55 protein-coding genes, 1 tRNA gene and 1 pseudogene (1 of these 57 running past the window's edge) are annotated in these 57,365 nt (G+C 42.6%); 31 read left to right on the top strand and 26 right to left on the bottom strand.

What is annotated here, in order from left to right; genetic code table 11:
- From pheA to MWG72_RS11080, 5 genes are all read left to right on the top strand, one after another.
- A protein-coding gene (gene pheA / locus MWG72_RS11100) for a prephenate dehydratase (RefSeq protein ID WP_004645570.1) crosses the window boundary here: on the top strand, positions 1-695 show its 3' portion. It extends 415 nt beyond the left edge of the window; the window shows 695 of its 1,110 coding nt (coding positions 416-1,110); the start codon falls outside the window, past its left edge; its stop codon occupies positions 693-695.
- Positions 696-761: 66 nt separating this feature from the next.
- Positions 762-1,853 carry a histidinol-phosphate transaminase gene (gene hisC, locus MWG72_RS11095; RefSeq protein ID WP_004645569.1) on the top strand — a complete coding sequence of 364 codons (1,092 nt, stop codon included), beginning with the start codon at positions 762-764 and terminating at the stop codon, positions 1,851-1,853.
- Positions 1,854-1,856: 3 nt separating this feature from the next.
- Positions 1,857-4,103 (top strand): bifunctional prephenate dehydrogenase/3-phosphoshikimate 1-carboxyvinyltransferase, encoded by a 2,247-nt coding sequence (locus MWG72_RS11090; RefSeq protein WP_247144059.1) that lies wholly within the window; start codon positions 1,857-1,859, stop codon positions 4,101-4,103.
- Between the two features lie 99 nt (positions 4,104-4,202).
- Entirely contained in the window at positions 4,203-4,565 is a 363-nt protein-coding gene (locus MWG72_RS11085) for a hypothetical protein (RefSeq protein WP_071851704.1), read from the top strand.
- A complete protein-coding gene (locus MWG72_RS11080) occupies positions 4,553-5,095 on the top strand; it encodes a GNAT family N-acetyltransferase (RefSeq protein ID WP_247144058.1) in 543 nt (180 codons plus the stop codon). Before MWG72_RS11085 ends, MWG72_RS11080 begins: the two co-directional genes overlap by 13 nt.
- Before the next feature lie 33 nt (positions 5,096-5,128).
- Here MWG72_RS11080 and MWG72_RS11075 read toward each other — a convergent pair whose 3' ends face one another.
- The gene (locus MWG72_RS11075) at positions 5,129-5,761 is read right to left on the bottom strand and encodes an alpha/beta hydrolase (protein ID WP_004645565.1); all 633 of its coding nucleotides are present in this window, start codon (positions 5,759-5,761) and stop codon (positions 5,129-5,131) included.
- A 123-nt stretch (positions 5,762-5,884) separates the two neighbouring features.
- Here MWG72_RS11075 and yaaA point away from each other — a divergent pair, with 123 nt between their 5' ends.
- The 4 genes from yaaA to MWG72_RS11055 all read left to right on the top strand — a co-directional run bounded on the left by yaaA (position 5,885) and on the right by MWG72_RS11055 (position 10,645).
- The gene (gene yaaA / locus MWG72_RS11070) at positions 5,885-6,667 is read left to right on the top strand and encodes a peroxide stress protein YaaA (protein ID WP_247144057.1); all 783 of its coding nucleotides are present in this window, start codon (positions 5,885-5,887) and stop codon (positions 6,665-6,667) included.
- 1,178 nt (positions 6,668-7,845) lie between these two features.
- Positions 7,846-9,168, top strand: a complete 1,323-nt coding sequence (locus MWG72_RS11065) for an NCS2 family permease (RefSeq protein WP_004645563.1) — start codon at positions 7,846-7,848, stop codon at positions 9,166-9,168.
- A gap of 76 nt (positions 9,169-9,244) precedes the next feature.
- Positions 9,245-10,246: an adenosine deaminase gene (locus MWG72_RS11060; protein WP_004731590.1), complete on the top strand. Its 1,002-nt coding sequence runs from the start codon at positions 9,245-9,247 to the stop codon at positions 10,244-10,246.
- 45 nt (positions 10,247-10,291) lie between these two features.
- A complete protein-coding gene (locus tag MWG72_RS11055) occupies positions 10,292-10,645 on the top strand; it encodes a hypothetical protein (protein WP_004645560.1) in 354 nt (117 codons plus the stop codon).
- 43 nt (positions 10,646-10,688) lie between these two features.
- Here MWG72_RS11055 and MWG72_RS11050 read toward each other — a convergent pair whose 3' ends face one another.
- Positions 10,689-11,252 (bottom strand): cytochrome b, encoded by a 564-nt coding sequence (locus MWG72_RS11050; RefSeq protein WP_247144056.1) that lies wholly within the window; start codon positions 11,250-11,252, stop codon positions 10,689-10,691.
- 217 nt (positions 11,253-11,469) lie between these two features.
- Here MWG72_RS11050 and MWG72_RS11045 point away from each other — a divergent pair, with 217 nt between their 5' ends.
- Both MWG72_RS11045 and rnhB read left to right on the top strand, forming a co-directional pair.
- Positions 11,470-11,841, top strand: a complete 372-nt coding sequence (locus MWG72_RS11045) for a hypothetical protein (protein ID WP_004278974.1) — start codon at positions 11,470-11,472, stop codon at positions 11,839-11,841.
- A 59-nt stretch (positions 11,842-11,900) separates the two neighbouring features.
- Positions 11,901-12,488 carry a ribonuclease HII gene (gene rnhB, locus MWG72_RS11040; RefSeq protein WP_004278973.1) on the top strand — a complete coding sequence of 196 codons (588 nt, stop codon included), beginning with the start codon at positions 11,901-11,903 and terminating at the stop codon, positions 12,486-12,488.
- Positions 12,489-12,583: 95 nt separating this feature from the next.
- On the opposite strand, the gene csrA is transcribed toward rnhB, so the two are convergent.
- The 3 genes from csrA to alaS form a co-directional block, all read right to left on the bottom strand.
- Complete coding sequence (csrA, locus tag MWG72_RS11035; RefSeq protein ID WP_004278972.1) at positions 12,584-12,838, bottom strand: carbon storage regulator CsrA; 255 nt, start codon at positions 12,836-12,838, stop codon at positions 12,584-12,586.
- Positions 12,839-13,088: 250 nt separating this feature from the next.
- Positions 13,089-14,369, bottom strand: coding sequence for an aspartate kinase (locus tag MWG72_RS11030; RefSeq protein ID WP_004278971.1), 1,281 nt, complete (start codon positions 14,367-14,369; stop codon positions 13,089-13,091).
- Positions 14,370-14,433: 64 nt separating this feature from the next.
- Positions 14,434-17,127: an alanine--tRNA ligase gene (gene alaS / locus MWG72_RS11025; protein WP_247144055.1), complete on the bottom strand. Its 2,694-nt coding sequence runs from the start codon at positions 17,125-17,127 to the stop codon at positions 14,434-14,436.
- A gap of 388 nt (positions 17,128-17,515) precedes the next feature.
- Between alaS and MWG72_RS11020 the strand changes: the two genes are divergently transcribed.
- Together MWG72_RS11020 and MWG72_RS11015 are read left to right on the top strand one after the other, a co-directional pair.
- On the top strand, positions 17,516-18,538 hold the full coding sequence (locus tag MWG72_RS11020) for a type I glyceraldehyde-3-phosphate dehydrogenase (RefSeq protein ID WP_247144054.1): 1,023 nt from the start codon (positions 17,516-17,518) through the stop codon (positions 18,536-18,538).
- Positions 18,539-18,730: 192 nt separating this feature from the next.
- Positions 18,731-19,027 carry a hypothetical protein gene (locus MWG72_RS11015; RefSeq protein ID WP_005106505.1) on the top strand — a complete coding sequence of 99 codons (297 nt, stop codon included), beginning with the start codon at positions 18,731-18,733 and terminating at the stop codon, positions 19,025-19,027.
- 44 nt (positions 19,028-19,071) lie between these two features.
- Here the strand turns inward: MWG72_RS11015 and MWG72_RS11010 are convergent, their stop codons facing one another.
- Together MWG72_RS11010 and MWG72_RS11005 are read right to left on the bottom strand one after the other, a co-directional pair.
- On the bottom strand, positions 19,072-19,371 hold the full coding sequence (locus MWG72_RS11010; RefSeq protein ID WP_129716517.1) for an AzlD family protein: 300 nt from the start codon (positions 19,369-19,371) through the stop codon (positions 19,072-19,074).
- On the bottom strand, positions 19,368-20,117 hold the full coding sequence (locus MWG72_RS11005) for an AzlC family ABC transporter permease (RefSeq protein WP_247144053.1): 750 nt from the start codon (positions 20,115-20,117) through the stop codon (positions 19,368-19,370). The genes MWG72_RS11010 and MWG72_RS11005 overlap by 4 nt, the downstream gene beginning before the upstream one ends.
- 147 nt (positions 20,118-20,264) lie before the next feature.
- Between MWG72_RS11005 and MWG72_RS11000 the strand changes: the two genes are divergently transcribed.
- From MWG72_RS11000 to MWG72_RS10980, 5 genes are all read left to right on the top strand, one after another.
- Positions 20,265-20,720 carry an Lrp/AsnC family transcriptional regulator gene (locus tag MWG72_RS11000; protein ID WP_004645552.1) on the top strand — a complete coding sequence of 152 codons (456 nt, stop codon included), beginning with the start codon at positions 20,265-20,267 and terminating at the stop codon, positions 20,718-20,720.
- Positions 20,721-20,926: 206 nt separating this feature from the next.
- Positions 20,927-22,093, top strand: a complete 1,167-nt coding sequence (locus tag MWG72_RS10995; RefSeq protein ID WP_004645551.1) for an ATP phosphoribosyltransferase regulatory subunit — start codon at positions 20,927-20,929, stop codon at positions 22,091-22,093.
- Positions 22,094-22,163: 70 nt separating this feature from the next.
- Positions 22,164-23,483 carry an adenylosuccinate synthase gene (locus tag MWG72_RS10990; RefSeq protein WP_004278963.1) on the top strand — a complete coding sequence of 440 codons (1,320 nt, stop codon included), beginning with the start codon at positions 22,164-22,166 and terminating at the stop codon, positions 23,481-23,483.
- A gap of 160 nt (positions 23,484-23,643) precedes the next feature.
- Positions 23,644-23,952: a hypothetical protein gene (locus MWG72_RS10985; RefSeq protein ID WP_180086952.1), complete on the top strand. Its 309-nt coding sequence runs from the start codon at positions 23,644-23,646 to the stop codon at positions 23,950-23,952.
- A gap of 112 nt (positions 23,953-24,064) precedes the next feature.
- A complete protein-coding gene (locus tag MWG72_RS10980) occupies positions 24,065-24,838 on the top strand; it encodes a M48 family metallopeptidase (protein WP_005106510.1) in 774 nt (257 codons plus the stop codon).
- A gap of 167 nt (positions 24,839-25,005) precedes the next feature.
- Here MWG72_RS10980 and slyD read toward each other — a convergent pair whose 3' ends face one another.
- From slyD to MWG72_RS10965, 3 genes are all read right to left on the bottom strand, one after another.
- On the bottom strand, positions 25,006-25,488 hold the full coding sequence (gene slyD / locus MWG72_RS10975) for a peptidylprolyl isomerase (protein ID WP_004278960.1): 483 nt from the start codon (positions 25,486-25,488) through the stop codon (positions 25,006-25,008).
- Positions 25,489-25,624: 136 nt separating this feature from the next.
- The gene (locus MWG72_RS10970; protein ID WP_004645547.1) at positions 25,625-26,911 is read right to left on the bottom strand and encodes an NAD(P)/FAD-dependent oxidoreductase; all 1,287 of its coding nucleotides are present in this window, start codon (positions 26,909-26,911) and stop codon (positions 25,625-25,627) included.
- Between the two features lie 241 nt (positions 26,912-27,152).
- A complete protein-coding gene (locus MWG72_RS10965; protein WP_005106512.1) occupies positions 27,153-28,466 on the bottom strand; it encodes a D-alanyl-D-alanine carboxypeptidase PBP6B in 1,314 nt (437 codons plus the stop codon).
- A 175-nt stretch (positions 28,467-28,641) separates the two neighbouring features.
- On the opposite strand from MWG72_RS10965, the gene MWG72_RS10960 reads away from it, so the two are divergent.
- Positions 28,642-30,345 carry a M61 family metallopeptidase gene (locus tag MWG72_RS10960; protein ID WP_247144052.1) on the top strand — a complete coding sequence of 568 codons (1,704 nt, stop codon included), beginning with the start codon at positions 28,642-28,644 and terminating at the stop codon, positions 30,343-30,345.
- A gap of 78 nt (positions 30,346-30,423) precedes the next feature.
- On the opposite strand, the gene paaI is transcribed toward MWG72_RS10960, so the two are convergent.
- The gene (paaI, locus tag MWG72_RS10955; protein ID WP_004278956.1) at positions 30,424-30,816 is read right to left on the bottom strand and encodes a hydroxyphenylacetyl-CoA thioesterase PaaI; all 393 of its coding nucleotides are present in this window, start codon (positions 30,814-30,816) and stop codon (positions 30,424-30,426) included.
- A 170-nt stretch (positions 30,817-30,986) separates the two neighbouring features.
- Between paaI and MWG72_RS10950 the strand changes: the two genes are divergently transcribed.
- Positions 30,987-31,700, top strand: coding sequence for a hypothetical protein (locus MWG72_RS10950; protein ID WP_153566972.1), 714 nt, complete (start codon positions 30,987-30,989; stop codon positions 31,698-31,700).
- Positions 31,701-31,705: 5 nt separating this feature from the next.
- Here the strand turns inward: MWG72_RS10950 and uraH are convergent, their stop codons facing one another.
- Complete coding sequence (uraH, locus tag MWG72_RS10945; protein ID WP_247144051.1) at positions 31,706-32,101, bottom strand: hydroxyisourate hydrolase; 396 nt, start codon at positions 32,099-32,101, stop codon at positions 31,706-31,708.
- Positions 32,102-32,217: 116 nt separating this feature from the next.
- Positions 32,218-33,006: an rRNA large subunit pseudouridine synthase E gene (locus MWG72_RS10940; protein ID WP_004731551.1), complete on the bottom strand. Its 789-nt coding sequence runs from the start codon at positions 33,004-33,006 to the stop codon at positions 32,218-32,220.
- A gap of 193 nt (positions 33,007-33,199) precedes the next feature.
- Here MWG72_RS10940 and icd point away from each other — a divergent pair, with 193 nt between their 5' ends.
- The 3 genes from icd to MWG72_RS10930 all read left to right on the top strand — a co-directional run bounded on the left by icd (position 33,200) and on the right by MWG72_RS10930 (position 35,590).
- On the top strand, positions 33,200-34,456 hold the full coding sequence (icd, locus tag MWG72_RS10935; protein WP_180180853.1) for an NADP-dependent isocitrate dehydrogenase: 1,257 nt from the start codon (positions 33,200-33,202) through the stop codon (positions 34,454-34,456).
- A 301-nt stretch (positions 34,457-34,757) separates the two neighbouring features.
- The gene (locus tag MWG72_RS15550; protein ID WP_004645538.1) at positions 34,758-34,889 is read left to right on the top strand and encodes a hypothetical protein; all 132 of its coding nucleotides are present in this window, start codon (positions 34,758-34,760) and stop codon (positions 34,887-34,889) included.
- A 143-nt stretch (positions 34,890-35,032) separates the two neighbouring features.
- Positions 35,033-35,590, top strand: a complete 558-nt coding sequence (locus MWG72_RS10930; RefSeq protein WP_247144050.1) for a M23 family metallopeptidase — start codon at positions 35,033-35,035, stop codon at positions 35,588-35,590.
- Here MWG72_RS10930 and MWG72_RS10925 read toward each other — a convergent pair.
- Both MWG72_RS10925 and MWG72_RS10920 read right to left on the bottom strand, forming a co-directional pair.
- Positions 35,569-36,780: a YbfB/YjiJ family MFS transporter gene (locus MWG72_RS10925; protein WP_247144049.1), complete on the bottom strand. Its 1,212-nt coding sequence runs from the start codon at positions 36,778-36,780 to the stop codon at positions 35,569-35,571. The two genes, MWG72_RS10930 and MWG72_RS10925, sit on opposite strands and share 22 nt — an antisense overlap.
- Before the next feature lie 211 nt (positions 36,781-36,991).
- A complete protein-coding gene (locus MWG72_RS10920) occupies positions 36,992-38,422 on the bottom strand; it encodes a pyridoxal phosphate-dependent aminotransferase (protein ID WP_247144048.1) in 1,431 nt (476 codons plus the stop codon).
- Between the two features lie 228 nt (positions 38,423-38,650).
- Here MWG72_RS10920 and msrB point away from each other — a divergent pair, with 228 nt between their 5' ends.
- Complete coding sequence (gene msrB, locus MWG72_RS10915; protein WP_004645533.1) at positions 38,651-39,070, top strand: peptide-methionine (R)-S-oxide reductase MsrB; 420 nt, start codon at positions 38,651-38,653, stop codon at positions 39,068-39,070.
- Positions 39,067-39,543 (top strand): glutathione peroxidase, encoded by a 477-nt coding sequence (locus MWG72_RS10910; protein WP_114541885.1) that lies wholly within the window; start codon positions 39,067-39,069, stop codon positions 39,541-39,543. Before msrB ends, MWG72_RS10910 begins: the two co-directional genes overlap by 4 nt.
- A gap of 101 nt (positions 39,544-39,644) precedes the next feature.
- On the opposite strand, the gene dapC is transcribed toward MWG72_RS10910, so the two are convergent.
- The 6 genes from dapC to MWG72_RS10880 form a co-directional block, all read right to left on the bottom strand.
- Positions 39,645-40,814: a succinyldiaminopimelate transaminase gene (gene dapC, locus MWG72_RS10905; RefSeq protein ID WP_247144047.1), complete on the bottom strand. Its 1,170-nt coding sequence runs from the start codon at positions 40,812-40,814 to the stop codon at positions 39,645-39,647.
- Positions 40,815-40,831: 17 nt separating this feature from the next.
- On the bottom strand, positions 40,832-43,504 hold the full coding sequence (gene glnD, locus MWG72_RS10900) for a [protein-PII] uridylyltransferase (RefSeq protein WP_247144046.1): 2,673 nt from the start codon (positions 43,502-43,504) through the stop codon (positions 40,832-40,834).
- 26 nt (positions 43,505-43,530) lie between these two features.
- Positions 43,531-44,745: a formate-dependent phosphoribosylglycinamide formyltransferase gene (gene purT / locus MWG72_RS10895; RefSeq protein ID WP_171057027.1), complete on the bottom strand. Its 1,215-nt coding sequence runs from the start codon at positions 44,743-44,745 to the stop codon at positions 43,531-43,533.
- Positions 44,746-44,860: 115 nt separating this feature from the next.
- Positions 44,861-45,505 (bottom strand): hypothetical protein, encoded by a 645-nt coding sequence (locus MWG72_RS10890; RefSeq protein WP_247144045.1) that lies wholly within the window; start codon positions 45,503-45,505, stop codon positions 44,861-44,863.
- A 94-nt stretch (positions 45,506-45,599) separates the two neighbouring features.
- Complete coding sequence (ygaH, locus tag MWG72_RS10885; protein ID WP_184413294.1) at positions 45,600-45,947, bottom strand: L-valine transporter subunit YgaH; 348 nt, start codon at positions 45,945-45,947, stop codon at positions 45,600-45,602.
- Positions 45,944-46,696, bottom strand: coding sequence for an AzlC family ABC transporter permease (locus MWG72_RS10880; protein ID WP_247144044.1), 753 nt, complete (start codon positions 46,694-46,696; stop codon positions 45,944-45,946). The genes ygaH and MWG72_RS10880 overlap by 4 nt, the downstream gene beginning before the upstream one ends.
- A 103-nt stretch (positions 46,697-46,799) precedes the next feature.
- Between MWG72_RS10880 and MWG72_RS10875 the strand changes: the two genes are divergently transcribed.
- Positions 46,800-47,297, top strand: coding sequence for a hypothetical protein (locus MWG72_RS10875; RefSeq protein WP_247144043.1), 498 nt, complete (start codon positions 46,800-46,802; stop codon positions 47,295-47,297).
- Positions 47,298-47,487: 190 nt separating this feature from the next.
- Here the strand turns inward: MWG72_RS10875 and MWG72_RS10870 are convergent, their stop codons facing one another.
- Both MWG72_RS10870 and ychF read right to left on the bottom strand, forming a co-directional pair.
- A complete protein-coding gene (locus MWG72_RS10870) occupies positions 47,488-48,105 on the bottom strand; it encodes a superoxide dismutase (RefSeq protein WP_247144042.1) in 618 nt (205 codons plus the stop codon).
- A 213-nt stretch (positions 48,106-48,318) separates the two neighbouring features.
- Positions 48,319-49,410 (bottom strand): redox-regulated ATPase YchF, encoded by a 1,092-nt coding sequence (gene ychF, locus MWG72_RS10865; protein ID WP_004645523.1) that lies wholly within the window; start codon positions 49,408-49,410, stop codon positions 48,319-48,321.
- 294 nt (positions 49,411-49,704) lie between these two features.
- Between ychF and MWG72_RS10860 the strand changes: the two genes are divergently transcribed.
- Positions 49,705-50,469 (top strand): glutathione S-transferase family protein, encoded by a 765-nt coding sequence (locus MWG72_RS10860; RefSeq protein ID WP_004645522.1) that lies wholly within the window; start codon positions 49,705-49,707, stop codon positions 50,467-50,469.
- A 64-nt stretch (positions 50,470-50,533) separates the two neighbouring features.
- On the opposite strand, the gene MWG72_RS10855 is transcribed toward MWG72_RS10860, so the two are convergent.
- A complete protein-coding gene (locus tag MWG72_RS10855) occupies positions 50,534-52,054 on the bottom strand; it encodes a hypothetical protein (RefSeq protein WP_247144041.1) in 1,521 nt (506 codons plus the stop codon).
- 380 nt (positions 52,055-52,434) lie between these two features.
- Here MWG72_RS10855 and MWG72_RS10850 point away from each other — a divergent pair, with 380 nt between their 5' ends.
- The gene (locus MWG72_RS10850; RefSeq protein WP_004645518.1) at positions 52,435-52,905 is read left to right on the top strand and encodes an Lrp/AsnC family transcriptional regulator; all 471 of its coding nucleotides are present in this window, start codon (positions 52,435-52,437) and stop codon (positions 52,903-52,905) included.
- 68 nt (positions 52,906-52,973) lie between these two features.
- Here MWG72_RS10850 and MWG72_RS10845 read toward each other — a convergent pair whose 3' ends face one another.
- Positions 52,974-53,723: a YebC/PmpR family DNA-binding transcriptional regulator gene (locus MWG72_RS10845; protein WP_004731522.1), complete on the bottom strand. Its 750-nt coding sequence runs from the start codon at positions 53,721-53,723 to the stop codon at positions 52,974-52,976.
- 248 nt (positions 53,724-53,971) lie between these two features.
- Complete coding sequence (locus tag MWG72_RS10840) at positions 53,972-54,526, bottom strand: 1-acyl-sn-glycerol-3-phosphate acyltransferase (protein ID WP_026056524.1); 555 nt, start codon at positions 54,524-54,526, stop codon at positions 53,972-53,974.
- A gap of 799 nt (positions 54,527-55,325) precedes the next feature.
- Between MWG72_RS10840 and MWG72_RS10835 the strand changes: the two genes are divergently transcribed.
- The 3 genes and pseudogenes from MWG72_RS10835 (at position 55,326) to MWG72_RS10825 (ending at position 57,182) form a co-directional block, all read left to right on the top strand.
- A tRNA-Ile gene (locus MWG72_RS10835) sits at positions 55,326-55,402 on the top strand.
- A 193-nt stretch (positions 55,403-55,595) separates the two neighbouring features.
- Positions 55,596-56,795, top strand: a pseudogene (locus MWG72_RS10830) (tyrosine-type recombinase/integrase).
- A 129-nt stretch (positions 56,796-56,924) separates the two neighbouring features.
- The gene (locus MWG72_RS10825; RefSeq protein WP_082180566.1) at positions 56,925-57,182 is read left to right on the top strand and encodes a hypothetical protein; all 258 of its coding nucleotides are present in this window, start codon (positions 56,925-56,927) and stop codon (positions 57,180-57,182) included.
- The last annotated feature ends 183 nt before the right edge of the window (positions 57,183-57,365 follow it).

Below are 57,365 nucleotides of genomic sequence, written 5' to 3'. Positions count from 1 at the left end.
AAGCAGGCAGTGCCCATTATGGTCTGGTGCCGGTAGAAAATTCCTCTGAAGGCGTGGTCAACCATACTTTGGACTGTTTTAAAACATCGAACCTGAATGTGATTGGCGAAGTTGAATTACCGATTCACCATCAGTTCCTGATTTCTGAAAATACCCGTAAAGACAGCATCAAACAGATTTATGCGCATCAGCAGACTTTGGCACAATGCCGTAAGTGGCTGGATGCGCATTATCCAGGTGTGGAACGTGTCGCTTTAAGTTCCAATGCGGAAGCAGCACGCCGTATTCGTAATGAATGGCATTCTGCTGCAATTGCTTCTGAAATTGCCGCGAGTATCTATGACCTCGAAATCATGCATAGCAATATCGAGGACAATCCGGAAAATACCACACGCTTCCTGGTGATTGGTCGTGAAAAAGTGCCGCAAAGTGGTAATGACAAGACTTCATTACTAATCTCAGCGCATGATCGTGCCGGAGCTTTGCTGGAAATTCTGGCGCCGTTTGCCAAGCACAATATCAGCCTGACCAGTATTGAAACCCGGCCTGCACTTCCTGAAAAATGGGCTTATGTGTTCTTCATTGATCTTGAAGGCCATATTGAGCAGGAACACGTGAAAGCAGCCATTGAAGAAATTCGTCCTTTGGTCAAAGAAGTTCGCGTACTCGGTTCATATCCTGCAGCTGTACTTTAAGTCAGCTATCCGTGGTCAGGGCGAGGGTGCTGACCACTGTTTTATATTTAAAATTGGAAGTCTAAAATGTCGTTTGTTCCAGCTAATTCAGGCATCTCAAAATTAAAGCCATATCAACCGGGTAAGCCGATCAGTGAACTTGAGCGCGAGTTGGGTCTTACCGATATCGTCAAACTGGCTTCAAATGAAAATCCGCTGGGTTGTTCAGATAAAGTCAAAGAAGCGGTCGCTGCGGAAATTGCTGAAATTGGCCGTTATCCAGATGGTGGTGGTTTTATCCTGAAAGATCAGATCAAAACCCAGTTTGGTTTTAATCATGATCAGATTACCTTGGGGAATGGTTCAAACGACTTACTGGAAATGTTTGCCCGTGCATTCGTTTCAGAAAATGATTCGGTGGTGTATAGCCAGCATGCTTTTGCGGTTTATGCATTGGTAACTCAAGCCATTAATGCGCAAGCGATTGAAGTACCAGCTAAAGGCTTCTCGCATGACTTGGAAGCAATGGCGGCTGCCATTCAGGACAACACCAAACTCGTTTTCATTGCAAACCCGAATAATCCGACGGGAACCTGGTTCGAAGAAGCTGAATTTGAAGCTTTCATGCAAAAAGTTCCTGCTAATGTCATCGTGGTTCTGGATGAAGCCTATGTGGAATATTTCCCGGAAAACTTCAACAGCTTGAAATTCCTTGCGCAATATCCAAACCTGATCGTTAGCCGTACTTTGTCGAAGTGTTATGGTTTGGCTGCACTACGTGTTGGTTTTGCTCTGGCTTCAGTTGAAGTGACAGATTACCTGAACCGTATTCGTCAACCATTTAATGTCAACCATTTAGCGATGGTCGCTGCGGTGGCTGCACTGAAAGATGAAGACTTTATCGCGCGTTCTCGTGAAGTGAATAAAGCCGGTATGGCGCAACTTGAAGCTGGCTTTAAGGCTTTGGGTCTTAACTATGTGCCTTCACGTGCCAACTTTATTCTGGTAGATGTACAGGCAGACCCATCAGCAACCTTCAATGGTTTGCTCAAACAAGGGGTGATTGTGCGTCCGGTTGGTATTTCAAATCACATTCGCGTATCGATTGGTACTGAAGCAGAAAATGCGAAATTCTTGAGCGCATTGGCTAAAGTACTCGGTTTAGAGGCAAAAGCTTAAACCATGTCGCAGCCACTGTTTGAAAAAGTTGCATTTATCGGGCTTGGACTGATTGGTTCAAGTCTGGCGCGTGTCATTCGAGCCGAGCATTTGGCCAATGACATCGTTGCATCGACACGTTCACAAAAGACTTTGGAAGATGCTAAATCTCTTGGCCTGATTTCCGAAGGCTATGCCGATCCTGTAGAGGCGGTCAAAGGTGCTGATCTGGTAGTGCTTGCATTGCCGGTACGTGCCACGCAAAAGGTGTTGGAAGCCATTCAGCCTTATTTATCTCCCAATACCATTATTACTGATGTTGGTAGTACCAAAGGTAATGTGGTCGATGCAGCGAAAGCGGTTTTTGGCGATGAACTGCCTGAAGGTTTTGTACCGGGCCATCCGATTGCAGGTGCCGAGCATACTGGGGTACATGCAGGTAAAGTTGATTTATTTGCCAATCACAAAGTGATTTTGACGCCACTGCCAAGCAGTGCAAACTGGGCCGTCGATAAACTGATTCAGCTGTGGCAAGCGGCGAAAGCCGAAGTGATTTGCATGGATGTCGACAAGCACGATGAAGTGCTGGCGCATACCAGTCATCTTCCGCATCTTATGGCATTCAACTTGGTTGAACAATTGGCCAAGCGTGAAGACAATTTAGATATATTTCGTTATGCTGCGGGTGGTTTTCGGGATTTCTCGCGAATTGCCGCCAGCGATCCACAAATGTGGCATGACATCTTTTTTGCTAATAAAAAAGCAGTTCTGAATGCTGTTGATGGCTTTGAACAGCAGCTCGCGATTATCCGCAAATTGATTGAAGATGAAGATTCCCAAGCATTGATGGGCTTATTGGGTCATGCGCAGGCAGCTCGCCAGCATTTCAACCATATGCTCGCCAAGAAACCTTTCATGGAGAAAAATAAAGTGACACAACAATTTACCATTCAGCCGGGTGCCAAGAAATTTCAGGGTAAATTTACCGTGCCAGGTGACAAATCTGTGTCACATCGCTCGATCATGTTTGGTGCGATTGCAGAAGGTACCACACATGTGACCGGCTTTTTGGAAGGTGAGGATGCTCTAGCGACACTGCAAGCTTTCCGTGATATGGGTGTGAGCATTGAAGGCCCTAAAAATGGTGAAGTGACCATTCATGGTGTTGGCATGCATGGCCTTAAAGCGCCACAGTCTGCCATTTATATGGGCAACTCGGGCACTTCAATGCGTTTGTTGTCGGGTATGCTGGCTGCACAAAAATTTGATTCAGTCATGACTGGTGACGCATCTTTATCCAAGCGTCCAATGGAGCGTATTGCCAAGCCTTTACGTGAAATGGGTGCGCAAATTCAGACCACAGGTGAACGCGGTACACCACCTGTATCCATCACCGGCAATCAAAACCTTAAAGGGATTCAGTACGATTTGCCAATGGCCTCTGCTCAGGTGAAATCAGGGATTCTACTTGCAGGTCTATGGGCGGAAGGTGAAACTTCGGTGACTGAACCAGAACCAACACGCGACCATACTGAACGTATGCTGCGTGCATTTGGTTATGAAGTGAAAACAGAAGGCAACCGAATTTCCCTGCAAGGTGGCGGCAAGTTAGTGGGTACCAACATTCAAGTGCCTTCAGATATTTCTTCAGCAGCCTTCTTTATGGTGGGTGCGGCCATTACTGAAAATTCGGACGTCACCCTTGAAGCGGTAGGCATTAACCCGACCCGTACTGGTGTGATCGAAATCCTCAAGCAAATGGGTGCGGACATTACAGTTGAAAACGAGCGTATTGCAGGCGGTGAACCGATTGCTGATATCCGTATTCGTGGTACACGTACATTAAAAGGGATTCATATGCCGGAAGATCAGGTGCCATTAGCAATTGATGAATTCCCGGCGCTATTCATTGCCGCTGCATGTGCTGAAGGTCAGACAATTTTGACCGGTGCTGCCGAGCTTCGCGTGAAAGAATCGGATCGTATTCAGGTCATGGCAGATGGTCTTCAAACCATGGGCATCGACTGTACCCCAACTGAAGATGGCATCATCATTGAAGGTAAGGGTAAGTCCGGTGACTGGTTGCCAATCTTTACGGGTGGTGAAATTGAATCGCATCACGATCACCGTATCGCGATGAGTTTTTCGATTGCCGGTTTGCGTAATTCGGAGCAGATCAAGATTGTCGGAACCGAAACGGTCGCAACCAGTTTCCCGACCTTCACAGAATTGACCTCAATCGCAGGACTGCCAATTCAAGTATCAGAATAATTTTTAAAATTATGTGAAACAGCCAAGCTTTTGCTTGGCTGTTTTGTTTATATTGCTTATGCTAAACCCATATAAGAAAAAAGCCATTTGGAAGTAGCGATGCGAAAATTAAAATTCATGGCCAATACCCAGAGCCAAACACCACGGGATGGTCAAGAAACCCAGGAATATGTAGCACATTTACTTGCCGAAAAATTAGGTAAATACGGTTTTCAGACCTTAAGCCAAAGTGGTGCTCAGGTTGCCGTCAGCGTAGAAGAACATGCGCTGCCTTTATCAGTGAGTTGCGAAACCAGAGATGAACAAGGGCATCTGGTCTGTGAGATTGCCTCATATCCTGAAGAAGAACAGGACTGGCTGGATCGTATCACTGAAAGAAGTTTGCTTAATCAGCTTGCACAAGCAGTGGAAACCTCTCTAAAAGAGCAGGAAAGCTTTAGCGAGTTTGAATGGAAGAGCTAATTCAACAGAATCAATCAGCTTTGCCTACACTGCAAAGTCAACGCTTGATCCTGAATTGTTTTAAATCAGCCGATGCCGAAGAAGCTTATGTTTCAATTACGCCGAGTTTGACACGTTTTATGGCGTGGGATGCACCAGAATCTGAAAAGGAATTTGCAACAGTCTGGAAAAATTGGCTGGAAAATATGACCGATCATAAAGAATATGTATTTGTTATCCGTCATATTGAAACACAAGAATTTATTGGACTATGTGGTTTGCATCGACTTCATGATGAAATACCTGAAGTTGGTATCTGGATTCGTGAAACTGCACATGGTCATCATTATGGACATGAGGCAGTGCATTGTGTTGTGGCCTATGCTTTCAATACACTAGGGATTCAAGTCTTAAGCTACCCGGTAGCAGAAGAAAACTGGGCTAGCCGTAAAATTGCAGAACGCTTGGTCGGAAAAATTATCCGTTACATCGATAAGCCTAAATATCGGGCTGTGATGTATGAAATTTTTGCAGAAGATTTTGTCTTTTAATAAAAAAACCCATCATCTGATGGGTTTTTTTATTTAGCCAAGCGCTAAGTACCGGGTCATTGCGATCCGCAATTGCTTTAAATAGCCGGTAAAGAAGTGGTTGGCACCAGGTAATACGGTCACTAAATGGCGTTGTGGCTTTGCCCATTCAATCATATCTGAGAGCAAAGTCACCTCATCGGCTTCACCATGAATGAACAGAATGTCGCCTTTAATGGCGGGCGTCACATAATGACGAATACCAGCTACTGTTGCAGTCGGCAGACCACATAAAATGGTTTGCTTTGGTTGCAGTTCTACCGGTAAGGCTGCATAGCTTTTTGCCATGACATGCGCACCAAAACTAAAACCGCCTGCATAAAAAGGCAGGGCAATATGCTGGTTGCGAGCGAACCGAATGACTTCTAATACATCATCCGTCTCACCGAAGCCCTCGTCGTGTATACCTTCACTTTGACCAGAACCACGGAAACTTGGACGATACACAATACAGCCACGTTCCAGATACATTTGTGCCAGTAAAACCGGAACCTTATGTTGTGGTGTACCGCCTTGCAATGGATGGGGGTGACAAACTACCGCGAATCCTTTCACTTCACCCTGAGGATAATCCACAAAAACTTCAATCTGACCCGCAGGCCCTTGAAGAAAAATTTGCTCGGGCATATAAAAACCGATGATTAACAGGAGAATCGTGCATTTTAACGATTATGGTGAATAAAAACATGAATTGGAATTAAAATAAGCAGACTGATATAGTTTGATTAATCATTTTTTGACCAGGTTGCCATGCTCGCTTTAATTTCTCCAGCCAAAACTCTCGATTACGATACTCCATTACCGACTGACCAATTTACTCAAGCGAGATTATTAGAACATTCACAGGACTTGATCAACGTTTGTCGCACACTTTCTGCAACAGAAATTTCCAGCTTAATGAGTGTTAGTGAAAAAATTGCCACTTTAAATACCGCACGTTTTAATGACTGGCAACCGGATTTTAATTTAGCCAATGCCCGTCAGGCGATTTTTGCATTTAAAGGCGATGTCTATACAGGTCTGGATGCCTATAGTTTAAAACATGAAGATCTGCACTATGCACAAGACCGTTTACGCATGTTGTCTGGATTATATGGACTCTTACGTCCCTTGGATTTGATGATGCCGTACCGTCTGGAAATGGGAACCAAATTGGCCAATTCCCGCGGGCATAACCTATATGACTTCTGGGCACATCACATTACTGATCTGATTAATCAGGATCTAGCAGCAGCAAATTCTGAAATCCTGGTGAATATCGCCTCTGATGAATATTACAAATCAGTCAACGAGTGCAAAATTCAGGCAGACATTATCAAGCCGGTATTTCTGGATCAGAAAAATGGCAAATATAAAGTGATTAGTTTCTATGCCAAAAAAGCACGCGGTCTCATGGCGCGTTTTATGATTGAAAATAAAATTGATTGTGTCGAAGAGTTGAAAGCTTTTAATAGCGATGGCTATTATTTCGATGCAGACAGTTCACTTAAGGGAGAACTGGTGTTCAAACGTGATGAACAACTGAGTGCATAAATGAGATGATTCCCAGTATTCAGCATGAGGATATATATGCCGGATATTGGGATGTCTTTATTATGGTTAGGTTCTTAAATAGTGTTCAACGATTTGACTTTATGATGAGTGAAGTGTGGATGAACTGCATAATGAAAACTTCAAGATAGTTAAAAATAAAAAATATCGTTAAACACTTTGAAATCCCTCGCAAAATCTCCCTTATTTAGATCATTTTATTTTAAAAATTAAAGTTGAGCATTCTTGGAAAAAGCCGATAAAATAAACCGAAATAAGTTCTATTGAATAGGTTAGATTTCATTTATTACATATTTTAATTTTGAATAAACTTCTTTTAGGTGGTTTAAAAAATATATTAAATTCAATTATTTAGTTTTTTTAAAAGGATTTTTAATAGGATCGATTTTTTGAAAAAAGAATTATAAATTAATTAAGTATTAATAAATAAAACGACATAAAATTAATATTTAGAGGATAAATAAATGCCTTCTATCGGGTTAAATGTAAACTATGTCACAAGTTTGTTAGGTTTTTTGTTAGCATAATTGCATAGTGTTACAAAGCAGCATAATAAAAATGAAAATATATGCTATCCCTGTTTTTGCCTTAATGATCAGTTTATTAGGATTTTGTGTCCATAAACAGTCCGAAATCAGAAAATATGAAAAGATCCGTCATGTCTTGAACGATGGACGTGATTCAAGCAAATTGCTGGAATCCAATCGGCATCGACATTAAGCAGCTTGTACTACCTTCCTCCCGCCAATTGGGCTAGATTAATAAAATTAAACTAATAATAAATATAATAAATTTTTTTCAATATTCATCTGGAATATATTAATTTCTAATAAAGTGTAAAATCAAATAAGCAATAATAAATCAATGTGTTATAATTTGCCAACGATCAGGATGAAGCAGAATCCATCTTGTTAAGCATTTGATTTAAATCGTAAAATAAAGCTGCATAAAGGTTATGCAGCTTTTTTGTTTAGATTTTTTTTGGGTTTTTATAGCATAGCCCTGGGGCTGTAAGCTGTTCCAACATTTTAACCCGTCAAATGGCTATGCTGGCATATTCGTTGCTAACACATCCTTAAAATTGATGAATTTTTTTTATAAAATTTCATTTATTTGACGGCTTGCTTAAAGCATTAAGTTTACTCAATAGGGGCTAGGTCATGACGACTCCTAATCCATCTTCAGAAAGTATGCTTGAACGTCTGTTTAAACTGAGTGAAAACAAAACCAGTTTCCGTACAGAAGTTCTTGCCGGTGTAACTACATTCTTAACGATGTGTTACATCATTATTGTCAATCCGATGATTTTGTCCGAAACGGGGATGGATCATGGGGCTGTCTTTGTAGCAACCTGTCTTGCAGCCGCGATTGGCTGTTTAGTCATGGGCTTGATTGCAAATTATCCAATTGCACTTGCACCAGGCATGGGCTTAAATGCCTTCTTTACCTATTCCGTCTGTTTGGGAATGGGTGTGCCTTGGCAAACAGCACTCGGGGCTGTGTTTATCTCCGGTCTTGTGTTTATTGCGATCAGCATGTTCAAAATCCGTGAAGCCATTGTCAATGCGATTCCAATGTCGCTGAAACTGGCCATCGGTGGTGGTATTGGCTTATTCCTTGCGCTGATTGCTTTGAAAAATGCCGGCCTGATTGTGGATAATCCTGCTACGTTGGTAGGTTTGGGCGATTTAAAACAACCATCGGTTTTGCTTGCATTATTTGGTTTCCTTCTGGTTGTTGTGATGCATCACTTTAAAGTGCGTGGTGCGATCATCATCAGTATTTTGGTGTTAACCGGTATTTCAGCAGCATTGGGTCTGAGTGAATTTAAAGGTGTGGTTGGCGCAGTGCCATCGATTGCACCCACATTTATGCAAATGAGCTTTGAAGGTCTGTTCACTGCCAGTTTAATTGGCGTGATTTTTGTCTTCTTCCTGGTCGATTTATTCGACTCAACCGGTACGCTTGTAGGTGTTTCACACCGTGCAGGCTTGTTGAAAGATGGCAAACTGCCGCGTTTGAAAAAAGCACTTTTTGCGGACTCTTCTGCAATTGTTGCAGGTGCAGCGCTGGGTACATCTTCGACTACGCCATACATTGAATCTTCTGCGGGCGTAGCAGCCGGTGGCCGTACAGGACTAACTGCTGTTGTAGTCGGTATCCTGTTTGTTGCCTGTTTGTTCCTGGCTCCATTGGCACAGTCTGTACCAAGCTTTGCAACAGCGCCAGCGCTGTTATTTGTCGGTGTCTTAATGATTCAAGGTATCGTGCATATTGACTGGGAAGATATTACAGAAGCAGTTCCTGCATTTTTAACCATTGTATTTATGCCATTTACCTATTCAATTGCGGATGGTATTGCGATGGGCTTCATCAGCTATGCACTGATCAAATTGTTAACCGGTAAGGCATCAACAGTACCGTATATGGTCTGGATTATTGCAGTACTATGGACGCTTAAATTCGCACTATTTGGCGGCTAATTTTTCTAGATTTGGAAAGGGTGTAAACTCAGTTTGCACCCTTTTTTTATTATTTTAGGTTTCATGAGGAGAAGCGATGAACCGTCTTGAGTTGATTCGAGCTTTGCCAAAGGCCGAGCTTCATGTTCATATTGAGGGCACTTTTGAGCCTGAGCTAATGTTTGCGATCGCTCAGCGTAATAAAATTGCCATCCCGTATAAATCTGTTGAAGAAGTTAAACAGGCCTATAACTTTCATAATCTTCAGTCGTTTCTAGATATTTATTATGCTGGTGCTGCTGTGCTGATTCATGAACAGGATTTTTATGATCTGGCGTGGGCGTATTTTGAAAAATGTGCTGAAGACCGGGTCGTGCATACTGAAATGTTCTTTGATCCACAAACCCATACCGATCGTGGTGTTGCTTTTTCAACCGTGATCAACGGCTTGCAAAAAGCCTGTGATGATGCCAAAACTAAACTTGGTATCAGTTCACATCTGATTATGTGTTTCTTGCGTCATTTAAGTGAAGATGCTGCATTTGCAACACTGGAACAGGCCTTACCTTATAAAGACCAGATTATTGCGGTCGGTCTGGATTCAAGTGAAGTCGGGCATCCACCTTCAAAGTTTGAACGTGTCTTTGCTAAAGCGCGTGAAGCAGGTTTCTTGGTTGTAGCACATGCAGGTGAGGAAGGTCCGGCAGCTTATGTCTGGGAAGCTTTAGATTTGCTGAAAGTGAATCGTATTGATCATGGGGTTCGTTCGGAAGAAGATCCGGAGTTAATGCAGCGCCTGATCGCAGAAAAGATGCCACTGACAGTTTGCCCATTGTCAAACCTGAAACTCTGCGTCGTGGATGATATGCAGCAGCATAATATCCGTCGCCTCTTGCAACAAGGCGTGCACGTTACAGTCAATTCAGATGATCCATCTTATTTTGGTGGTTATATGAATGACAATTTTATTGCCATTGCTGAAGCACTGGATTTAAGCAATGAGGAACTCAAGCAGTTGGCCATTAACTCATTTGAAGCCTCTTTTATTACCGATACTGAAAAAGAGCAATGGATCAACCAGATCCGTGCCCTGGTTTAAGTTTTTAAATAAAAGGCAGGGTTCGCTCTGCCTTTGTTTTTATAGATGGATATGAAATTGAAAAATATAATTCTGCTCATCAGTAGCGTGTTGATATCTGCTTGCTCAAATGCGGATATGACTTTGACACAGCGTACTTTAAAACCCGTGATTGAATACCAATGTGCAAAAGAATTGAAAGCATCTAAATTCTGGACTGCCTCGACCTATTTTATGCAGGACAAAAATAAAGCTGAACTTGAACAGAATGTCTGTTCATGTGTAGGTGAGCATGCACTCAAGGATATTCCGGCAAGCACTTTACTGAAAGCGACTCTGGATGAAGAAGTAAAGTCAAAACTCACGCAACAGGCTATTGCAAACAGTCTGAAAGGCTGCATGACCGAGTTCTTAAAATAAAATCAGCTTTGCAATGAAAGCTGATTGAGTGTGGTTTTGCAGATTATTTTTTAGAAGATTTGGATTGTCGGGTCATGCTGTTGAGTACATGATCTTTATCGATAAAATGATGTTTCAGTGCTGCGAAAATATGTCCAACTAAAAGTAAGCCAACTGCCCAGGAAAGCCAGATATGCAGGGGTTTTACGATCGCGGTTACAGCCGGATTTTCTGCAATCAGTGCCGGCAGGTTAAATAAATATAGCACTGGTGCTGGATAGCCCAGACTCCAGCTATATAAACAGCCGGTGACAGGTAGAGCAATCAGCATAAAATACAAAGCCAGATGACCTGCATGTGCCAAAGTTTTCATCCGGGGTGACATAGTGTCCGGTAGTTCAGGGGCAGGATGGGTATAACGCCAGAAAATTCGCACAACCAACAGGAAAATAATGGTGGTGGCGATATTTTTATGCAGGGTGATGACATCGCCTTTAAAGCTGCCATTGACCTCATAACTTAAAAAATTCCCACTATAAAAACCAATCAGCCAGGCCGCAATAAAGATAACTGCCATGATCCAGTGCAACCATTGTGCCGTGCGCGTGTAATATTGTACTTTTTCCATGTGATTTTCGATTGCCCTCAAAGATGGATGCACCTTAGCAAAGGGCGAATCAGCCCAGCAATTCCAAATCTGCAACGCTATGGTGGCTTTCATGCAACATCCATTGAAATGGCTGGGTGCAGATTAAACATTCAGGATGATTTATAGATTTCTTATTCAGGTGAATTTCGGCACAATAGCGTCACGCTTCATATATGAATAAACAAGGAACAGATCTGTGAAAAAATTATTGGCTGCACTTGCTCCGCTTACTTTGGTTTTATCGGCTTGTGCAACAACAGGCAGCCCTGAAACGCAAACCACGACTCAACAGCTGGGTGGGGCTGCGCTTAAAATCGCGATCAATGCAAAATGTACGACTGAGCTGAATAATATTCCAGCATGGCAAACAGCTACACGTCTAATGACTACGACCCAAAAGCAGAATATCCAGACTGAAATTTGTGGCTGTGTCAGCGAAAAAGCACCCCAAAGCGTAACAGCGGTAGATTTGGCGACTGCAGCGATTGACCCGGCAGCACGTGCGACGATTGTCGGCAATGTGGTTGCAAAAACCATTAACGCTTGTGTAGCTGAAGCTGTAAACTAAGCCAAGATTAAATTGAAATAGGCTGACTGGTTCAGCCTATTTTTTATGGAAAAATAGACATGAAGATTGCTGGTGTAGATGAAGCAGGGCGTGGGCCATTAGTGGGTTCGGTGGTCGCTGCGGCAGTTATTTTGGATCCGAACAACCCGATTGAGGGTTTAAATGATTCTAAAAAACTCACTGAAAAGAAGCGTGAAAAACTTTTTATCGAGATTCAGGAAAAAGCGCTGGCATGGGCCATTGCTGAGGCTTCTGCGGCAGAGATTGATGAACATAATATTTTGCAAGCTTCTTTGCTGGCCATGCGCCGTGCTGTAGAAGCTTTGCCAGTTCAGCCTGAGCATGTATTGGTCGATGGCAACAAGATTCCACAGGGCCTTGCTATGAGCTGTGATGCCGTGGTGGGTGGTGATGCACTGCATGCTGAAATTTCAGCAGCCAGTATTCTGGCGAAAGTAACCCGTGATCATCAGATGATCGAGATGGACCAGAAGCATCCGCAATTTGGCTTTGCCAAGCACAAGGGTTATCCGACCAAGGCACATTTTGAAGCGATTGCCTTACATGGCGTGATTGATGAGCATCGTCGCAGTTTTGGGCCGGTAAAAAAGGTGATTGCAGCATTACAGCAGGGTGCAGAACTTTAAGTTTTATTTTAAATTATCTAAGTATTTAATATTTTTGTATAAAATTTAGACAAATTTAAAGCGGCTCAAAAGCCGCTTTATTCTTCGCACAAACATTAACGGTTAAAGTTATTTTGTGTCTGGCTATCGTCTTCATAAGAAGGTTGGTAATCTTGATCGATATGTTGAAGATGTTCATGCATTGCACGTTCATGCTGGATACGCTGGTAAATCTCTTCACGGTGCACAGAGACTTCTTTCGGAGCATTTACCCCGATACGAACCTGGTTACCTTTTACACCAAGCACAGTCACACTGACTTGATCACCAATCATTAAAGTTTCCCCGACGCGTCGAGTCAGAATCAGCATGTTTTTCTCCTTGCAAAATGCAAAACCTGCAATCTATTGAATGTAAAACAAAAAGCACAACCAAAAATTACAAAATAAGATCTGGATAGAAATTCTGTCATCTGGGTGAAAGATTTTAATCTATCTCAGCTGGTTAAAAATCCTCAGGCTTAATATAACAGAGCCACTATAAAAAAAACTATAGTGGCTCTGCATTTTTGTAGACTTTTATAAAATACTGTCAAACAATGACAATATTCTATCTTAACGCTTAAGCACGTGCGCTAGATTCGCCTTGTTCACGGTCTAAACCGAATGCGGTATGCAATGAACGAACCGCAAGTTCAAGATAATTTTCTTCAATGATCACAGAAATCTTGATTTCAGACGTCGAGATCATCAGGATGTTAATACCTTCATCTGCCAATGCTGTAAACATTTTGCTCGCTACACCGGCATGTGAACGCATACCGACACCTACGATCGATACTTTTACGATATCTGAACGGGTCGCAACTTCACGTGCACCAATTTCTTGAGCAGTTGCTTCAAGAATAGCTTTGGCTTTATTTAATTCGCCACGGTTCACAGTAAAAGTGAAATCAGTTGTACCATCTTCTTCAACGTTCTGGATAATCATATCCACTTCAACATTGGCATCACCAATCGGGCACAAAATTTTAGAAGCAATACCCGGTTCGTCAGGCACGCCTAAAATAGTTAATTTTGCTTCGTCACGGTTAAATGCGATACCGGAGATAATTGGCTGTTCCATATTGTCTTCCAATTCAGTCGTAATAAGTGTACCAACGTTTTGCTTAAACTCTTCGTCGAATGCGCCATCGTTGTCATTGTCGAAACTTGATAATACGCGTAAAGGCACCTGGTATTTACCAGCAAATTCAACTGAACGAATTTGCAGGACTTTAGAACCGAGTGACGCCATCTCAAGCATTTCTTCAAATGAAATACGATCAACTTTTTTTGCTTTTGGTGCAACACGTGGATCGGTGGTATATACACCGTCAACGTCGGTATAAATCTGGCATTCATCTGCTTTGAGTGCGGCAGCAATTGCAACACCTGAAGTATCAGAACCGCCACGCCCTAAAGTGGTGGTATTGCCATGTTCATCAAAACCCTGGAAACCGGCAACGACAAGTACGCGGCCTGCATCCAGATTTGAGTTCAGGACTTCAGTATCAATGGATTCGATACGTGCCTTATTGAATGAGCTGTCGGTTTTCATGCCAACCTGGCGACCTGTTAGTGATTTTGCTTCAACTCCAATTGAGTTCAGCGCCATTGCTAACATAGAAATCGTAACCTGTTCACCCGTAGATACCATTTGGTCTAGTTCACGTGGGTCAGGGGTTTCGGTAATGGCCTTCGCTAAAGCAAGTAGACGATTGGTTTCGCCACTCATTGCTGATACCACTACCACTACCTTGTGGCCGTGGTCATGCCAGCGCTTTACACGACGAGCAACATTTAAAATGCGCTCGGGAGTACCCATAGAGGTACCGCCATATTTTTGAACGATTAATGCCATAGTTGTTCCATATAAGCCATGACCCTGATGTACCTATCAGGGTCAGTTACACAAAATTGAAGTTTTATTTTGCTGCAAGCCAGGCAGTTAAATCTGCCATCACTGGAGCAAACTTCTCGTTAAGTGGCGCGCCACCTTGTGCCAAGTCAGGTTTACCACCACCTTTACCACCTAGCTCAGTCGCTAAATGTTTGATGATGTCACCTGCTTTAATAGAAGCAGTAAAGTCTTTTGCCACAGATGCGATCAAGCTCACCTTGTCACCCTCTACACCTGCAAGAACAATCACTGCATTTTCTAATTTTGATTTCACACCGTCGTGCAGGTTGCGAAGTGCTTTCGCATCCATGTTTTCGACAGTTGTAATCAAGGTTGCACGACCTGCAATGCTTTGAACTTGGCTTAGAAGTTCACCGGCTTGCAGGGTAGCAAGTTTTTGATTGAGTTGTTCGATCTGTTTCTGCAAGCTCGATGCAGTATCAACCAACGCTTCAACTTTTTCTAAAGTCTGGTCTTTTTGCGCTTTGAGCAAAGCGTTAATCGTATTGATATCGCGATCGGCTTTTTGCGCAACTTCAACTGCTTTAGTGCCTGTTACTGCTTCAATACGACGTACACCGGCTGCCACACCACCTTCAGAGGTGATTTTGAACAGACCGATATCACCGGTACGTTTTACGTGAATACCACCGCAAAGTTCGATTGAGAAGTTTTTCTCTTCAATCACTGAACCCATAGACAGTACACGTACTTCGTCACCGTATTTCTCGCCAAACAGCATCATCGCGCCTTTAGCTTTCGCAGACTCGATATCCAGAAGTTCAGTAGACACCGCAGTATTGGCAATCACTTCAGCATTGACCAAACGTTCAATTTCTTGCAGCTGTTCAAAGCTTACAGGTTGGTCATTGGCAAAGTCAAAACGTAACACATCAGATGCAACCAATGAACCTTTTTGCTGTACATGTGAACCTAAAATTTGACGTAACGCAGCATGTAGCAGGTGAGTCGCAGAGTGGTTGCGCGCAGTTGCTGCACGAATATCTGCTTTTACTGTTGCTTCTACATTTTGAGTAACTTTCAAGTTACCCATCGTCACGATACCTTGGTGTACAAATGCGCCACCAGATTTTTTGGTATCTTGAACTTCGAAAATACCAGTATCGTTTTTAAAGATACCTGTATCACCGATTTGACCGCCGCTTTCTGCGTAGAAAGGTGTTTGGTTGAGTACGATCAGTGCTTCATCGCCTTCAAACACTTCATCAACTTGCTCGCCATCTTTGTAGATTGCGATGATTTGACCTTCACCTGCAGTTGTGTCATAACCATCAAACTGAGTTTCGCCTTCAACTTTAACTACGCTGTTGTAGTCGATCGCGAATTTACCTGCATCACGTGCGCGTTGACGCTGTGCAGCCATTTCAGTTTCGAAACCAGCTTCATCAATGGTTAAGTCACGTTCACGTGCGATGTCAGCAGTCAAGTCAGTCGGGAAACCATAAGTGTCGTAAAGTTTAAATACCACTTCGCCCGGAATCACAGAACCTTTTAACTGTGCCAATTCACCTTCAAGCAATTTCAAACCTTGCTCAAGTGTTTTGGCAAACTGTTCTTCTTCTTTAAGAAGTTGTGCTTCGATACGTGCTTGTTGAGCAGCAAGTTCAGGGTATGCGTCGCCCATCACTTCGATCAGTGGCTTCAACATTTTGTGGAAGAACGAACCTGTTGCGCCTAATTTGTTACCATGACGTACTGCACGACGGATAATACGACGCAGTACATAACCACGACCTTCATTCGATGGGTTTACGCCATCAGCAATCAGGAATGAACATGAACGTGCATGGTCAGCAACGACTTTCAATGAAGCAGGATACTGAACTGGTGTGCCTTTCTCAGCAGCTTCAGCTTCAAGCGCTGTAGTATCCAGACCAATAATTTCAGCCGCAGCTTTAAGTAAATGCTGGAATAAGTCAATTTCGTAGTTTGAGTTGACGTGCTGTAAAACGGCAGAAATACGCTCCAAGCCCATACCTGTATCCACAGAAGGCGCTGGAAGAGGGTGTAATACACCATCCGCAGTACGGTTGAACTGCATGAAAACGTTGTTCCAGATTTCAATGAAACGGTCGCCATCTTCTTCAGGAGAACCCGGTAGGCCACCCCAGATGTGATCGCCATGGTCAAAGAAGATTTCAGAACATGGACCACAAGGACCTGTGTCACCCATTGCCCAGAAGTTATCAGATGCGTATTGACCGCCTTTGTTGTCACCAATACGAATAATGCGAGAAGCGTCTAGACCGATTTCTTTGTTCCAGATGTCGAATGCTTCGTCGTCTGTATGGTAAACGGTTGCATAGAGTTTATCTTTAGGAAGACCAAGCCATTCTTCGTTAGTCAAAAAGTCCCAGGCAAATTTGATCGCATCACGTTTGAAGTAATCACCAAAGGAAAAGTTACCCAACATTTCAAAGAAAGTGTGGTGACGTGCTGTATAACCCACATTGTCCAGGTCATTGTGCTTACCACCTGCGCGTACGCATTTTTGTGATGACACTGCACGTACATAATCGCGTTTTTCTAGACCTAAGAAGCAATCTTTAAACTGGTTCATACCAGCATTGGTGAACAGCAAAGTTGGGTCATTGGCAGGTACTAGAGAACTCGACGCGACACGTGTATGCCCTTGCGATTCAAAGTAACGCAAAAATGCTTCACGAATTTCAGCTGATGTCATAAAACGAGTACTCACAACCAAGTCACTCCATAATTTCCGATTTGGCTAAAACACCACAGTCTGACAAGCATACAAAAGCTCTGCTGCAATGCGGGGCTTAAAAATTTAAAACGCCAAATTATAACGGAAAAAGCAGTAGGCACCAATCATTTTAAAACCAATTGCTAAGGATTTATTTACTCAGGTTTTTTGCTGAATAATTAAATTGAATTTTCCCGAAGCAGAATCTGTGGATATCCATCACTTTAAAAAATAAACGGAATTTTAAATGGCTCGAATCCAGACGAATGTATCAGAAATAAAATAATCGAAAATCAGTATTTTCACTGAAGTTTTTAATGTACGGCGCAAGAAATCCTTTAACATAGAAGAGTTTTAAAATAGGCATATAAAAGGTCGAGTCATGCAACGAGTGGCAATCAATGGATTTGGGCGTATTGGACGGAATGTACTGCGCGCATGGTTTGAAAATCCGAAAGGTTTTAATTTTGAAATCGTTGCCATTAACGATATTGCCGATGTTGAAACCCTGATTCATCTATTTAAATATGACTCGACCCATGGCCGTTTTCCGGGGCAGGTAGATCTCAGTTATGATGCTGAACATATCTATATGCATATCAGCTATCAAGATGCCGCTTTAAAAGTGCAGGTTTTGTGTGAGCCGCAGCCGGCTAAGTTGTCTTGGCAAAACCTGGCGGTAGATGTGGTACTTGAATGTACCGGACTGTTCCGTTCCCGTGAAGCTGCGACCCAGCATATTGGCGCAGGGGCAAAACGTGTGATTATCGGCGCGGCACCTTTTGATACGGTCGATGCCGCGATTGTCTATGGTGTCAATCATCATGAAGTCAAAGCATCGGACCAGATCATTTCCAGTGTTTCTTGTACTACCCAGGCTTTGGTGCCACTGGTCAAAATTGTCGATGATGCTTTTGGCATCAGCAGTGCGTTAATGACCGAAATCCATGCTGTAACGGCGGATCAGTCGGTACTGGATCAGGCACATCGCGATTTGCGTCGTGCCCGTGCCTCAGGTCATAACATTATTCCAACGACTTCAAGCGCACTCGGTGCATTAAAGCGTGTCATGCCAAAAATGGACGGACGGATTGACGGTTATTCGATTCGCGTCCCGACCATTAATGTGGCAGCGATTGATTTGACCTTTGTCTCCCAGTCGCCGATTACCGATCACAAGTTAAATGAAGTTCTGATTAAGGCTGCCCGGCAGGATTTTGCCGAAATTATGTCGGTAACGGACGAGCCCTTGGTATCGAGTGATTTTAATCATTCCCCGTATTCACTGATTGTTGATCTGACCCAGACTCTGGTGGTCGGGCATCAAGCTAAGGTTTTTGCCTGGTACGATAACGAGTGGGGCTATGCCAACCGTCTACTGGATTTATGTGAATCATTTCATTAAGTTCGGGTTATCTAAACCTCAAAAGCACCAAGACACGGTGCTTTTTTCTTTCCTATAAATATTCTGCAAGCCATGTTTTAAGAGAATTTGCCGGTAATTGATCGAAAATCAGGAATTGAGGCTGAATTATTTACGTTATCTGAAGCATTTTTCGTTAAGATAAAGACAATAAAATGAAATAAGAGCAAGCACATGATGGTGGTTTGGGGATTTATTATATTGCTGACTTTGGCGGTGATTTTTCTGATCTGGCTGCAGTTTAATCAGAATGATGAACCACGTAGCGTGGAAGGCGTGCCAGTCGAAGAAAAAATCGTGCATCTGGAAGAAAATTTGAAAAAGACCCTGGAAATTATGCAGGATCTAGCCAAAAAAATGCATTTGCAGCAGGAAGTGCTGGATCAGACCACAGCCAAACTTCAGCAGGTTGAATTGCAAAATGCCGAACTGGTCAGTTTGCTGACCAAAGTGGTCGATCCACAGAAATAATCCAAACCCCTTTAGAAATTATTTAAAGGGATTTTGTTTGAGTATTAGACGATTAAAATTCTTAAAACTGCGGCAGAAACCATACTGATGGCGACGGTTGGTAATAATCCAAAACGCGTAGCGGCAAATAGCGTTAAAGCCAAGGCGATCAGGTCTGCAGGATGGTCTCGAACAAAATAGGGTGCAATTACTGAAATCAGCACGCAGCCAGGGACTACTTCCAGAATTTTTCGCTGACGCTGTGTCAGCGTTTTATTTTTTAATAAGACGTAGCCCAAGATCCGGGTTAAATAGGTGGTCGCAGCAATCAGAATAATAGCCACCAAGGTATTCATCTGGATCATGTTTGATCCTCTTGAATCAGGAAAAATGCCGAAGCGATTCCAGACAAGGCGCCAACCGGCACATACCAGCCCGCAGGTAAATATAAATAAGCCAAAGCCGCACAGACTAAACTGACCAGCCATGGCCGGGCAGCCTCAAAACCTTTCCACATACTTCTCAGTAACACCAGAAATACAGCAGGAAAGGCCATATCAAAACCAAAACGGTTGATGTCACCTAATACAGGTCCAAGTATGGCGCCGAGTGTGGTAAATCCGACCCACATCAAGTACAGGCAAAAACACAGGCCGGCATAATAAGGCATGCTAAACGCAGCACGATAACCCAAGTGCGCTTGTTTCCTTTGTGCATCAGCCAGACCGAGCGCCCAGCTCTCATCGACCATAAAAAACAGCGCCGGAAAAACTTTACGATTCGGGAGATGCTTTAAATACGGAACCAAACTGGCGCCCATCAACAGATGCCGGCTATTCACCAGAAAGGTAATGAACATCAGCATGAGTAAATTTGGTGGACTGCTCCAGACCTCCAGAATGGCAAATTCAGAACCACCAGCAAAGTTCAGGCCTGTCAGTAAAGGCACTTCGAGCAAGCTGAAATTCTTCTGTACCGCCGTCGCACCCAGCACCAGCGCAAAGGGGATAATCCCTAAAAGCATGGGAATAGAATCTTTCATGCCACGTTGAAATTCGCTGAAATCGGTAGGGATAACTACCGCTGCGGTGCTTTGTCTAAACAAAAGCATGGAAATGACCTAGGTACTGCAAAACTAGACCATATTTTATGGCGATATTCAGGCTATTTGCTGTTATAGTGAAAGAGATTTAAGTTTTATTTGAAATTAAATTGCGCTAAATTAAATTTAAGGGGTTTTAAATGCCAAGGTATAGACATGGATCAAATAGATAAACGCATTTTGCATGAGCTGCAAAAGAATGGAAAACTGCAAAATAATGAACTGGCTCAATTAATTGGCTTGTCACCGTCACCCTGTTTAAGACGGGTAAAACAGCTGGAAGATGATGGCGTGATTGAGCAATATGTCGCACTGCTGAATCCACAAAAGGTCAATTTGGCGATGAGCGTGTTTGCACGCGTCTGGCTCAAGTCTCAAGAAGCTGCTGTGGTCGATCAATTTGTCGAAGCGATCAAGGAAATGCCAGAAGTCGTCGAGTGCCAGTTAATGGCAGGCGATTGTGATTTCTTTTTAAGAATTGTGGTGGCTGATCTGGATGCCTATCGTAAATTTCAGATTCATCATTTAACCCAAATTCCCTGCATTCAAAGTGTAAAAACTGAAATTCCATTGCAAACGGTTAAAAGCACGACTGCATTGCCTTTGGTTTAATGCCGGATTTTGTCATGCTATTTGTTTTAAATGTGCATTAAAACGCTGATAGTTGACACAATTGTTGTTGATTTCATCAGGTGGCGAAAATTATAAAATTTGCGATGCACAGCCAAAACTATCGTGCTAGACTAGGAGAAATCGGGTGTGCTCCCGATTTTTTTATGCGGATTCGTTCCGCGCTGACAAGAATTTAGGTTTACAACATGCCCATTTCAGAGACATGGTTATTACCTGATGGTGTAGCTGATGTATTACCAGAACAAGCGCAAGTTATTGAAAGTCTGCGCCGTAAATCACTGGATTTCCTTGCATCTCGAGGTTATCAGCTGGTGTACACGCCATTCATTGAATACATCGAATCTCTATCTTCTCTCTCAGAATCGAATCAAGATTTAGACTTAGCCACTTTTAAAGTAATCGATCAGCTTTCTGGTCGTTTGCTTGGTGTGCGTGCCGATATGACACCACAAGTGGCTCGTATTGATGCGCATGTACATCCAGTGGAAGGTGTAGCACGTTACTGCTATGCAGGAACCGTTCTGCATACCAAGCCTCGCGGTTTTAACACTTCGCGTGCGCCACTACAGTTAGGTGCGGAGCTATTTGGTTCAGACAGCATCGATGCCGATGTAGAAATGGTCGACTTGATGATCAGTCTGATTCAGGAAACAGGTCTGGCAGATGGTATTCATCTGGACTTAGGTCATGTGGGTTTATTCCGCAGTCTGGTGGCTCAAGCCGGCTTAAACAAAGTCGCTGAACAGCAATTATCTGATTTATACCAGCGTAAGGCTTTGCCAGAATTAGAAGAATTCACGGCAGACCTGAAATTTGGTCAGGATTTCTATGCACTTGGACGCTATGCCAGCGACCTGGATGCATTACAAGCGCATTTAAGTGCTGAAGTGTTGGCAAATCCAGCATTTACGCAGGCTTTTAATGTCTTGCAAACCACCAAAGACGAAGTTCAAACCCGTTGGCCAAACTTGAGTATTGGTATTGATGTGGTTGAATTACGTTCATACCATTATCATACTGGCTTGATGTATGCAGTCTATGCACCGAACCGTGCAGCTGCACTGGCACAAGGTGGCCGTTATGATGGCATTGGTGAACATTTTGGCCGCGCGCGTCCGGCAACCGGTTTCTCTTGTGACTTATATGCTTTAAGCGCAGGTCAGTTTGATGCGGTACAGGTCGTGGTTGCACCTAAAGGCACTGATGCAGAACTTCTGAATGCGATTCAGAACATTCGCGCACAAGGCTTAAGTGTAATTCAGTTACTGGGTAATGATGATTTAAACTCGATTCCATATGCAACGCACCTGCTGGTGAATGCGAATGGTGAGTGGACAGTCAAAACGATTTAACTGCTTGGCTCAGTGTTCATGTCGCTGAGCGGGGCTTTCAACTTTAACAGCATGATGTAATGAGGCTATTATGGGCAAGAATGTTGTGGTACTTGGTACCCAATGGGGCGACGAAGGTAAAGGTAAAATCGTCGACCTGCTCACAGATCAAGCGGCAGCGGTAGTTCGTTATCAAGGCGGACATAACGCAGGTCACACTCTTGTGGTTGGTGGTAAGAAAACTGTCTTACACCTCATTCCATCAGGTATTTTACGTGAAAACGTATTGTGCTTAATTGGTAACGGTGTTGTTCTTTCTCCTGAAGCGCTCATCAAAGAGATGGACATTCTTGAAAAAGAAGGCGTTCCTGTTAAAGAACGTTTACGCATTTCTCCAAACTGTCCATTGATTCTTCCGAACCACATCGCACTTGATCAGGCGCGTGAGAAAAAACGTGGTAATGCGAAGATTGGTACGACAGGTCGTGGTATCGGTCCTGCATACGAAGACAAAGTAGCACGTCGCGCAGTACGTGTTGCTGACCTAGTACGTGGTGGTGAACATCTTACTGCTCAGTTAACTGAACTTCTGGACTACCATAACTTCCAGCTGACTGAATACTACGGTGTTGAAGCAGTTAAATTGGAAGATGTGCTGGCACTTTGCGACGAATGGCGTAAAGTTGTTGCGCCACTGGTTGTGGATGTGACCACTGAATTGCATAACTACCGTAAAAACGGTGACAACATCATGTTCGAAGGCGCGCAAGGTTCACTTCTTGACGTTGACCACGGTACATATCCGTATGTGACTTCTTCGAATACCACTGCTGGTGGCGTAAGCTCTGGTTCAGGTCTGGGTCCTTTGCATCTTGACTATGTACTGGGTATTACCAAAGCGTATACAACGCGTGTAGGTGCAGGTCCATTCCCAACTGAGTTGGTGTATGACGCTGCAAATGACACGGGTGATGCGATTGGTAAACACCTCGGTACGATTGGTAATGAATTTGGTGCCTCTACTGGCCGTCAACGTCGTTGTGGCTGGTTCGATGCTGAAATCCTACGCCGTTCAGTTGACGTAAACTCACTTTCTGGTATTTGCCTGACTAAACTTGACGTTCTTGACGGTTTAGAAGAAGTGAAAATCTGTGTGGGTTATGAAGCTGCAGATTCTGGTTGTGTCGGTTCTTCTGATGCGCTTGCATTCGAAACTTTAAAACCGATTTACGAAACTATGCCAGGCTGGTCTGAGTCAACTTTCGGTGCGAAATCACTGGATCAATTGCCAGAAGCTGCATTGAACTATGTAAAACGTCTTGAGCAATTGATTGAATGTCCAATCGACATCATTTCAACAGGTCCAGACCGTGAAGAAACGATTGTTCTTCGCCACCCGTTTGATGCTTAATCTTCATTTGATTAAAGCTTGAATGATAAAAACCCATCTCCGGATGGGTTTTTTTATATGCTGAATTTATGCAGCTATTTCAAGACTAAAGTTGCATCGGTAATGTGGCGTGATGTGCTTTAACATAGCGGTATATAAAGAAAGAAAAATGAGCAGCAGGATGCAAAAAAATATATCGGCGACCATGTTTTATTCATTGTTATTCGCGATGGGTGGGGCGCCAACATTGGCCATGATGATTATTCGTGCGCAAACTCAAAATCCTGAGGTGATTTATGCGGCGCTGATTGGTCTGAGTGTCATTATCGCCTGTGTATTAGTACCTATTATTTTATTGCAAAATGCTTTTTTATATTTCAAACGTAAAGACGAAATGCTTGAACAGAAAATCAAACCACTTAGTCAGGTTTACCTAGGCCTCAATATTATTTGTCTGATTTATTGGTTGGCGATACAGTATTTGGCTTAAAAATTACATAATTTATAAGAAGATGAATGAATTAAGCGTTTAGCTGCTACGCGCTTTCACTTATAATTTTTACAATGTAAATTGCCCTTAAGCCAAGGCGGAGTAAATTATAATGAAGAATAAACTTTTATTGAGTATGGCGGCTGCTACAGTCGTCACATTATCAGGTTGTACCACCATTGCCGATATGGCAGGGGCAGATACTGCGACCTTAAATGCATCTGCGAGCCAAAGCTATAATGCCATGGTCAATGATGCGCGCAATAAAGGCCAACTGGATACCAGTTCAGCCACCTATAAACGGATTAATAATGTATTTAACCGTTTGAAGCCAGTTGCTAACCAGATGAATCAAACCGGTACAGCATTCCAGTGGCAATTGGCTGTGCTCAAATCTGATCAGGTCAACGCCTTTGTTGCACCAGGTGGTAAGGTTGTATTCTATACCGGTATCGTGAATAAACTGAATCTGACCGATGCTGAAATTGCAGCGATTATGGGTCATGAAATGGTGCATGCCTTAGAAGAGCATTCTAAGCAGAAAATCGGTGCTCAAGCCCTGACTGATCTGGCTTTGGGTATTGGCTTAAATGCAGCAGGTGTAGGTCAAGGTGGCGCTGCAGCAGCACAATTGGGTAGTCAGATCGGTATTGGCTTACCATACTCGCGTAATCTGGAAAGCCGTGCTGACCAAGGTGGTTTAATGTTGATGGCGCGCGCAGGTTATAACCCGAATGCAGCCATTACCCTGTGGGAAAAAATGAACAAACTTGGTGGCGGCAGTGGTGCAACCTTCCTGTCTACGCATCCATCGAATAGTCAGCGTATTGGGCAAATGCGTCAACAATTGCCAGCAGCGATGCAGATTTATAACCAAAAAAAATAATCCACTGATCATCCTGTAAAAGGAGATCTTGATCGGATTGGAAAGGCAGGGCAATGGCTCTGCTTTTTTTTATAGCTAATTGGATGGTTAATATTCTGCGGGCTATTTTCAGGCAATAAAAAAGGCAAAGTCTGACTTTGCCTTTTTTCACTCAAGATCAGAAGATCTTAGTGCTGGTGACCGCCTACACCGTGTACGTGGCCGTGATCTAATTCTTCTTGAGAAGCTTCACGAACAGATACGATTTCAACTTCGAAAGTCAGGTCTTGACCAGCAAGTGGGAAGTTAGCATCAACAACAACATTGTCGCCTTCAACTGCTTTAACAGTTACGATTTGCACGCCGTCATCAGTTTGAGCTTGGAACTGCATGCCTGCCTGAATGTTGTCTACGCCTTGGAACATTTGCGCAGGAACTTCTTGAACTAGGTCAGGGTTGTATTCGCCATAACCTTCAGCAGCAGGAACGTTTACAGTGAATTTTTCACCTACAGTTTTGCCTTCTAACGCATTTTCTAAACCTGGGATGATGTTACCTGCACCGTGCAAATAGGCAAGTGGTTCACCTTGAGATTGGTCGAGAGTTTCACCCTCTGCGTTAGTCAATGTGTAGTGGAAAGAAACCACGAGGTTATTTGCAATAGCAGTCATGTTAATTGATCCATTCAATTTTTTAAGGGTACATCATAAAGTGAAATTGCATTTTTGTAGACTAAAATTAGCAAAAAAACGCAATTTGACAATTTTGTTGACGATTTTTTCATTGATTGGGCCAAATTCTGGAATTTCAATGCAATTTCAGCTTTGGAGAAATTTTTCGTGTAACAAAATCTTTTGCGGTGAGAATGCCAGCATGCGCATAACCATGAATGGTCGCCTGATGAATTCGATATAAAGAAACATACATCGATTTGGCAACAAAGCCTTGCACATTGACCTGACCGAGCAACTCGCCGACGGCTTTATTCTGGCTTAAGGAAATCAGTGAACCTTTGTCAGAAAATTTAAACATCGGTAAATAACTTTCTTCATTGACACGTGCTTTCAAGGCATTGGCCAGGAAATTGGCCTGTTGGCTAGCCACTTGTGCGCGTGGACCCAAGACCGGTTCATCTGCAGCAGGCTGGCAGTGAGCACAATCACCAAAAGCAAAAATGTCTGGATCAGATTTGGTTTGCAGGGTGGAGAAGACTTTCAAGCGGTGAATATTGTCCTTTTCCATATCTTGCAGTTGTGCCAAGACTTCAGGTGCTTTGATACCTGCGGCCCAGACTTTAATCTCGGCATCCAGACTTGAGCCATCTGCAAAATAAATTTTGTCTTCATCTACCTTGGCCACACGATGACTGGTAAGGACTTCAATACCGAATTTTTCCAGCTGTTGCATGGTATGTTCAGCAACTTTCGGCGAGAGCGCAGTCAAAATACGATCCGCCGCTTCAATTAAGGTAATTTTGACTTTATTTGGATCGACCTTGTTTAAGCCATATTTAAAGAAATTGTGTTTGGCCTCCACCAACTCGGCAGCCAATTCTACTCCAGTCGCACCGGCGCCAATAATCGCGATATTCAGTTCACGGCTCGAAGCTTCATGTTGAGCATTCAAGTAGAGATGCAACAGATCCTGCTGAAAGATATCAGCTTGTGGACGGCTGTCGAGAAAATGACAGAACTGTTTGACGCCTTCGGTATTAAAGTCATTCGAGGTAGAACCCAAGGCCAGTACCAGGGTGTCATAGTCGATGCGCTGGTTCTTCTTGGCTTGGGCTTTTTTGGAGAAATATTCTGTTTCTACCACAATCTGTTTCGCTTCACGATCCAGACCGGTAAATGTCCCCAAGACAAATTCATAATGATGTGCGGCTGAATGGGCAAAATAATTAGTTTCTTCTTCATGTGGATTTAAGGTGCCTGCGGCAACTTCATGCAGCAGCGGTTTCCAGATATGCGTCAGTTTTTGATCGACTAAAACAATCTGCGCTTTGCCGCTTTTACCCAAGCTCTCACCCAGCTGAGTTGCCAGTTCCAGACCACCGGCACCGCCACCCACAATCACGATTTTATGTGCTGTCATATATGATTAACCTGTTTATTTTTTTAATAAAAATAAGAGAAATAGAGAGAAAATATACTATGGCATGGGCCAGATCGCGTCTTGGTTAAAATTGTTATACACATTACAAAACGTAGCAATTCTGTGAGGGCAGGTAAGTTTCCCTGTCTTGGGGAGTGATGCAGGGAGAAAAGAAAATCTGCCAGAAGATCAGCGAGTAGATCTTCTAGCTTAAAGAAAAGTAACTTGAGATGTAGGGCTATTATCTATCTAAAGGATAAAGCTTTACGCTTGGCGTATTGTCTGAAAACAAACCGAATAAGCCTTGTAGCCAAGTAAAGAATTTCTGAAACAGGTTGGCTTCTTCAATTTCGACATGATCTTCAATTTGAATGGTGCGAATCAACTGATTATTCTGATAAACCTGAATAGTCGCCAAAGGCATCATGGTCGCCAAAGGTGCAATGAGTTCAGATGCTTTCACTTCAACATTGATATGAGTTTGCGTTTCCTGTAAAGGCTCGATACTTTTTAAAACGCCATCACCTGTATTCAGCATGACACGCTGTTGGGTTTGATCAAACTGGTTCAGGTCAATACTGTAGCCCTGATCATATAAAGAAGTGGTAATGATCTGCGGTTGCTTGGTTTGCACCTTAAACATTTTTAAGGTGGATTTGATCACAGGCAATTCAGCCAGTAGCTGTTGATCTTTGATCGCTACTTCATTGCGGGTATAGGTATAAGCGAGATTCATCAGCTTATGTGATACATCAGCGCGTTTTGCGGCACTTTTAGTACCCAGCACCACCACAATCAGACGGCGATTTGGCATTTCAAAATCTGCTGTGACACGATTGGCCGTCAGCGCCAGATTGTAGCCTGCCGCACGGGTAAAACCGGTTTTTAAGCCATCTACGGTTGGATCGACCTGAAGCACACGGTTGGTCGCACGATGAAAATGCTGATTGTAGGTAAAGCTTGGCTGCTTAGAATAATACAGATAATCTGGAGTTTCATTCACCACCGCCATAGACAGTCTGGCCAAATCGGCGGCAGTCGAATAATGCTCAGGCATGGTAATGCCGGCCGGATTCTGGAAATTGGTATGCTGCATGCCCAGCGCTTTGGCTTCCTGATTCATACGTTCAACAAACTGCGGAATACCACCCGAAATTTTCTCAGCCAGCGTGACTGCGGCATCATTAGCAGACATGATAATTAAGCCCGCCAGAAGCTGATCGACTGAAATCTGATCACCTTCTTTCAGGTACATTTGTGACTCATCCCACATCACAGTTTTCACCACAGAGGTCGCGGTTAAAACTTCATTTTTATCTAATTTTCCGGCCTCAATTTCCTTTAAGGCAATATAAGCCACCATCATTTTGGTCAGCGAAGCCGGAGCGCGTTGCACATCGGCATTATGCTCTGCAATGACTTGACCAGACTGTGAATCCAGAATGGTCCAGGCTTCAGCTTCAACGCTTTCAGGCACAATATTGAGTAGGGCAGCATGTGAAAATGCAGAAATAAATAAACTGAAAACCGCAATCAGTGAGATGATGTATTTCAATGGTGTTCCTTGATAACCCGGCGGGTGTTGAACGATTTAATTTTCACGCATGCTATGCCTTTTTTATACAGATAGCTAGTCGTAAATGTAGACAAATAAGACAGCTAAACCATACTGGCTTAAAAAATGCTAAGCTAAGCTATATCTCATTTATTTTAATTTTATATCGTTCATTATGTTGCATTATCAAATTGAATTTGACGATTATCGTCAGCATCTTATTCACGTGACTGTTCGTTTTCTTGCGGACCCGACTCAAGTCTTGTCATTACCGACCTGGATTCCGGGAAGCTATCTGATTCGAGAGTTTTCCAAGCACATTGAAGCGGTCAAAGCCTATGATGAAGATGGGCGCCAGTTACAGATCCAGAAATTTGAAAAGAACAAATGGCGTTTATTCAATACCGATCATGAGCTGATTACGGTGGAATATGATGTGTATGCCTATGATCTGTCCGTTCGTGGTGCATATGTGGATCAAAATCGTCTCTATGTGAATCCCGCTTGTGCATGTTTAGGGCTAGAAGGTCAGGAAAATAAAGAAATTGAACTGGAAATCTTCCTGCCAGATGAATTAAAGCATTTTCAGCTGGCAACCGGCCTGCAAGCCAAAAGTCTGGTCAAAGGCCGTTTCACCCTGAAAGCCAAAAACTATGCCGAATTGATTGATGCGCCATTTGAGCTAGCAGAACAAACCCGTTTCAGTTTTGAAGCAAATGGCATTCCGCATGAATTTGTGGTGTCTGGTAAACATGCCATGAATGCGGCGCGTATGCAGCAGGACATTGAAAAAATCTGTGCTACAGAAATTTCCATGTTTGGTTCAGCGCCGTTTACAGACTATACCTTTATGACCATGGCAACCGGCAATAGCTATGGCGGTCTGGAGCATCCAAATTCTACCAGCTTGATTTCACCGCGTGATGACTTGCCTAAGGCCAATGAACCTGAAGAACCTTCAAAAGATTATCAGCGTTTCCTCGGCTTATGTAGCCACGAATATTTCCATTCATGGTTGGTGAAGTTTATTCGCCCTGAAAACTTCGTTAACTATGATTTAAACAGAGAAGGTTATACCTCTCTGTTATGGATCTTTGAAGGTTTCACCTCTTATTACGATGATTTGATTTTGCTGCGTAGCGGCGTGATTAATCAGGAATCGTATATTGCTTTGTTAAAAGCACAGATTGACCGTTATTTGCAAAATCCGGGACGTGTGATTCAGTCAGTGTCTGAATCCAGTTTTGATGCCTGGGTGAAATTCTATCGTCAGGATGAAAACTCGAATAATGCGGGTACCAGCTATTACAACAAAGGTTGTTTAGTTGCACTGTGCCTGGATTTGGGTCTGCGTTTACGTGGTTCAAGTCTGGATGCTTTGATGCGCCGTTTGTATGAAAATGCCCAGAAAGGCGTTCAGGTGCATGAACGGACGATCTTTGAATTGTGTAAAGAATTGACAGGAGATGATTGGTCAGAACAGATTAATCACTTGATCAATACCACAGATGAATTGCCGCTCGATCAGCTATTCCCTGAGTTTGGTATGGCTTATAGCCTGAAAAATGACAAGTCTTTGCCATTCGGTTTAAAACTGGTAGATAAGCCGGAAGGTGTTCTAGTTCAATCTGCGCGTCGTGATGGGGTTGCTGTACTCGCTGGCCTTTCTGCCAATGATGTCATTATTGCAATTGATGGCTTAAAAGCAACGACCAAACTTGTTGAAAGCTATGCAAAACAGCAAGGTACTTTTACAGTGTATGCATTCCGTCGTGATGAGCTGATGAGTTTTGAAGTTCAAGCCGCGGGTTCTGAACTGACCGAAGTTGAACTGAAAGTAGAAGATCAGGCTAAAGCCGAGAAATGGCTTAAAGTTTAAATCCGAAATTATTCTTAATTTAAAAAAACCGGTGCATCGTCACCGGTTTTTTTATTGAAGTGCATGTTGAAAGAACATCTATTTAATGATCAGTCGTGATGTACCACGGAATTCTGCCACGATTTGATTATGTTGATTCATCACTTGAATGTCATAAATGCCACTACGGCCACTGCTGGTTTTGTGTTCGGCTACAGCAGTCAGCGTGTCGCCAAGCAATCCCGGTTTTAAATAATGAATACCGCAATGTTGACCGACTGCCGGATGTTCACCGGTATTGCAGGCAATTGCAAAAGCTGCATCTGCCAGTGCGAAAATCACGGCACCGTTACAGGTCTGATGACCTTGTAAATGTTGTTCAGTCACCTTTAATTCGATCTTTGCATAATTGTGATTATAAGAAACCAGATGAGCACCAAGATGCTGAATTAACCGGTCCTGATTAAACATCTGGTTGACTTGCTGATCCATTGCAAAACTCCTTATTTAGATATGTTTTATTTTAAATTATTAAATATATGAATCATAAATAACATCGGATAGTCAGAATGACAAGATGGAAGAGTTAGAAATCTTGTTTGCACACATAAGAAAAAGCAGGTAAAACCCATATTTAGGAATGGCTTTTTTATTATTAGAAGATGAATCAAAATAGTTTAAATTGGGGGATTAGAATTACAGTTGTATGGCTAGCTGTAATTTTTCTATTTTGGTTTTTTGGTGATTTGAAAAATCCAACATCTTTAAATGAATTAGGGGATTTTCTTGCAGGTATAGTTGCACCTATCGCTTTCTTATGGCTGATTTTAGGCTATGTGCAGCAAGGTAAGCAGCTAGAGCAAAATACAAAAGCATTAGAACAACAGGAAAGAGCATTACAGCTCCAAATCCAGGAAATGAAAGAAAGTGTTGAATATCAAAAACAACTTGGTGAAATTCAGAAAATTCAATTACAAGAAGTACAAAAAACATTAGAACCACGTTTTCTTATATTGAGTTCTAGAGTTAGGACTGTATTTTCAAATAAGGAAATGACTATTAATTGTTATGCGAACTTATATTTGATAATCGAAAACTTGGGTGAAGATGCGTTTGATTTTAAAATACAATCAGGTGAAAAAAACGCAGTTATAGCTAAAGAAAATAAATTTTTAGCTAGTGAGGTTAAACATATTAAGTTTGAACTAGACCAAACGAAATTAGATGAATTAAATAAGCATAAAGAAGTTGACGCTGATTTTATAATTGAGTATCAGAGTAAAAATGGAAGAGACTATAAGAAGTTACTAAAAACATATATTTATCAATCTAAGCATCCATTTTATGAACTTGAATCTAACATGATTGATAAGTAATAAACTCAATTCCCCCGATACGTTGAATAGCCATAAGAACTAAGCAACAGTGGAATATGGTAGTGTTCTAAAGCACCATCAATCACAAAGACCACCGGCACTTCAGGGAAGAACGTCCGTTGATTATTGGCCTTAAACCAGTCACCCGTTTTGAAAGTTACTTTATAAACACCTTTTTGTAACGCGGTGTCTTTAGGATAAAATTCTTTAATACGACCATTACTGTCTGTCTTGGCTTCATTGAGCTTGACCCATTTCTCACCTTGTTGCGTTTCTAGGGTGACCGTGACATTGGAAGAAGGCAAACCAGTTTCTTGATTAAGTACATGCACACTCAGCGGATTAGCAAAGCTAAAAGTTGAGAGGGACATTGCAGCTAAAGCACAAATTATTCTTTTCATGAGAATCATCGTAAAATGAATACTTCAATTGATTCTAATAAACTGAAAAATAAAAAATATTGAAGTTATGTAATAAAAAAGCCCACCGAAGTGAGCTTGATTAAATCTATTCAAACTTAGCCACGACCGCGGCCGCGACCACGTGGCGCCTTGGTATTTGGACGTGTTGTACCATTGGTCTTACGACGCGGCTTTTCACTTTCATCCATTTGCCAGATACGTTTGGTGCCAGACTTTTTCACAGAACCATCTTTATTTTTACGAACCATTGGCTTACCGCCCGTACCACCCGGCTTTTTCACATAAGAGCGTGAACGGTATGGTTCTTCCGCAGGAACATTCTGGAAGTCTGGATAAAGTAATGGTTCAATTTCTCTGGTTTCACCCGGTTGCAATCCCATACGAACCAAATCAATCTCACCAATTTTGGTACGGATCAAACGCAGTGTAGGGAAGCCGACAGCAGATGTCATACGACGAACCTGACGGTTACGACCTTCACAGATTGAAATCTCAACCCAAGACGTCGGAACAGAGGCACGGAAACGTACAGGAGGATTACGCTCCCACAACCATTCCGGTTCAGACACTTTTTCAGCACGTGCAGGAAGCGTCATGCCATCTTTCAGTTCAACGCCTTTACGAAGCTGCTCAAGAGCTTCTTCGGTCACATCACCTTCCACTTGCACCATATAAGTTTTAAACTTTTTATTGGCAGGATTGGTGATATATTGGTTGAGACCACCGTGATCGGTGAGGAAAACCAGACCTTCTGAGTCCATGTCCAAACGGCCAGCAAGACGTAAATCTTTGTCGTTGACAAAATCAGCCATGGTTGGGTGCTTTTCATCCGCACGGAATTGGGAGAGGACGTCATAAGGTTTGTTTAGAATGACGATTTTCATAGGAAATAACTTCTATAATTACATTAATTTAAAAAATGTAGAGGTTTATTTAAAAGGAAACTTGGTTATTTCCCGTATAAATCTCAAAAACAACAAATCTGGATTAGAATATTATGCGTTAAGAACAGTTGAAAGTATTGCCTAATCGGCAATTATTTTAGATTTGTCAGCGGCATCCGGGAGAATACTAATAATGGGATATCAAAAAATCGTAGTACCTGTGGATGGTACTAAAATTACCGTTAATGCAGACCTGTCACTCAACGTACCAAATAATCCAATTATCCCATTTATTGAAGGGGATGGAATTGGTGCAGATATTACACCAACAATGCGAACTGTGGTAGATGCTGCTGTGCAAAAAGCATACGCTGGAAAGCGTTCCATCGAATGGATGGAAGTCTACTGCGGTGAAAAAGCTGACAAAATTTACGGCACCTATATGCCTGAAGAAACTCTCGAAGCGCTGCGCGATTATGTGATATCGATTAAAGGTCCACTGACCACGCCAGTTGGTGGCGGTATTCGCTCTCTGAATGTGGCTTTACGTCAGGAACTGGATTTATATGTTTGTGTACGTCCGGTGCGCTGGTTCGAGGGCGTGCCTTCGCCGGTACATAATCCTGAACTGACCGACATGGTAATTTTCCGTGAAAATTCAGAAGATATTTATGCCGGAATTGAATGGAAGGCAGATTCTCCGGAAGCGAAAAAGGTCATCAAGTTCCTGAAAGAAGAAATGGGTGTAACCAATATCCGCTTTGAAGACAATTGTGGGATCGGGATCAAGCCTGTCTCCAAAGAAGGTAGCCAGCGTCTGGTACGTAAAGCGATTCAATTTGCCATTGAGAATGACAAGCCTAGTGTGACTTTGGTACACAAAGGCAATATCATGAAATACACCGAAGGGGCATTTAAAGAGTGGGGCTATGAGGTCGCATTGGAACGTTTCGGCGGTGAGCTTTTAGATGGTGGTCCATGGGTTAAAATCAAAAATCCAAGAACAGGCAAAGACATTATTATTAAAGATGTCATTGCTGATGCCTTCTTGCAGCAAATCTTGATGCGTCCGGCGGATTATTCTGTAATTGCGACACTGAACTTAAATGGTGATTATATTTCTGATGCGCTAGCTGCGGAAGTCGGCGGGATCGGGATTGCACCGGGTGCCAATATCGGCGGTTCGATTGCAGTTTATGAAGCAACCCACGGTACAGCGCCTAAATATGCTGGACAAGATAAAGTAAATCCGGGTTCGATTATTCTGTCAGCAGAAATGATGCTGCGTGATATGGGCTGGATAGAAGCTGCCGACCTGATCATCAAGGGGATTTCGGGTGCGATTGCGGCAAAAACGGTGACCTACGATTTTGAGCGCTTAATGCCAGGGGCGACCTTGCTGCGTTGTTCCGAGTTTGGTGAAGCGATTATTGCCAATATGGATGCCTGAAATTGCGATGCAATTTATGAATAAAAAAACCCGCAATTACGGCGGGTTTTTTTATCACTTTATTGGGAAGCAAAGGCTGAACGGTTTAAGGTTAAACGTTAAAATAAGTATCAGGCTGCAAGATCATGTAAGAAGTGTAATGAGCCTAGAAATGATTCGTTCTAAGCTGAATAACTTAGTAAACACTGTATTACATTGACGTATTTGGATACAGCTCAGCGATTGGCTTATTTTGTATAAACGTTACAGTGATGAATGGAACTTCCAGTGATATAGAGACGTTTCTCGAAAGGAGTAAATCATGGCTAAAGCTAAAGCGAGACATAAGCAGGTCCAACAAAAAGACAAGCAGGACAATGCTCAGAATGAAGAGCAGCAACAGCAACAACAGCAACAACCATCGAAACCATCTCGTGCTAAAAAACGTAGATAATCTCCTATCCACCTAAAATAACAAAACCCTCATTTGAGGGTTTTGTTATTTGAACGCTTGTATAAAATCATCACTAAAAATAACAGGATTGTGACTTTAAATTAGGCGGTTGTGATTAAGATAAAAGTCATCTATTTAATTTAATGCGAATATTGGTGAAATTTCTCCGGATTATAAGCTTACTGTTATCTATAGGTTTTCTACTGACTGCCTGTCAACCACCGCCTTCAGGTGAAGCAGCGGGCTGGAAAAGCCCTTATCTGTATTGGCAATTACAGAGAGCCCAGTTGGAAGCTCCGCTACAGATTCCGGTTGAAGGCGTCAGAATTGGCCAAATTAATGATACCTGGGGAGCAGCCCGTAGTGCCGGTCGTAAACATGAAGGGACGGATATTTTTGCCAAACGCGGTACGCCAGTATTCAGCGCGACCCAAGGGATTGTGCGTAGGATTGGTACCAACAATCTGGGTGGAAAAATTATCTGGGTGACCGGTCCGAATATGAGTCAGCATTATTATGCACATCTGGATGACTATGCAGAACATATTCAGGAAGGCGACTGGGTTGAGGCAGGTGAAGTCATCGCTTATGTGGGTAATACAGGTAATGCCAAAAATACCCCGCCGCATTTACATTATGGGATTTATCTGGGTGGGCAAGGAGCAACCAATCCTTATCCTTATTTAGTTCCTTCTCCATGAGCAGAAATTGGCAGAGTTTGTTGTTCAGATTTGAGTCTGACAGGACGTGTGTACCAGAACAATTGTAACGTTCCTAATAAAAGAACAAATGTGGCCAGTATGAACTGTTGATGATAGCTCAATCCAAAATATTGCAGCGCACTAAAACTGAGCCCACCGATTAGCTGAATCGAGGCAAAACACAAGGTAGCAATACTCCAGAGCTTTTTATAAGCCAGTCCATACAGTTGTAAAATGGTATAGGAGGTCAGGAAGACCACAGCCGGATTTAACATCCCGGTAAAAAAGGAAGAGCTAAAAGTGAGTAAGGGATAGGCATCTAGAGTCGCAATAAAAATAGCCACAATATAAAGACTATAAAGAATTTTCAGGGCAGCAAAATTACCCCATTTTCTGGCCAGCACATAAGCACTAAAGGCACCCAAGGCACTGCCTATTCCATACAGAATCCAGTTGAAATTAATCCAGAACAAGCTCAATCCCAACTGCTGGCTTAAATAATCAATCCAGAAGAGTGAATGCGGTATATAGGCGAATGCACTACACGCGTAGACCGTCAATAAACTATAAAAGACGCTATTCAAAGAGAGAGGAGAGGTAACTGCAAGAGCTTGTGTGGACAAATACGGCTTAAATTTCTGAATCAGTAAACTTAAAACGATACAGATAAGCAAAGCAAAACCGCATAAGATCAGCCATGCAGTCTGTATGGAAATTTGATCCAGATAAGGCAGAAACAGGGTCGCAATTAAAACGCCTAGTCCAATCCCGCTAAAACCAATAAAGTTGATTTTAAGACGATCCTGAAGTTCACAACACTGCGCGACCACACTCGGCGATAAGATCATCATCAGTCCACCGCTGATCCCGGAAATAACCCGCCAAGCGATATACCACGCTTCAGAGAAACCAGAAAATGCACAGCACATCAGGCTGAACATACCGGCAAAGGCTGAAATTTGAATATAGGTACTCATGCTGCGGTCTTGAGGCAAGCGCATCGCGGTAAATGCACCGATTAAATAACCCAGCAAATTGGCACTGCCCAAAAGGCTGGCAAAATCTGTACTCCAGCCAAAGGCTTCGCGTGTGCCAGGTAACAGTGCGGTATAAGAAAAGCGAAGGATGCCAATGCCCAAGCACATACTAAGGCAGAGAAAAAGGCTGAGCTTCATTGTGTTTGAGGACATCCGTGTACTCATAGAATTTTATATTTGGTCAAAAAATAACATGAATCTTCATGATTTAGGGGAAATTGTCGGAGAAGAAACCATTGAGTGCAGAAATTTGCTCAAAGAAACCGGTATGATTTTTAAAATTTCATCAGTCAAAAGCCTGAATTTTCTCAGAGAAATAAAAAACCGCGTATCAACGCGGTTTTTATATTGTCTATTTCAAGAATTAACGCATCTTGGCTAGGAAACGGCCAACACGCGTAATAGCTTCACGCAGTTCATTTTCAGCCGGCAGGAATACTACACGGAAATGATCCGGTGTCGGCCAGTTAAAGCCTGTACCTTGAACCAGAAGCACTTTCTCGGCACGTAACAAATCCAGCATTAGCTTTTCATCGTCTTGGATTGGATACACATTCGGATCCAGTTTCGGGAAGCAGTACATCGCACCTTCAGGTTTGACACACGACACACCTGGAATCTCGTTCAGCATTTCCCAGGCAATGTTGCGCTGTTCATATAAACGCCCGCCCGGACGAATCAGGTCGTTAATTGACTGATAACCGCCCAGTGCGGTCTGAATCGCATATTGTGCCTGATGGTTGGCACACAGACGCATCGACGCCAGCATATCCAGACCTTCGATATAGTCTGCTGCACGTGCTTTATCGCCGGTAATGGCCATCCAGCCGGAACGGAAACCAGCAATACGATAGGCTTTAGATAAACCGTTAAACGAGACACAGAGCTGATCGCCAGCCAGAGCTGCTACAGCAACATGCTCGATTCCATCGTAAATAATTTTGTCGTAGATTTCGTCAGCAAATAAAATCAGGTCATATTTCTTGGCCAAGTCGACGATTTGCTGCAACACATGACGTGGGTAAACCGAACCGGTCGGGTTATTCGGGTTAATAATCACAATACCACGGGTATTTGGCGTGATTTTGCTTTCCATATCAGCAATATCTGGATACCAGTGATTTTCTTCATCACATTTATAGTGAATCGCTGTACCGCCAGATAGATTCACTGCCGCCGTCCAGAGTGGATAATCTGGCATTGGAATCAGCATTTCATCGCCATCATCCAGCAGACCCTGCATGGCCATCACGATCAGTTCAGACACACCATTACCGATATAGACGTCATTGACGTGCATATCTAGAATGCCTTTTTGCTGATAGTACTGACAGATCGCCTTACGTGCCGGGAAAATCCCTTTAGAATCCGTATAGCCAATCGCATTCGGCAGGTTTAAAGCTACATCATTGATAATTTCCTGCGGCGCTTCAAAACCGAATGGGGCAGGATTGCCAATATTTAATTTGATAATTTTGTGACCGGCTTCTTCCATCTCGATGGCCGCTCGTAACACAGGTCCGCGAATGTCGTAGCACACATGCTCGAGCTTAGATGATTTCTTGATCTCGCGAGGGGTTTGGAAAGTGTTCGGCATTTTGATGTTCTCGGAAGGAGTGGAGGTCACTTTTGCATAACGATATAAATAACTTTTAAATGTCTCAGTTGTGACTAGATCGAGATCATGTTCATCTCGAAGTAGTGCAACAATTTTTTCATGCGTAAATCCAAGCTGCTGATATTGTTTGATCACAGGCAGCAGATTTTTAAAAATTACGCTCTTTTTTTGCGACATTTTTTAATCCTGAGCAAATTTAGAGCTAAGAATACCATTAAATTTGCTCACTAAAAAACATTTAATGTAAAAATTGCTTACTTTTATTTTTATATTTGCTTTCTTTTTGCTTTTTTGAACATTATATGTCTTTTGTAAAATGTTGAATAAAGACTAGAATTTTTAAAATGAATCACGTAAATATAGGATTATCCTATTTTAAATAGCAAGATAAAAAGGTATGTGATCATGGGAAAACTCAATAAATCAGACCGGGAATGGCAAAGAGAGTTATCACCTGAGGAGTTTCGCATTACGCGCGAGAAGGGAACCGAGCCAGCATTTACTGGAAAATACTGGAATACCAAGCAAGATGGCACCTATGTATGCCGTTGCTGCGGCACGCCACTGTTCTCGTCTGAGACCAAGTATGACAGCGGCTGTGGCTGGCCAAGTTTCTACCGTCCCGTCAGCAGTTCGGTGGTAGAAGAATTACCTGATACTTCACACGGAATGGTCAGAACTGAGATTGTTTGTCATCATTGTGACGCACATTTAGGGCATGTTTTCCCAGATGGCCCAGAACCAACGGGTTTGCGTTATTGTGTCAACTCGGCTTCTTTGGACTTAGAAACACAAGAAAAAAATGATGAGGAAACCTACCCATGACTAACATTTATCAGTTCGAAGCTGAATTGTTAGATGGCAAAAGCAAGCCACTTGCAGATTATGAAGGCAAGGTACTTTTGATCGTCAATACAGCGAGTAAGTGTGGTTTTACCCCACAATTTTCAGGATTAGAAAAACTTTACGAAAAATATAAAGATCAAGGTCTGGAAATTTTGGGATTTCCATGCAATCAGTTTGGTGGTCAAGATCCAGGTTCCAATGAACAGATTGGTGAATTTTGCCAGAAGAATTACGGGGTATCTTTCCCGATGTTTTCCAAGGTGGATGTCAAAGGCCCTGAAGCGCACGCTATTTTTCGCTATTTGACTAACAATTCCAAAGGTATTTTAGGCAATGGAATTAAATGGAATTTTACCAAATTCCTGATCGGGCGTGATGGCAAGGTATTGAACCGTTTTGCTCCGACCACCAAGCCTGAAGATATTGAAGATGAAATTGCCAAAGTGTTGTAAGAATCAGCATTATTTTCTCAGTATGTGATAAAAATAGAGCTCATCTAATGTTAATTAAAAAACCCACTTATCTAAAGTGGGTTTTTAGTCATGATTAAAACTTAGAGGATGGTTTTCAGGCGTCGAATAACCTCTTCACATTGCGCCAGATCGGCTACGAGTGCCAGACGTACATGATTTTCACCCGGATTACCTTGTTCGGTATCGCGGGATAAATAACGACCCGGAAGAACTTTAATATGTGCTTCTTCCATCAAATGTTTGGCAAAGGCTTCATCATTGTCGACTTTTAACCAGTAATAGAAACCTGCATCCGGTTTTTTGAGTGGCAGCAGATGACCGAGTTCTTGCTGGAATAAATCAAACTTGGCACGGTATTGCACCCGGTTTTCTTCCACATGTGCTTCATCATCCCAGGCAGCAATTGAAGCTAACTGGTGCTGAACCGGCATCGCTGCGCCGTGGTAAGTACGGTACTGCAAATAAGGTTTTAACAGGCTGGCATCACCGGCAACAAAACCTGAACGCATGCCCGGAAGGTTAGAGCGCTTAGACAGTGAATGGAACACCACACAGTTTTTATAGTCATCCCGGCCAATTTCAGAACAAACTTCCAGTAAACCTACGGGTGCTTGGTCAAACCACAGTTCCGAATAGCATTCGTCTGAAGCAATCACAAAGTTGTATTGATCCGACAGGGCAATCAGTTTTTTGAACTGTTCTTTGGATAGCACTGCACCTGTTGGATTGCCCGGGGTGCAGACAAATAGCAATGCCGTTTTTTCCCAGACTTCTGCCGGAACAGCATCAAAGTCACCAAGGTAGTTATTTTCCTCAGTACAGTTGATGAAATAAGGTTTGGCCCCTGCGAGCAGTGTTGCGCCTTCATAAATCTGATAAAACGGATTCGGCATCACCACATAAGGTGCCTCTTCACGATTTACCAAAGCCTGTACAAACGAGAAAATCGCTTCACGCGTACCAGAAACAGGCAGGATATTGCTGTCTGCACTGATACTATTTAGCTGAAAACGGCGCGTCAGCCATTGGGCGATACTTTCACGTAGCTCCGGCAGGCCTTTACTGTTTGGATAGGTCGATAAATGTTTAAAGTTATCAATAATCGCTTGTTTCACAAACTCCGGTGCAGGATGCTTTGGTTCGCCAATCGACAGGGGAATTAAGGGCATATTTGCAGGCTGGATATCCGCAAAAAGCTGATTTAACTTTTCAAACGGATAAGGATGCAGTAGAGACAAGCTAGAGTTCATGAATAAGTAACCGCGTTTTAATGTGAGTGTTGACTACAAACCTGATGAGAAGCTTCATCCAGCGCAGTTTTAAGTGCAGCTGCAAATTCGGCAGATTCTCCAGGTGTCATAGGGTTGCCATCTTTTTTGGTGACAAAGAAAATATCTTCGGCACGTTCGCCAAGTGTGGCAATTTTGGCAGAGTGGATATCCAGGCCTTGCATCATAAATAAACCACCGATTTTGGCAAGTAAACCAGGATGATCGAGAGTGGCAATTTCAACCATATTCTGATTCAAGGCAGGATTGATACTGATATCGACTGTATTTTCAATATCGAAATGACGTAATTGACGTGGAATCCGGCGCTGCATCAAGCCAGGATATTCATCTGAATGACTCAAGGCATCTTTTAGGGCTTCAATCACTGTGGCTTCGCGTTCCGGATCGGTCAATAAGGTACCAAAACGGTCCAGTACCACATAGGTATCCAGACTGAAAGCTTTAGTCGCTGTAATAATCCGTGCGTCTTGTACATCCAGATTCATACGATCCAGAATAGCCACGGTGGTGGCGAACAGGTTGGGTTGATCCTGCGTATAAATAAAGATCTGTACCGCATCTTGTGCATATTTACGGTGCGCCCGCATTAACACCAACGGGGCAGGATTATCCCCGTGCTGTAAAATGGCACGGGTATGCCAGGCAATTTCGTCTGCTGTTTCTTTCAGGAAATAATCATCACCAAGTTCCTGCCAGACTTTCTCCACTTCATCCAGTGAAAAGTCCTGAACCAGAAGTTCGCTGGCCGCAAATTTGGTATCTTCAATCAGCATTTGATAATCAACCGGACGGCCCAGACCAGAACGGATTACATCGCGCGCCTGAGTGTACAGCTGACGCATCAGCGAGGCGCGCCAGGTATTCCATAGCTTCGGATTGGTGGCGTTAATATCGGCAACTGTCAGGGTGTATAAATAATCCAGATGTTCCATATCACCCATTTTTTCGGCGAATTCTTTGACCACATCCGGATCGGAGATATCTTTTTTCTGGGCGGTGACAGACATCACCAGATGATTCTGGATCAGCCAAGCCACCAGATTGCTTTCGCGTTCAGTAAAGCCATGGCTACGGCAGAATTTAATCGCATCGCTGGCACCGAGTTCACTGTGGTCACCGCCACGACCTTTAGCAATATCATGGAAAATTGCTGCCAGATAGACGATGTCACGACGGGTCAGACGCTGAAACACTGAACTGACCACTGGAAATTCCTTGGCAAATTCAGGTTCTTTAAAGCGGTTTAAGTTCCGCAGCAGCAATAAGGTATGCGCATCGACTGTATAGATATGGAACAGGTCATATTGCATTAGTCCCAGAATCTGTCCAAAGGCCGGAATGTAATTTCCAAGCACACCATAACGCTTCATGGCAACCATGGTCTCATAGAGTCGATGCGGTGAACGGATAATCGCCATAAACAGTGCCTGATGCACCGGATTATCACGGAAATCCTGATCAATACGTTTTCCAGCCAAGGTCAGCAGGCGTAAGGTACGCGCACGAATGCCTTCGATTTCAGGACGATTGGCCAGCAGATAGAAAATTTCCAGAATTGCGCTTGGATTTTCCGAGAAAATCTTGTGATGCTGCACAGCCAGTTTGCCATCGACCAGTTTAAAGTTCTGGTTGATTTCTTCGATCTGGCGTTCATATTGCGGTAAACGTGGCGTAATGACCGATTCATTAAAATAGGCCAGCAGCATTTCGTTCAGCGTAGACACTTGCTGTGCACTGCGATAATAGCGCTTCATGAACTGTTCAATTGGATAGTTCGGATGATGCGCCTCTTCACGTACATAGCCAAATTTGGCAGCAATATCACGCTGATAATCGAACAATAAGCGGTTTTCATCGCGCTTGGTCAGGCGGTGCAGGTGATGACGGATTTCCCAGAGGAAACTTTCGGCTTCCTCAAGCACACCGAGTTCAAATTCTGAAATAAAACCGAGATGTACCAGATCATAAATGCGATTGACGCGGAAATGCCGTTTGGCAATCCAGCCAATCTGGTTGATATCACGGATGCCACCCGGCGCATTTTTAATATCCGGTTCCAGATTGCTTTCGGTATTGTTGTGCTGAGCATAGCGTTTATGCTGCTCATCCATCTTGGCATCAAAAAAAGTTTTGTCAGTCCAGGTACGTGACACGATACGACGTGGCCATCTACACAGGTTTTCATTGCCAATAATCAGGCGGGCTTCGATCAGGGTGGTGGCGACGGTCAGATCACTGCTGGCCTGATTGACACATTCATTGATGGTGCGGACACTGATACCGGGTTTGAAATTCCCCACGTCCCAAAGCGATGAAATGAATGTAGAAATCAGTTGTTCCTGTTCCGGGTTAATCTCGTCTTCTGACAAGATCATGATGTCGACATCAGAATAAGGCAGCATTTCACGACGGCCATAGCCTCCGACTGCAAACAGGGCCAAATCAGTTTGATCCAGTTCGGCATGCTGCCAGAGAAACTGCAATGCTTCATCAATCAGGTTGGAACGCGCCAGAATAATATCCCGAATCGACTGGCCATTTTCAAAACTTTCCTGAAGCTGATTTTCGACATCACTGCGCCATTGATTGATGGCTTTAATGTCATGGTTGCTTTTAGCGTAATTCAGCAGTGGATGGGTGTTGATCATGTACAGTCGTCCGTTGGTATTTCAGCTTAGTTTTGGTTGACGCTAACTTGGTTGGCGACCTGGAGGGCCAGTTCACGTGCCTGTTCAATAGTTTCTGCACGTGCCGTGGCAACGCCCATACGACGACGTTTAAAACCTTCTGGTTTGCCAAACAGGCGCAAATCGGTATTGCCGTCTGCTAAAGCAAGATTCAGGCCAGAAAATGAAAGATTACGGCCATCTACTCCAGCATAAATTACCGCACTGGCAGCCACACTATGTCGTGCAGTATTCACCGGCAAGCCTAAAATAGCACGTGCATGCAGCTCAAATTCACTTTGAAATTGGGAGGCTAAAGTCACCAGTCCAGTATCGTGTGGACGTGGGGAAACCTCACTAAACCATACTTTGTCGCCTTTTACAAAGAGTTCCACTCCAAAGATTCCGCAGCCACCAAGTGCTGTAGTGACCTTGTTGGCAATGCGCTTGGATTCTTCCAGCGCGGCTGGAGTCATCGGTTGAGGCTGCCAGCTTTCCACATAATCACCTGAGTCCTGACGATGTCCGATCGGGTCGCAATAAGACGTTTCGATTTCGCCGGTTTCTGGATTTTTTGCACGAACAGTCAATAAGGTAATTTCAAAATCAAAGTCAATTTGTGATTCTACAATCACAGTACCCTGATTGACCCGGCCACCGGTTTGCGCATATTCCCAGGCAGCATCGACTTCATCAAAACGGGTAACACGAGACTGACCTTTGCCTGAAGATGACATCACCGGTTTCACAAAGTTTGGATAGCCCACATCGTCACAGGCCGCGCGGAAGGATTCTAAACTGTCGGCAAAACGGTAAGCTGAAGTTGGCAGACCGAGTTCTTCCGCAGCCAGACGACGAATACCTTCACGGTTCATGGTCAGATTGACGGCTTTAGCAGAAGGAATGACTGTAGCAATGTTCTGGGCTTCTATTTCAAGCAGAACTTCGGTCGCAATCGCTTCAATTTCAGGAACAATTAAATGTGGCTGGATTTGATTGATGAGTTGTTTGAGTTCTACAGCATCTGCCATATTCAAGGTATAGGAATAATGCGCAACCTGCATGGCAGGGGCATGATCATAACGGTCAGCAGCATGAACTTCGACTCCAAGGCGTTGTAGTGAAATCACCACTTCCTTGCCCAGTTCACCAGAACCCAATAATAGAACTTTATAGGCAGAAGATTGAAGGGGAGTACCAATAGTCACGCTCATGTGGATCATCCATGCTTGATTTTATGGACTTTTAGCATAGCAGAACTGAGCCGACAGTTAAGCCAAGATTCATACAAAATTGTGATATTGACCAACAGTTTTATTTATAAAGTTTTTCTAGATTTTAATAAGGAGGCGCTGTCATTTTCACATCGCTGTCAGACTGCGTTTGCAGAAGATAAATCTCGCTTTGAGACTTGAGCTTTTCTATTTGTGCAACTTGTTCAGTATTGATATTTAGCATCTTTAACAGACGTAATGTACGAACATGCAGGAAATACGCATAGGGCAATACAAAAGGCAGTACAAAGCACAGCAAAAATAACAGTAGCCCAAAAACTGTGAATTGAATGCAGTCTCGCAAGATGGTGGTGAGCTGGAACTGATCTGCTGAAAAGGCGGTAGCTGAAAAAAGAATAAAAAGGAGCGCAAATAAACCAGCAAAAATTTTTAGAGTATTCGGCAGGACACGATGTCTGAAGCTCCATTTACCCAAAATCAATGTCAAAGGATGAAGATGCAGCACGTATTGGCTCTGATTAAGCATAGCAATAATTTGATGGGTGCTATTCTTTTTAATATAAACCACCCGAACTTGATCTGCTGGTTGAGCATGTATTTCGACAAAATGTCCGGTAAAATTTTGAGCATTGATAAAACATTCAAAATATTGTGCCGGCACTTCATGTCGATGGAATACGGTTAACATTTCATCGCGCCGATGATGAATAAAGATTTTGCCTTCAATCACCTGTTTGGCTGCAAACATGCGCATCCTTCCTGGTTTTTATTGTTATATAAAAAAAGACCTATACTATGAGTTTAGCATAAGTCTTTGTTTCAATTGATCAACCAGTTAAAGCTTAAAAGGGTACTGCAACATAGGTGTAAACCAACCCATAGGTTAGTGCTGCGGTCAGTGTCGCCATCACAATCCGTTTAAACTTAAAGTACAAAACCGTGAGCACAATAAAGCCAACCAGCATCGCAAAACTTTTATTCGGTGTTTCTAATAAAGGTGGCAGGGTAGCAACCACCAACATGGAGCTGATCGCAGCAATGCCAATTGAACCCAAGGCAATTTTTAGCCACAATGCTCCGCGTTTTTGCGAACCTTGCTGAAATTTTTGAATGACAAAAAAAGGACCAAAGCGCGAGGCGAAATTGGCAATTCCGACTAAAATCCCGACCAGAATAATCTCTAGATTCATGCTTGATCTCCTGCGTGTTCAGGATCTGGCTGTTTCAGAATATAGTGCTTGAACAGGCCGGCAAAAATACCCGAACTAATCCCGATAAAGATCGCGGCGGACAGGTCGATAAAATAACAGGCAATCGCAGACACCAGAATCGTGACAGCTACAACAAAAGTGTGTTTTTTCTCAAAGGCGGCTAACAAGAAACTCAGGAACAGTGCAGGTAACAGGAAATCTAGTGCAGCCTGCAAGAACTGCGGCAAGTTGCTGACCTGATCGGCAAATAAGCCACCGAGGAAAGATCCGAGTGCCCAGGACATCCAGCTAAACAGGCTTAAACCGAGCATCCAGGATTCCGACCATTCTTGACGCCGTTGCGAGAGCTTGATCATGCCAGAGGAAAAGACTTCATCGGTCAGACCCCAAGACCAGATTGCCGTTTTTTTTAAATTGAGCCGGTCTTGAATCAGATTTTGTAACGCAGGGCCATAAAGCAGATGACGAATGTCTAAGGCAATCACGGTCAATGCCGTCATCCAGATGGATGTTCCACTGCCTAAGAGAGCGACCACCAGGAACTGGCTGGCACCTGCATACATTGAGCAGGACAGGAACAATGCTTCCCAGGCGGTAAAGCCAAACTGAGTGGCTGAAACACCAAAAGCAAACGACACTGGTAAATAAGTGAAGATAATCGCTTGGCTATCTTTTGCACCTTGCCAGAAGCCAGCAGGTTGCGTAGCGAGTTGATTCTGTTCAGACACGACACACCTTAAAGGAGAGTTGAACGATGGGTCAAATGAAGATTGTGTATTCTACGTGAATTTAATAGCATAGTGCCGAAATGTTTAAATTGGCGAGCCTGATATGTGGATGTTCAAGACACGCACGATGCTGACTGCTGCTTTAATAAGCACGGCAATATTGTTACAAGCGTGTGGGAATGACAGTCAATCGACTGATAAGCCAGAAATTAAACCGGCACCTAAACTGACCAATGATGCGACGACTTATGCTAATGCTGCATGGCAGCTGATCAATGAAGTGGATCCGCTGGTCTATAATAAAGAAGTGGATCAGCTGGAAACACAGGTACGTCAACCGGCACGTAAATTGAGTACGGACTGGCGCATTAATGTCAAAATGACCGATTCGGTGACCGAAGGCAAATATGCCTTATGTCGTAAAGCCTTGACCAGTCTGGAAATCTGGGCGCGGACGACCATGGAAAATGGTAATAGTCTGCAACAAAAACAGGCGGATTATGAGCGGGATAAACTGCAATGCCAGAATGCCATTGCCCATCCTGCACTCGGAAATACTGATCCTAAGCAAAAAGGTACTGCAATTGCCAATATGCAATAAACCTTTGCCCATTTAAATGTACCTATAAAAAGCCAGTCATTTAGACTGGCTTTTTTAGCAAAATAAACTTTAAAAATAGGGCATCCACACATGTTCTAATAAAAGCACCATGACACCGCAGATCAGCAGGGTGCTGCCAATCATGCGTTGAATCAGCATACGTGTAGACATGGCAGATCTCCTCAAAGATTTAAAGTGCGTTTAACGCTTCCAGATAACGACGATTTACTTCTTTCCAGTTCACGACATTGAAAAAAGCTGAGATATATTCCGGACGACGGTTTTGATACTGTAAATAATAGGCATGTTCCCAGACATCCAGACCTAAAAGGGGAATATTGCGATGCATCAGCGGAGAATCCTGATTGGCGCTACTTTCTACAATAAGCGTTTGATCTGGCGCCATACTTAACCAGGCCCAACCACTACCAAAACGGCTAAGCGCTGCTTGGGTAAACGCTTCTTTAAATTCATCGAATCCTCCTAATTCATGTTCGATCGCTTTGGCAATTTCAGCTTCGGGATGACCACCGCCGTCTGGACTCATCACTGTCCAGAACAGGGAATGATTGGCATGTCCACCGGCATTGTTGATCACGTTCTGTTTGAGTTGCTCGGGCACTTCATTGAATTTGCTAATTAATGCTTCGACTGATAAATCTTCCCACTCTGTACCCGCGATTCCTGCATTGATATTATTGATATAGGTTTGATGATGCTTGCTATGATGAATTTCCATAGTCTTGCTATCGATATGAGGCTCTAGCGCATCATAAGCATAAGGCAGTACAGGCAAGGTGTAACTCATTGGCAGGATTCCTTGGGGAGAATGGAGTTAGGTTATTTTTCATTAGATTTAAGATACGCCCTAATTTAATATTTATATATGAGAATAGTTATCATTATTGTTAATATGTGTTGATCTTATGCGCTTTCAGAAAGGTTGTTATACGTATGAATCCTCTTTTTAAAAGTAATAAAAAAAGCCCCCAAGAAGGGGGCTTTTTCAAACAGCAACGACTTAAACGTTAAAACGGAAGTGTAAAACATCGCCATCCTGAACGATGTAAGTTTTACCTTCTAGACGCCATTTACCTGCTTCTTTCGCACCGGCTTCGCCGTTGTACTGCACGAAATCATCATAAGCGATACATTCTGCACGGATAAAGCCTTTTTCAAAGTCGGTATGAATCACGCCTGCTGCCTGTGGTGCAGTTGCGCCAACTTTTACGGTCCAGGCACGAACTTCTTGCACGCCCGCGGTGAAGTAAGTTTGTAGGCCCAGTAATGAATAACCTGCACGAATTACAACGTTTAAACCCGGTTCTTCCATGCCCATTGCTTCAAGGAATTCAGCACGGTCTTCATCTTCAAGCAATGAAATTTCAGCTTCAATCTGGTTGCAAAGTGGAACCACAATCGCATTTTCTTCAGCGGCTAATTTTCTGACTGCATCTAAATGCGGGTTGTTTTCAAAACCGTCTTCAGCAACGTTGGCAATATACATCGTTGGTTTAAGCGTCATTAAACCAAAGCCACGTACCAGCTTGCGTTCGTCATCATCTAGGTCCGCTGCGCGAGCCGGTTTACCTTCATCCAGTAAAGGCTGGATTTTTTCCAGAACAGCTTTAGTGGCAAGCGCTTCTTTGTCGCCACCCTTGGCAGATTTTGTCAAACGCGTAATCGCTTTGGCTACAGCGTCCAAGTCTGCGAGCGCAAGTTCGGTATTAATCGTAGCGATGTCATCCAGTGGATCAATACGACCATTCACATGAATGACATTTTCATCTTCAAAACAACGCACAACGTGAGCAATTGCATCAGTTTCACGAATGTTGGCTAGGAACTGGTTACCCAAGCCTTCACCCTTAGAAGCACCCGCTACCAGACCTGCGATGTCTACAAATTCCATAGAAGTCGGAATAACACGTTGCGGTTTAACAATTGCAGTCAATTTGTCTAAACGTGGATCAGGAACAGGTACAATCCCGGTGTTTGGTTCGATCGTACAGAAAGGGAAGTTTTCTGCAGCAATAGCAGCTTTGGTTAAGGCATTGAAAAGTGTAGATTTACCAACGTTCGGCAAGCCGACAATACCGCAATTAAAACCCATGAAATAACTCACAAAAGCGTTATATAAAAATTGCCCCCGATTTTACATGAAAGCACGACTAAAGTCAGGTCATGCGCTTGTGGTTTATTGCAATCAAATGCTTCTGGCGACCTAAAATGACTCGCTGAGCTTTCCAGGATGTATGGTGAGTCCACCAGCCATAGAGGAATAATCAGCCAGTATTTTACTTTTGAATGAAAATCACATTGTTTTTCTAAAAGTGAGTGACTAAAGTATCTGAATAAAACAGCGGCCTACACGCCCTGATCCAATAACGATAAACATGGAGCATACATGCGAACTTTATACCAGTTTCCTTTATCTCACTTTTGCGAAAAAGCACGTTGGATGCTGGACCATAAAGAGCTGTATTATGTTGCTCACAATCTGATACCCGGGGTACACCGCGCTTTTGCCCGCCTGAAAACAGGCCAGAATCGTCTGCCTATTTTGCGTGATCAGGATCGATGGATCGCAGATTCCACCCAGATTGCTCTGTATTTGGATGATACTTATCCAGAACATCGTTTACTGCACGCAGAAGGGTATTTTCGAAATAAAGCTTTAGAAATTAATGAAATTACTTTGGAATTGGGTCGTCATGTCCGTCGCTGGATGCTCTCTCAAGCACTGACTTCTGATCATGAATCTCTGGATATTTTAATTGGTGAGCAGGGTTATCTGCGCCAGTTTGAAAAATTTTCTAAACCTTTATTGAAAGCGATGGTGGCCAAGGGTTATGCATTGAATGAGGAAACTGTGGCGGAATCCAAACAGCATATTGATGTTGCGGTACAGCAGCTCAATCAGATGCTGGTCAGCCAAGGTGGGCATTATTTTGTCGGAAATCGTTTAGGTCTGGCGGATATTGCAGTCTGTTCCATGTTGGCACCGCTTTTGGCGATTCCAGGTACGCCGTGGGAAAAAGAAAATTTTGAAACCTTGTCCGAAGAATATCGTGACTATCAGCAGTATTTGAATGAGCTACCACTGGGTGAATATATTTGTCGTATTTACCGAACCGAACGCAATGCACGGGTAGACTGGCGTGGTGTATAAGTTTAAATGCTAATCCAAGAATTAAAAAAACGCGCATGAAGCGCGTTTTTTAATGAGATTATGATTAACCCCAAGGATTAGTCTGGTCGATATCAATATTTTTAGTAAAATTATTGAGGAGTGAACCAAAATCAAATCCGGATGAAGAACCGCCACTGCCGATATTCTGAATTGTATCTTTAATGCCCGGCAGGATAGCAGACAGATCAATATTGGAATCAGTCGTACCCACACCTTGGACAAGATCACCGAGGTCAGGCAATTCAATCGAAGAGCCACTACCAACCAACTGACCAACACCTTCGGCAATACTGCCTAAGTCAAAGCCGTTTGAAGCAGAGGAAATACCTTCGATCATACCACCCAGATCCAGATCGCTACCGAGATTGAGATTGCCTAATAATCCACCTAAATCTATGCCATTTGAACCATTCGCAATCAGACCGCTCAGTAAGTCAGTGAAGCCACCGACATCAAAACCACCTGTTGCATTTCCGCCTACAAAGCCGCTAATTAAATCGGTAATAGCACCAAGATCAAAATCACCGCCTGCATTGCCACCGATTAAGCCACCCACCAGACCTGCAATTGCTCCAATATCTATATCACCTAAACCGTCAGAACCACCGATCAGACTACCGACTAATTCAGCAATTTGTGCGATATCAATTTCACCATTACCGCCAATCAGGTTGCCGACCAGACCTGCGATGGCACCAATATCTACACCGCCCAATCCGCCAGAACCGCCGATCAGGCCACTAACCAGTTGAGCGATTTGCGCAATATCAATCTCGCCATTGCCACCGATTAAGCCACCCACCAGACCTGCAATTGCTCCAATATCTATATCACCTAAACCGCCAGAACCACCGATCAGACCACCGACCAATTCAGCAATTTGTGCGATATCAATCTCGCCATTACCACCAATTAGGTTGCTGACCAGGCCTGCGATGGCACCAATGTCTACGCCACCTAATCCGCCAGAACCACCGATCAGGCCACCAACCAGTTGAGCAATTTGTGCGATATCAATTTCACCATTGCCGCCGATCAGGTTGCCGACCAGACCTGCGATCGCACCGATATCAATATTGCTTGAACCGCCGATCAGGCCACCGACCAGTTGAGAAATTTTACCAATATCAATATTGCCTGTACTGCCGCTCAATAAGCCGCCCACCAGTTTAGAAATAGCCCCAAGATCCAGGCTGCTGCTATTGCTCCCCATTAAGCTCTTTAATAAGTTGGTGACTTGGGTAATATTAAAGCTACCGCCATTGGATTGAGTTAAGCTACTGATCAGGCTTTGAATATTTAAATTTGAGGCATTCGAACCAGAAAACTGAGTTAATAAATTGCTGAGATTTGTCGTACTCAGGCTGCTTCCAGAAAGGAGATTATTTAATAATGAGCTGACTGAAGGTTGAGTATTGGATCCGGTGAGATTGCCAATAAGATTGGTGAGGGTGCCTGATGTCGTTCCACCGAATAAGCCGCCCAATAAGCTCTTCGTTTGGGTTTCGACGGTTAAAACAGGACTCACTTTTGTTTTTATCAAGCTTAAAAGTTTAGAAGCCATGACCGTTCCTTGTGTAATATTTTTGAAATTCGCTATTTTTGTTTTTAAAGCGCCTTTGTTTTAATCTATTTCTATACACTTGTAAAAGATGGACGGTTAAGTCGTGTAGGGGCTGAGAGGAATAGCCTATCTGTTGTCGTGTTTACCCAATTTAAATAATTTAAAAATAAAGATTTAATTAAAAATACCATTGGTCATATTTTTAATTAATGCGATTAACGGTCATTTAAACCCTCCTGAAAACCGTATTTATAAAATAAAATCCCATTTGGAAAAAAATTTCAGAATATGAAATTTTTGTGAAAAATAAATAAATATTGTATAACAGAGATGGCGCAAAATTTTCTGCATCTATTGATTATTGATATAAGAGTATAAAAATGGAACTGGATCGTTTCGATAAACATATTCTAGAAATATTGACCCATGAAGATGTCAATCTGAATGAACTGTCCGAGCGGGTGAATTTATCTGTCAGTTCGGTGCATCGCAGGATCAAACACTTAATCGATCATAATATTATCAGTGGCTTAAAACGTGAAATCAATTACCAGAAATTAGGTTTCAGCCTGCATGTGCTGTTACAGGTATCCTTAAGCAAACATGATAGCGATACTTTTGCTAAATTCCTGGAAGAACTGGAAAGTATTCCCGAAGTGATTAATGCCTTTTTGGTCACCGGTCAGTCTGCGGACTTTATTGTCGAAGTGGTGGCAAGGGATATGGAAAATTATAGTGAAATCCTGCTTAAGCGGATTGGAAAAATTGAGCATGTGGTGGCACTGCATTCCAGCTTTGTCATTAAAGAATATAATGTCTTTAACTGTAGCGGATTACTCAATAAAGTTTAATCAAAGCTAGGGTGGTCGACAGCCACAAAAAAACGCACCCTAAGGTGCGTTTTTTGAATCAGTGACAGTTAAGCATCAAGTTCTGCTAAAACAGCATCTGAGAATTCAACGTTGGTATATACGTTCTGTACATCATCCAGATCTTCAAGCATATCAATCATTTTCATGATTTTTTTCGCTTGATCGATGTCGGTGATTTCTGCTTTGGTTGAAGGACTCATCACCACTTCAGCATTGTCAGATTTTAAACCTGCAGCAGTTAAAGCATCTTGAACATCACCGAAAGCTTCAGGTGTAGTAATCACCAGGATTTCATCTTCAGTGACTTCGATGTCTTCCGCACCTGCTTCTAATGCCACTTCCATGATTTGATCTTCCAAAGAAACATCTTCAAAAGTAATCTCGCCACGTTTCGTGAACAGGAATGCCACCGAACCGTTAGTGCCTAGGTTACCATCAGTTTTAGAGAAGCAATGACGTACGTCAGGCACAGTACGGTTCAAGTTGTCAGTCATGGTTTCAACAATAACCGCAACACCACCTACACCATAACCTTCGTAGGTCACTTCTTTCAGGTCGTCGTTATCTTCGCCACCAGCACCACGTTGAATGGCACGGTTGATCACGTCACGTGTCATATTCACTGATAATGCTTTTTCAACCACAGCACGTAGACGAGGGTTGCTTGCAGTATCTGGACCACCAAGCTTTGCAGCAGTGGTTAATTCACGAATGTATTTGGTAAAAACTTTACCACGACTCGCATCTTGTTTTGCTTTGCGATGCTTAATATTGGCCCACTTGGAATGACCCGCCATGCGAACTATGCTCCTTGTAGATTGGCTGTATGCCTATCAGAATGCCGAAATTCTACCATAAGCGTTTTTTTAAAAAAAAGTGCCTGGATTTGAGATTTCAGGATAAAAACAAAAAAAGTGCAATATCGAGGAAAAATAGAAAGAGGATAGGGGGATTTATAATTCTATTTATACATTTATATGTACAGATGACTTGGACATAAACAGCAGAATCGCTGATTATGTCCGTGCTTTTATTTTTAAAAAGCTTACTCTGGAATAACGATATCCAGGCCAACCTTGTCTTTATATAGTTGCTTGATCAAAGCCAGGTCATGCGCAAGGTCTGTCGGATAGATCTTGCCAAGAATGCCACCTTGCTTGGTTCTGGAATTGGCGTATAACAACACGATTGGTACATTGGCAGCCTTGGCAATATGCCAGAAACCGGTACGGATTGGTTTGCGTGCTTCACCTTGTTTAGCCCGTGTTGCTTCGGGAGCAATCACCAGATTGAACTTTTCATTGTTCTGAAAATGTTCCACCATCTGGGTCACGATATCTTTACTGGCCTTGCGGTCAACCGGAATACCACCCACAGCGTTCAATAGCGGTTTAAACGGTCCTTTAAATAATTCTTTTTTAATCAAGGTATGAACCTTGAGGTCATAAATCTGGAACAGGGCAATTGACAGTACCGCATCCATCATTGAGGTATGTTCAAACCCAATAATGACCTGTTTATCTTCAAGCACATCGGGTTCGACATGATATTGCCAACCTGCAAGTTTAAATGCAGATTCGCCAAGGAATTTATTTAGCATAAGTACGGAGAAGTAAAAGCTGTATGTAGAGAACTGCATAATTTCATCTTGTTCGCCCATACAGTCAATAGGCTTTCCAATAAAATCAGCGAATAATGTAAAAATCTATGATTTATTCATCTTTTTAAGTTGCAAGATTAAGAGTTAATATATATAAATAAAACAATATTAAGATCTTAAAAATATTAGTAGATACAAAAAAAGTCTTAAAATGATGAAAAAATGACTATCCAGAGCACACTTTAGTTATTAGACTTTTGTCGAAGAAGAAGACTGATACATGTCTTTTCTATTTTCTTATTCTTTCTACTCTGAGATTGAAAAGTATGACGTACATGACAGGCTTCGTAGTCTCCCTATTGATTTTTGCGCTTATAATTGTATGGTCTTTGATCGAAATTAAGCAGGATTTACATAAAGACGAAGAAATGAAGTCTGAATTCTAGTCATTCTATCTTCTTTAGTTCTAGGCTATTCCTTTAACATTGCTGCCTGAGTAATAAAGAATTTTGATACCTTATAGATATACTAAGACCTTAAATCTATCAGTTTTACGCTTACTAAACCGGATTAAATTCAAGATACAGGCTCATTTATCTTAAATGATGCAGCATGTATCTCATTTTTCTATATGCCTCCTATACTGAAGTCTTAAGTAACTGAAATTTTGGCCAAGACTAGTCGCTTATGATTGCTGCCTAAATGTTCAAGCAGTTATAAAAGCACTTGTCTTTCCAAAAAATCTTAGCTAGTATTCATGACGCCTGAACTTATTGATAAATAAAGTTTTCAGCATATAGGGCCTATAGCTCAGTTGGTTAGAGCAGCGGACTCATAATCCGTTGGTCGACAGTTCAAGTCTGTCTGGGCCCACCAAATTCATGTGTTTATATAGTAAAATACATACTTAAACCCTTAATTCTAAAAGAGTTAAGGGTTTTTTAATGTCTTAAGAATACTCAGGTGTACTCGTATAAAAACACCCTATTTGTATCCTGGCTTGTATCCTGTATAAAAAATAGAACTCAGGATACAGGAGCCTAGTTTAATCTAGGAAAATCAAAATTTTATAGCTAAATCTAAATTACTCACAGATACCCAATATGCAGCGTTAAAAGCACAAGAATCTGAGTACAGAGTTTCCGATATTTCAGGTCTGTATTTAAAAGTTGGTGTAACAGGTAAAAAGTCATGGCAGTTAAGATTTAAGAGTACAGTTGGTAAGTGGACATGGCTTGGGTTAGGAAGTTACCCCGTAATCTCAGTCAAAGAAGCACGATCATTGGCGATTAAATATCAAAATGGTGAAATTATTTTAAAAACTAAAAATGAGAAGTTATTGGAGGCGAAACAACAAGAGAATATGTTGTTTGGTAATTTACTGATTAAATGGATGAATACGAAAAAAGGTGTATGGACTGATAAAACTTTTAAGAAAGAATATCAGTCTATAGAAAGGCATATATTGCCAGTATTTGGTCAACGTCTATCTAAAGAAATTTCTGCGTCTGAGTGGAAAGAATTTTTCAGAAAAAAACAATTAAATGAAGGGATATTTAATCGTCTTGAAAAATTAATTTCGTATTGTCGTAATGCGTATGATTATGCAATTGATGATAATTTAATCAGCTACAACCCTCTTGCAAGAGTACGAAAAGGCCTAGCAAATCATACTGCAGGTTCAATGAAACATGTCGTAATGGATGAACTTCCAGACCTTGTTAATGCAATCCGTAATTATCGCTCTGAAACTACTAGTATTGGACTCGAATTGCTAGTAGTGCTATTTCCTAGGCCTGGTGAGTTAAGAGCCGCACGTTGGGATCAATTTGATTTTGAAACAAGCGTATGGCTTAGACCTGCAGATATTATGAAAAGGAGAATAGCTCATGCGATACCGTTACCGAAGCAAGCAATTAAATTATTGCTTCGATTAAAAGAGATTTCAGGGGATGGCAATGAATATTTGCTTCCATCAAGAAGTAATTCAAATGAAAAATTTATATCTGACGTGACCTTCAATTCAGCATTGAAATGAATGGGGTATGCGGGGAAGCAAGATCCTCATGGATTTCGCCACATTGCGAGTACCTATTTGAATGATGTTTTTAGCGACAAAGAGCAAGTGATTGAATCAGCATTGTCTCATCAAAAGTCAGGTGTGAAGGGTGCCTATGATAAAGGTGCTCACTTAAGGGAAAGGGTGGATATTATGCAATTTTGGGCTGACCACTTGGATTCGATCTGCGGCGAAAGAATATTTGATTAGCGTGTTCTTGTTATAATTTTAGAAGCCGAAACGTTATTTTCGGCTTTTTTTTTTGCCAAATAGGACGGTTGAAGATGTCATTTTTCTAATGTGTGTATATTAATTGGTTTTGATAGGTGTAATAACTTTATGAAACCTTTACTAAATCCCCATAGGAACATAAATCCAACTTTAATCAAACTTCGTGAAGAAAATGTATGGCGTTGTTCAAGTAGTTTAGTATGTGAAATTTTAGAAATTAATCGTCAGCAACTCATCAAACTTCTAAATGCCTTTCCTAATTTTCCAAAACCCATGAGAGATCGAGAGACTCGACAAGCAGTGATGTACTTTGATGTTGATGAGATTTTTCAGTGGTGCATAAATGAATTTCATTCTGATTTTTGAGCAAAATTGAACGAATCGAGACGGTTGGAAAAATATTTTTTTTAGTTTGCTATGATTTTTTCTTTTTTTGAAAAAATACTTATGTTGGAAATGAATATACCACAATCAACTGTAATTCAAGCAAGTGAACCGTTCGCTTTAAAGTTTAATGATGTAGCAAAAAAATTAGGATTATCGAGGACG

This window comes from Acinetobacter lwoffii, assembly GCF_022967985.1.
Lineage (GTDB): Bacteria > Pseudomonadota > Gammaproteobacteria > Pseudomonadales > Moraxellaceae > Acinetobacter.
Note: the sequence above shows the minus strand (reverse complement) of the source record. Positions and strands in the feature narration are given on the sequence as shown.

What these genes read in the sequence shown, in the direction of transcription:
- hisC (WP_004645569.1), top strand. Translation starts at nt 762, where the DNA reads ATGTCGTTTGTTCCAGCTAATTCAGGCATCTCAAAATTAAAGCCATAT.
- MWG72_RS11090 (WP_247144059.1), top strand. Translation starts at nt 1,857, where the DNA reads ATGTCGCAGCCACTGTTTGAAAAAGTTGCATTTATCGGGCTTGGACTG.
- MWG72_RS11085 (WP_071851704.1), top strand. Translation starts at nt 4,203, where the DNA reads ATGCGAAAATTAAAATTCATGGCCAATACCCAGAGCCAAACACCACGG.
- MWG72_RS11080 (WP_247144058.1), top strand. Translation starts at nt 4,553, where the DNA reads ATGGAAGAGCTAATTCAACAGAATCAATCAGCTTTGCCTACACTGCAA.
- MWG72_RS11075 (WP_004645565.1), bottom strand. Translation starts at nt 5,761, where the DNA reads ATGCCCGAGCAAATTTTTCTTCAAGGGCCTGCGGGTCAGATTGAAGTT.
- yaaA (WP_247144057.1), top strand. Translation starts at nt 5,885, where the DNA reads ATGCTCGCTTTAATTTCTCCAGCCAAAACTCTCGATTACGATACTCCA.
- MWG72_RS11065 (WP_004645563.1), top strand. Translation starts at nt 7,846, where the DNA reads ATGACGACTCCTAATCCATCTTCAGAAAGTATGCTTGAACGTCTGTTT.
- MWG72_RS11060 (WP_004731590.1), top strand. Translation starts at nt 9,245, where the DNA reads ATGAACCGTCTTGAGTTGATTCGAGCTTTGCCAAAGGCCGAGCTTCAT.
- MWG72_RS11055 (WP_004645560.1), top strand. Translation starts at nt 10,292, where the DNA reads ATGGATATGAAATTGAAAAATATAATTCTGCTCATCAGTAGCGTGTTG.
- MWG72_RS11050 (WP_247144056.1), bottom strand. Translation starts at nt 11,252, where the DNA reads ATGGAAAAAGTACAATATTACACGCGCACGGCACAATGGTTGCACTGG.
- rnhB (WP_004278973.1), top strand. Translation starts at nt 11,901, where the DNA reads ATGAAGATTGCTGGTGTAGATGAAGCAGGGCGTGGGCCATTAGTGGGT.
- csrA (WP_004278972.1), bottom strand. Translation starts at nt 12,838, where the DNA reads ATGCTGATTCTGACTCGACGCGTCGGGGAAACTTTAATGATTGGTGAT.
- MWG72_RS11030 (WP_004278971.1), bottom strand. Translation starts at nt 14,369, where the DNA reads ATGGCATTAATCGTTCAAAAATATGGCGGTACCTCTATGGGTACTCCC.
- MWG72_RS11020 (WP_247144054.1), top strand. Translation starts at nt 17,516, where the DNA reads ATGCAACGAGTGGCAATCAATGGATTTGGGCGTATTGGACGGAATGTA.
- MWG72_RS11015 (WP_005106505.1), top strand. Translation starts at nt 18,731, where the DNA reads ATGATGGTGGTTTGGGGATTTATTATATTGCTGACTTTGGCGGTGATT.
- MWG72_RS11010 (WP_129716517.1), bottom strand. Translation starts at nt 19,371, where the DNA reads ATGATCCAGATGAATACCTTGGTGGCTATTATTCTGATTGCTGCGACC.
- MWG72_RS11005 (WP_247144053.1), bottom strand. Translation starts at nt 20,117, where the DNA reads ATGCTTTTGTTTAGACAAAGCACCGCAGCGGTAGTTATCCCTACCGAT.
- MWG72_RS11000 (WP_004645552.1), top strand. Translation starts at nt 20,265, where the DNA reads ATGGATCAAATAGATAAACGCATTTTGCATGAGCTGCAAAAGAATGGA.
- MWG72_RS10995 (WP_004645551.1), top strand. Translation starts at nt 20,927, where the DNA reads ATGCCCATTTCAGAGACATGGTTATTACCTGATGGTGTAGCTGATGTA.
- MWG72_RS10990 (WP_004278963.1), top strand. Translation starts at nt 22,164, where the DNA reads ATGGGCAAGAATGTTGTGGTACTTGGTACCCAATGGGGCGACGAAGGT.
- MWG72_RS10985 (WP_180086952.1), top strand. Translation starts at nt 23,644, where the DNA reads ATGCAAAAAAATATATCGGCGACCATGTTTTATTCATTGTTATTCGCG.
- MWG72_RS10980 (WP_005106510.1), top strand. Translation starts at nt 24,065, where the DNA reads ATGAAGAATAAACTTTTATTGAGTATGGCGGCTGCTACAGTCGTCACA.
- slyD (WP_004278960.1), bottom strand. Translation starts at nt 25,488, where the DNA reads ATGACTGCTATTGCAAATAACCTCGTGGTTTCTTTCCACTACACATTG.
- MWG72_RS10970 (WP_004645547.1), bottom strand. Translation starts at nt 26,911, where the DNA reads ATGACAGCACATAAAATCGTGATTGTGGGTGGCGGTGCCGGTGGTCTG.
- MWG72_RS10960 (WP_247144052.1), top strand. Translation starts at nt 28,642, where the DNA reads ATGTTGCATTATCAAATTGAATTTGACGATTATCGTCAGCATCTTATT.
- paaI (WP_004278956.1), bottom strand. Translation starts at nt 30,816, where the DNA reads ATGGATCAGCAAGTCAACCAGATGTTTAATCAGGACCGGTTAATTCAG.
- MWG72_RS10950 (WP_153566972.1), top strand. Translation starts at nt 30,987, where the DNA reads ATGAATCAAAATAGTTTAAATTGGGGGATTAGAATTACAGTTGTATGG.
- uraH (WP_247144051.1), bottom strand. Translation starts at nt 32,101, where the DNA reads ATGAAAAGAATAATTTGTGCTTTAGCTGCAATGTCCCTCTCAACTTTT.
- MWG72_RS10940 (WP_004731551.1), bottom strand. Translation starts at nt 33,006, where the DNA reads ATGAAAATCGTCATTCTAAACAAACCTTATGACGTCCTCTCCCAATTC.
- icd (WP_180180853.1), top strand. Translation starts at nt 33,200, where the DNA reads ATGGGATATCAAAAAATCGTAGTACCTGTGGATGGTACTAAAATTACC.
- MWG72_RS15550 (WP_004645538.1), top strand. Translation starts at nt 34,758, where the DNA reads ATGGCTAAAGCTAAAGCGAGACATAAGCAGGTCCAACAAAAAGACAAG.
- MWG72_RS10930 (WP_247144050.1), top strand. Translation starts at nt 35,033, where the DNA reads ATGCGAATATTGGTGAAATTTCTCCGGATTATAAGCTTACTGTTATCT.
- MWG72_RS10925 (WP_247144049.1), bottom strand. Translation starts at nt 36,780, where the DNA reads ATGTCCTCAAACACAATGAAGCTCAGCCTTTTTCTCTGCCTTAGTATG.
- MWG72_RS10920 (WP_247144048.1), bottom strand. Translation starts at nt 38,422, where the DNA reads ATGTCGCAAAAAAAGAGCGTAATTTTTAAAAATCTGCTGCCTGTGATC.
- msrB (WP_004645533.1), top strand. Translation starts at nt 38,651, where the DNA reads ATGGGAAAACTCAATAAATCAGACCGGGAATGGCAAAGAGAGTTATCA.
- MWG72_RS10910 (WP_114541885.1), top strand. Translation starts at nt 39,067, where the DNA reads ATGACTAACATTTATCAGTTCGAAGCTGAATTGTTAGATGGCAAAAGC.
- dapC (WP_247144047.1), bottom strand. Translation starts at nt 40,814, where the DNA reads ATGAACTCTAGCTTGTCTCTACTGCATCCTTATCCGTTTGAAAAGTTA.
- glnD (WP_247144046.1), bottom strand. Translation starts at nt 43,504, where the DNA reads ATGATCAACACCCATCCACTGCTGAATTACGCTAAAAGCAACCATGAC.
- purT (WP_171057027.1), bottom strand. Translation starts at nt 44,745, where the DNA reads ATGATCCACATGAGCGTGACTATTGGTACTCCCCTTCAATCTTCTGCC.
- MWG72_RS10890 (WP_247144045.1), bottom strand. Translation starts at nt 45,505, where the DNA reads ATGTTTGCAGCCAAACAGGTGATTGAAGGCAAAATCTTTATTCATCAT.
- ygaH (WP_184413294.1), bottom strand. Translation starts at nt 45,947, where the DNA reads ATGAATCTAGAGATTATTCTGGTCGGGATTTTAGTCGGAATTGCCAAT.
- MWG72_RS10875 (WP_247144043.1), top strand. Translation starts at nt 46,800, where the DNA reads ATGTGGATGTTCAAGACACGCACGATGCTGACTGCTGCTTTAATAAGC.
- MWG72_RS10870 (WP_247144042.1), bottom strand. Translation starts at nt 48,105, where the DNA reads ATGAGTTACACCTTGCCTGTACTGCCTTATGCTTATGATGCGCTAGAG.
- ychF (WP_004645523.1), bottom strand. Translation starts at nt 49,410, where the DNA reads ATGGGTTTTAATTGCGGTATTGTCGGCTTGCCGAACGTTGGTAAATCT.
- MWG72_RS10860 (WP_004645522.1), top strand. Translation starts at nt 49,705, where the DNA reads ATGCGAACTTTATACCAGTTTCCTTTATCTCACTTTTGCGAAAAAGCA.
- MWG72_RS10855 (WP_247144041.1), bottom strand. Translation starts at nt 52,054, where the DNA reads ATGGCTTCTAAACTTTTAAGCTTGATAAAAACAAAAGTGAGTCCTGTT.
- MWG72_RS10850 (WP_004645518.1), top strand. Translation starts at nt 52,435, where the DNA reads ATGGAACTGGATCGTTTCGATAAACATATTCTAGAAATATTGACCCAT.
- MWG72_RS10845 (WP_004731522.1), bottom strand. Translation starts at nt 53,723, where the DNA reads ATGGCGGGTCATTCCAAGTGGGCCAATATTAAGCATCGCAAAGCAAAA.
- MWG72_RS10840 (WP_026056524.1), bottom strand. Translation starts at nt 54,526, where the DNA reads ATGCTAAATAAATTCCTTGGCGAATCTGCATTTAAACTTGCAGGTTGG.
- MWG72_RS10825 (WP_082180566.1), top strand. Translation starts at nt 56,925, where the DNA reads ATGAAACCTTTACTAAATCCCCATAGGAACATAAATCCAACTTTAATC.